Genomic DNA, 53,825 nt, shown 5'->3' on the forward strand with positions numbered 1-53,825 from the left:
CGTAGACGATCCCGGCGAGGGTGAGCCACGCCAGCGGCAGCAGCACCAGACCGCCGGTGCGGTCGATCGCCCACTCGATCGCTCCCCACGCCACCCCGATCGGGTGCACCACCTCGAGGGCCGAGGCGCGCACCGACTCGTACCACTGCACCGCGGCGCGGCCCTGGATCCAGCCGGTGAACTGGGCTAGGTAGCTGTTGATGAAGTAGAGGGCGATGTAGATCCAGACGGCCTCGCAGTAGACGGCGATCACACTCGACCAGGCCGGCAGCTTCGGCCGGTACCGCTTCAGCAGGGTGCGCCCGGCGAAGGCCACGACGATGACGCCGATCGACCAGACGTCGAGCCGCACGTTCAGCACCGAGGCGGAGCTGTCGACGCCGGACTGGAACGGGTTTATGTTCTCCAGCGACCCGGTGGCGTACTGCTGCACGTCGGCGCTGAGCAGCTGCCAAGCCGCATAGAAGGTGAAGAACGGCAGGATGCTCGTCAGCACGATCTCGGTCACCCGCCGTCGCCCGGTCTCGGCGCCGGCCGGCTCCTCGGTGCCGCGGCCCGAGCGGCGCAGCTCCTGGAAGGCGGGCATGCTCGGGCGCAGCACCAGGAACATCGCGATGAAGCTGCCGAGCCGAGCGAGCGCCGCCAGCGGCAGGATCATCAGGCCGATTAGGGCGCTCGTGGCGCCGAAGTACGAGGCCAGCTCGATGATCAGGTACCGCGCGAGCCAGCCCGCGAGATACCACGCCAGGAGCGCCGGCCAGTGGGCGGCGACGAGGCGGAGGGTGCGCGCCGGAATCGAGAGCACGGCCCCAGGCTAGCGGGTGCGAAGCATCGTCGTGTGCCGGTCCGGTGGCCGTCTGGTGGGGGGCGGCCCGCATCCGTGTCCCCCGGATTGGCTACGCTGTCGACATGGGGACCAGCACCGACGACCACACGGCCACGGGCACCGGCAGCGATCGCGCCGACGACGCGCGCCTCGCCGGGCTGGGCGCCGACCGCTTCGAGCAGCTGCGCGTCGCCGCGGTCGAGAAGCTCGACCTGCTCGACACCCCTGCCGAGGAGCGCTTCGATCGCATCACCCGGCTCGCACGCGAGCTCTTCGGCGTGCCGGTGGCCGAGATCAACCTCCTCGACGAGACGCGGCAGTTCACCAAGTCGCCGCAGCAGCCGGGTACCTCGCCGGTCAGCGAGCGCGCCCAGTCGTTCTGCGACATCACGATCCAGAAGCCCGACGTGCTCGTGGTGCCGGATGCGACGAAGGACGACCGCTTCAACTGGCGGTCGACGGTCACGGGTGAGCGCCACATCCGCTTCTACGCCGGCACGCCGCTGAACCTCGGCGACGAATACAACCTCGGCACGCTCTGCCTCGTCGACTCGTCGCCGCGCGAGTTCGGGCCCGACGAGGTGCGCCTGCTCGAGGAGCTCGGCTCCTGGGTCGCGCGCGAGCTCGAGGACAGCAAGGACCAGGACCGCGCGGCCCTCGTGCAGCAGAGCCTGCTGCCGCGCGACCAGCCGGCGGCGCCCGACTACGACGTGGCGGGCACGAGCATCCCGAAGAAGGTCGTGGGCGGGGACTTCTACTCCTGGCACGCCACCGCCGACGGGCTCGAGTTCACCCTCGCCGACGTCATGGGCAAGGGCACGGGAGGTGCCATCATGGCCGCCACCGTGCGCGCCGCCTTCCTCTCCCGCTCGGGCGACGAGGTCGCCGACACCGTCTCGGCCGTCAACGAGCAGCTGCTCGACGACCTCGGCCAGACCTCCAGCTTCGCCACGCTCGTGCACGGCGTGATCGACACCGCCAGCGGGCGCATCCGGTACGCGGATGCGGGGCACGGCCTCTCCGCGATCGTGCGTCGCGACGGTTCGGTCGAGCGCCTCGACGCCACCGGTCTGCCGATCGGCATCGTCGCCGGCGGGCGCTGGGGCGTCGGCGAGGCGACGCTCGCGCCGGGGGAGAACCTCGTCGTCTTCACCGACGGCGTGCTCGACCTGTTCGGCGGAACGCTCGACGCCCTCGACGAGGTCGCGGCGATCGTCGCCGGCGCCTCCGGCCCGCAGGACGCTGTCGACCGGTTCGCCGCGCTGGTCGGGTCGCGCGGGGCCGACGACGACGTCAGCGTCGTCGTGGTGTCGCGCCGGGACTAGCCCCGGGTCGGTGTGTGGGCGCCGGCACTCACGCGGGCGGCGGCTCGATCGCCTGCGGTGCCTTGCTGATCGTCCAGACGTTGCGCTCGTCGACCCTCTCGTAGCGCAGCTCGTCGACGAGGGCCTGGATCAGGGCGATGCCCCGGCCCGACTCGCTCAGCTCGCCGGGCATGGCGCGGTCGACGAGCACGACCCCGCCCGCATCCGCCGTGTCGGAGAGCGAGGCGTGCAGACCGTTTGCGTCGCTCGTCACCGAGAGCACGCAGGTCACGCCGCCCTCGCCCGAGGCGTGCTGGATGACGTTCGCCGCCAGCTCGATCAGCGCCGTCTCGAACGCCATGCGGTCGAACTCGCCGACGCCGGGATTGGCCTGCCAGACCTGCTCCAGGAACTCGTGCACCGCATCCACGTCGTCGGGCGGGGAGCTGAACAGCAGGCTGCGCTTCGCGTCAGTCACGGTAAGCCGCCTCGACGCTCTCGTAGGGCGGGAGGATCGTGTCGACGTTGCTCAGTCTCAGCACCATCGAGACCTGGGTGGAGGGGGCGACGATGCGGAGGTCTCCGCCCTTCTCGCGAGCGGCCTTGAGGCAGCCGATCAGGGCCCCGAGGCCCGAGGAGTCCATGAACGCGATGCGGCTGAGCTCGACCACCACCCGCGGGCTGCCGGCCTCGACCTCCCGGAGCACCGTCTCGCGGAGCGTCGGGCCGGACACCATGTTCAACCGGCCCTCACCCCGGATGACCACGACGCCGTCGCCGATCGTTTCGGTCTGGAACTCCATCGCCCGGTACCCCCTAGAAGTAAGCTGGGTCAAGGCTATCGAAAGGAGGGGTGGTGTCAGACCCGGAGAAAGCCATCGAGCGCATCGTGCAGACCTACCCCAACGTGAAGGTCGTGCTGAGCGACAGCGTCTTCAACGACTCCTACTTCCACTCCGCCGGGCCCGACGGCGGCACGCTCTACATCAACGCCGAGCTGACCTCGATCATCGCCGCCCAGAAGGGCTGGACGGGGTCGATCATCACCACAGAGGCGCTGCCGGAGCAGTGAACCTCCCCAACGCCATCTCGATCGGGCGGCTGGTCGTCCTGACTCCGTTGTTCGTCGTGGCGCTCCTGGTGCTCGACGATCCTCTGCTCGCGCTGGTGCTGCTGATCGTGCTGGGCGTCACCGACTGGGCCGACGGCTTCATCGCACGGCGCTTCGACCTCGTGACCGAGCTGGGCAAGCGGCTCGACCCGCTGGCCGACCGGGTGAGCCAGCTAGCCGTGTGCGTGACGCTGGTGATCGCGGGGCTGGTGCCGCTCTGGATGGCCCTCGTGCTGGTCGCGAGCGATCTGCTGCTCGGGATCGTGATCCTCGTGGCGCGGCCCGACACGGTGCGGGTGCGGTGGTTCGGCAAGCTGCGGACGGTGCTGCTGATGGTGGGGTTCCCGCTGCTGCTGCTCGCCGAGTGGGTGGCGCCGGCTCCGTCGGTGCCCGCAGGGGTGGCGCTGGCGTTCGTGGGGGTGGGAGTGGTGCTGCACGCGCTGGCGAACGTGCAGTACTCGATCGTGACGGCGCGGGAGGCGCGGGAGCGGGTCTGACCGCGGCCGGTTGCGGTCGGTGCCTGTCGGTTCCGGTCGGTTGCCGTCGGTTCGGGGCTCGGCTCCGAACAGGAGGGGATGGCCCCCGGTGTGGTGCCTTGCGGTGACCGCCGCTCCGGAACACAGTAGGAGCAGGAACACCGCGGGCACCGGTCGACGACGACGGGGGCTCGCCGCACCACTCCGGCAGCGTGGCCGGGAAAGGACGATCGATGATCGGATCAGAACACCAGCCGGCCAACCGCACCGGCTGGTTCGCCGTCGAGGGAGCCTTCGCCGCCGCGGTCGCGGCCCTCGCCGGGAGCCAGGCGCTCCTGCTCGTCGCGGCCGGGAACAACGTCTCGTCGTGGAGCGCGGCGGCCCTGTCGAGTCTCCTCTCGGCGCTGGGCGCCGGAGCCTGGGCGCTGATCGTGGGCCTGATCGCGTGGCCGCTGCTCAACCGGCGGCCGCTGACGGTGCGGGAGCGGGGCTTCGCCGTGCTGCACGTCGTGGCGATCGGCACGGCGGTGCCGTGGATCGTGCTGGCCCTCGTGCTGGGCTCGTGGCAGGCGACGACGATCACGATCGTGGTCGCGCTCGTCTCGGGCGGTGCCGGTGGCTTCTTCGCGGCCCGCTCGGTCTGGATCGGCCGCCGCCTCCCGGCGCTCTCCTCGACCCCCACGTACTTCACGGCCCGCCGCGGCGACCCCCTCCACCGCTGACGCGGCCGTCGACGTGGCGGGCCGCCCGGCGTGGGGTGCGCGGGCGGCCCTCCGTCGAGGTGGGCTCAGGCGCCGGGGGCGTCGCGGTCGTCGGACAGGGGCACCGGGCGGTCGTCGTCGAGCGCCTCGACCCGGTCGCCCCGGTCGGTCGTGGCGACCGGGGGCACGTCGTCGTGGACGACCGTCTCGGGGTCGACGTCGTCGGGCTGGTACTCGGAGACGACCGGCGGGTCGGGCTGGTCGTCGGGCGCGACCCGGAGGGACTCGTCGCTCATACCGTGCCGTTCTCCGGTCCGTCCGAGATCTCCTCGACGGTCTCACCGGTCTCGGTCGCGCTGAGGGACAGCGCGATGTCGGCCTGGCTGATGATCCCGACGAGGTCGTGCCCGTCGATCACCGGCAGCCGGCGCACCTGGTGCGCCTTCATCGTCTCGAGGGCCTCTCGCACGTCGTCGTCGGCGCCGATGGTCACGGGCTTGCCCTCGGCGAGGCTGCCGGCGGTCACCGTCGAGGGGTCGCCGCCGTCGGCGATGCACTTCACGACGATGTCGCGGTCGGTCAGCATGCCCTTCAGCCGGCCGTCGTCGCCGCAGATCGGCAGGGCGCCGGTGTCGCGCTCCCGCATCAGCCGGGCGGCGTCGACGAGGGTCTCGCTCTCCTTCACGCACTGCGGGTCGGGTGTCATGATGTCGCGCGCGGTGGTCATCGCGTCCTCTCGGTCGTGGGCCGGCCGCGGAGGACGCACCCCCGCCGCCGAGCCGTCGGTCACTCGTGCTGCCGACCCTACGACCGTCCGCACCCGCCGCCCGGGGCTTGACACCACCCGCCCCCACCAACCTCCGCGTTCGGCTCGCGCGGGCTCGGCCTCAGTGGGCGAGGGTCGGCGGCGTCAGCCCGAGCTGCTCGAGGTCGGCGGCCGAGAAGTCGGCGGCGCGTGCGGCCTCGTAGGCGCGGCGGTGGGCGGCGCGGGCGTCGAGGTAGTCCTGCTCGGCGTCGGCGCGGTCGTTCGCGGCGGTGGTGAGCACGCGGACGGCCTCGGCACGAGCCAGTCGCGCCGTCTCCGACGGCGGCTGCGCGGCAGCCGTCTCGAGGGCCCGGGCCTCGCCGATGATCCGGTAGGGGTCGAGGTGCAGCATGCTCATGCGCAGATCCTAAGGCTGAGGGCAGGCTCGCGGCGGAAGGCGCTCGGCCTGCGAAAGGAACGAGGGGGTGGAACGGAAAAGGGCGGCCGCCGGTGAGGGCGACCGCCCCGGGTGATGCGGTGGTGCGGCGGGTGGGCGCGGCCGGGCGTCAGCCCAGGTGCGCCTGCAGCGCCGTGTAGGTCGCCGCCGAGATGGCCTGCTCGCCGCCGAGGACGACGATGCGCGTCGGGTTCAGGCGGTCGAGCTCCGTCGCCGTGGCGGCCGGGAGGCCGTCGCGGGTGACGAGCAGCACCGGAGCGTGGTGGGCGATGGCCGCCGCCGAGCCCGAGAGCGCGTCGGGGAACTTCTCGCCCGAGGCGACGTACACCGTGTGGGTGTCCGTCGTCGAGAACGCGTCGGCCGAGACGGCCGAGGCCACCACGAAGCGGTCGGCGCCGCCGATGCGGGTGACCGGCTTGATCGCCTCGAGCGCCGTCTTCGTCGCGTCGGAGACCGCGTTCGGTCCACCGAGCAGCACGATCTTCGCGGGGTTCAGCCGACGCAGCTCATCGGCCACAGAGGTCGGGACGGCGTCGTGCCGCACCAGCAGCACCGGCCCGCCCTTGACGCCCGCGGCAGCCGACCCCGCGAGGGCGTCGGGGAAGTCCTCGCCCGAGGCCACGTATGCGACCGGGCGATCGGCCCCGAAGGCCTGCTTCGAGATCGCGGCCGACACTACGAAGCGGTCGGCTCCGCCGATGCGCTCGACGACGTCGCTGTAGGTGCCGAGCGCCGTCTCGACCGTCTTCGTGATGGCCTGCTCGCCGCCCACGACGACGATGCGCTGGGGCTTAAGCCGGCGCAGCTCGGCGTCGACCTCGGTCGAGATGGCGTCTTTGCGCACCAGGAGCACCGGGCCGCCGTCGGCGCCCGCCGCGGCCGACGCCGACAGCGCGTCGGGGAAGGTCTCACCCGAGGCGATGTAGGCCGTGCCCACCTCGGGCTCGAACGTCTTCTGCGAGACGGCGGCCGACACGGCGAAGCGGTCGGCTCCGCCGATGCGCTCCATCGTCGCGTTCACGGTGAGCGTCACCGTCACCTCGGCCGACAGGCACGGCAGCGTGTCGGCGATCTTGATGCAGTACGTGAAGCTGTCGACCCCGAGGTAGCCCGCGGCCGGCAGGTAGCTGAAGCTGCCGTCGAGCTCGACGTCGAGCGTGCCGTGGGCGGGATCGGTCGCCGGGGCGGCGAAGACGCCGGCCCCGAGGTTGAGGTCGTTGGCCAGCAGGCCCTGCGCGGCCGCGACGCGGAACGTCAGGCCCGAGCCCACCGTGTAGCTGTCGGCCGTCGCGGTCGGCGGCACGTCGTCGGCGTGCGCCGCGGTCGGCACGAGCACCGCGCCCGCCGCCACCGCCAGAATGCCGAGCGCCGAAGCGGCGCGGCGCGCGCGCCGTCCGGAGGCCCGGTTCGTTGTCGAGATCGTCATGATCACCCTCCTGAGTGTGAGTTTTACTCAGGACAGTGTGACATATCCTCGGTAACGCGTCAGCCCCCTGTGGAGAACCGGGAACGGCGAAGGGCCGGGAACCGAAGTCCCCGGCCCGAGGCCGATCACGGAGGCACTACGCCGCGAACGCGAATCCCGCGTCCGTGGCGGACGACGCAGCCGCAGCCGGCACGGAAGCCCGCACCACCAGCGCCCCGTCCACCGCATCCACGGTCACCGCCCCGCCGTCGGCCAGCGACCCGTCCACCAGCAGCTCGGCGATCGCGTCGTCGACCTTCCGCTGGATCAGCCGGCGCAGCGGCCGCGCCCCGTACTCGGGCTCGTACCCGTTGGTGGCGAGCCACGCGACGGCGGCCGGCATCACCGACAGCGCGATCGACAGCGCATCCAGCCGAGCCCGGGTGGACTCCAGCAGCAGCGACACGATCTGCTCCAGCTGAGCCTTCTCGAGCTTGCGGAACAGCACGATCTCGTCGATCCGGTTGAGGAACTCCGGCCGCATCGCCTCGCGCAGCTTGCCCATCACGCGGTCGCGCAGCGCCTTGTCCGAGCCGAAGCCGTTTCCGTCACCGTCCGAAGAGCCGTCAGCAGAACGGGCCACGAAGCCCATCGCCCCCGACCGTGAGGCCAGGAACTCCGACCCCAGGTTCGAGGTCATGATGACGACGGTGTTCCGGAAGTCCACGGTGCGCCCCTGACCATCGGTCAGCCGCCCGTCGTCCAGCACCTGCAGCAGCAGGTTGAACACGTCGGGGTGGGCCTTCTCGATCTCGTCGAACAGCACCACCGAGTACGGGTTCCGGCGCACGCGCTCGGTCAGCTGACCGGCCTCGTCGTAGCCCACGTATCCGGGAGGGGCACCGACCAGGCGCGACACGGTGTGCCGCTCGCCGAACTCCGACATGTCGAAGCGCAGCATCGCCTCCGGCGAGCCGAACAGCGACGACGCGAGCGTCTTCGCCAGCTCGGTCTTGCCGACTCCGGTCGGGCCGAGGAAGAGGAACGAGCCGATCGGCCGGTTCGCGTCGCCCATGCCCGTGCGGTTGCGGCGCACGGCCTTGGCGACCACGGTCACGGCGTCGTCCTGGCCGATCACGTGCTCGTGCAGCTCGCCCTCGAGGGCGGCCAGACGGGCACGGTCGACGTCACCCAGACGCGAGATCGGGATGCCCGTCGCCCGCGAGATCACCGCGGCGATCTCCGCCTCGTCGACCACCGCATCCGACTCGACGCCGCGCGACGCCGCGAACGACGCCTGCTCGGCGGCCACCCGCCGGTTCACCGACGAGGCCTCGGCCAGCTGGTGCTGGATGTCCTCGATCTCGTCGCGGATCCGTGACGCCTCCTCGTAGTGCTCGAGCGACACCGCCGAGTTCTTGGCGGCCTCGAGTGCGGCCAGGTCGGCCATCAGCGCACCGGTGTCGACCACCGACGCCACCTTGCCGAGCGAGAGCCGCAGCCGCGCGCCGGCCTGGTCGATCAGGTCGATCGCCTTGTCGGGCAGGAAGCGGTCGCTGACGTAGCGGGCCGAGAGCTCCACCGCGGCCGAGAGGGCCGCGTCGGTGTACGAGACACCGTGGTGCTCCTCGTAGGCGGGCCGCAGTCCGTGCAGGATCTGCACGGCGTCCGCCTGGGAGGGCTCGCCGACCGTCACGGGCGAGAAGCGGCGCTCCAGCGCCGGGTCCTTCTCGATCGCGCGGTACTCCTTGAGCGTGGTGGCGCCCAGCAGGTGCAGGTCGCCCCGGGCCAGACGCGGCTTCAGGATGTTCCCGGCGTCCATCCCGCCCTCGCCCGAGCCGCCCGCACCGACCACGGTGTGCAGCTCGTCGATGAAGACGATCAGCTCGTCCTTGTGGGCCGAGATCTCGTCCATCAGGGAGGTCAGGCGCTCCTCGAAGTCGCCACGGAACTTGGTTCCGGCGAGCATCGCGGGCAGGTCGAGCGAGACCACGCGCTTGTCGCGCAGCTGCTCGGGCACTCCGCCGTCGACGATCGCCTGGGCGATGCCGTCGACGATCGCGGTCTTGCCGACGCCGGCCTCACCCACGAGCACCGGGTTGTTCTTGGTGCGGCGCGAGAGGATCTCGATGGTCTGCTCGATCTCGTCGAGCCGGCCGATCACGGGGTCGAGCGAGCCCTCGCGGGCGAGCTCGGTCAGGTCGGTGCCGAACTTGTCGAGGGTCGGGGTCTCGGATGCGCGGCTCTCGCCACTGCCCGAAGGCGCACCCTGGGCATCCGCCGCCGCGGCACCCGTGGCGCCGAGGTTCTGCCGCATGCCCTCCTGGAGGGCGTCGGGGGTGACACCCGCCTGGGCCAGCACCTGACCGGCGGGGGAGTCCTGGTTGATCACGAGCGCGAAGAAGAGGTGCTCGGGGTCGATGTAGGTCGAGCCGGACGCGCGGGCCACCTGGTAGGCGTGGAACAGCGCGCGCTGGGCCGACTGGGTGAGCGCGGGCGCGGTCACGCGATCGGTGCTCGCGGCGGGAAGGCGGAGCTCGGCGGCGCGGGCGATCGCCGCGGGGTCGGCTCCGACGTTGCGGATGGCCTCGGCGGCGGGCTGCTGCGGCGCGATCGTGCGCAGGATGTGCAGCGCGTCGAGCTCGCGGTGGCCGTGCTCGACGGCGTAGCTGCCGGCTTCGGACAGCAGCTCCTGCGTGCGGCGGCTGATCAGCTTGCTGAGGTCGATGGAGCGACCGGCGCGCGCGGCGCGCTCGCCCTCGAGGTAACGGGCGAGGAATTCGTCGAACGATCCGGCGCCCTCATTGGGGGTGAAGTTCTCGGGCACGAAACCTCCTGGTTTGAAACTTGAGTGCCTTACGCTCAAGTTCAACGCTGGAGGGCCCGGCTTATTCCCGGCGGCGGCCATCGGCTTCGTCACGGGCTCGGATCCGGTTTAATGGCGGCGAGGAGACCGCCGAGGGGGCGGTTCCGTGAAGGGGGACCATCATGACCAACACCGACGGCCTGCAGACCATGCCCGTGGCGACGAAGCGGAGCATCGCCGTGACGCTGATCGTCCTCGGCATCGTGTTCCTCGCCGGCGGCATCGCCTGGGACCTCAACGGCGGGCCGGCCTTCATCCACACCTTCACCTGGGTCGGCGGCGCGATCTTCGCCTGGGGCGTCGTGACCCTCGTCAGCACCCGGCGCTCGGCGCTGAAGTAGCTGCAGCCCTCAGCCGCGCCCGCTCGTCAGCAGCGCCCGCGCGGCCCGGGTGACGAGCTCCCGGTCGGTCGTCAGCACGAAGTCGTACTCGCTGCCCGGATGCTCGGACGGGCCGACCTCGCGCGCGGTCAGCGCGGCGGCGTGGTCGGCGGTGAGCACGATCACGTCCCACTCGGCGGCCAGCCGGTCGTCGTCGGCGATGACCCTGTTCTGCGCGGGCGCGGGGAGCCCGGCCGACTCGCCCACCGTGAACACGGTGAGGAGGCAGCCGCGGTCGACGAGCCACTCGTAGCGCGCCCGCGTGCCGGGCGTGACGTTGGCGTCGCGCTGGAAGGTCGCGAGCAGCACCGCGGTGTCGCCGCCCGCCGCGGCCCGCTCCTCGAGGAAGCGGCTGACCTGCAGCAGCAGTCCCCGCTCGGCGCGACGCGGCTCAATGGCGGCGGCGACCAGCTCGAACGGGGTGGCCGAGGTGTCGACGGCGGCAGCGGCTGCCGCCGAGCGCGACACCTGCGCCCGCCACTCCGTCCGCTCCTCGCGGCTCGTCGCGACGGGGGCGGCGGCCGAGGCCGGGGCGGGACGGCCGTAGTGCCAGCCCTGACCGAGGGTGGCACCGAGCGCGCGCGCCATCACCTCGTGCCGCTCGTTCTCGATGCCCTCGGCGAGCACCAGCGCCTCGCTCCGGCCGGCGTAGTCGGCGATGGCGGTCATGATGCGAGCCGCGTGCCGGTCGGGCTGCTGCCGGATCAGCCCCATGTCGAGCTTGATCACGTCGGGGGCGATCAGCGGCAGCAGGGCGAGGGTCGCGGGTTCGGCGCCGAGGTCGTCGACCGCGATGGCGTGCCCGAGCTCTCTCAGGCGACGGATGGCGCCGAGCAGCCGCCCGGTGTCCTGCCCGAGCGCGCGCTCGGTGATCTCGATGGTCACCGGCAGACCGTGCCGCAGGGCGGCCGGCAGCTCGCGGCGCCAGAGCGTCGGCGGCTCCACGTTGAGGAACAGCTCGTGGGCGTCGCGCCCGCCGAACGACCCGGCCTCGTCGACCGCCCGCTCGAGGCAGTCGGCGTCGACGCTCTCGATCCGTCCGCTCGCGTAGGCCTCGGAGAAGGCCACGTCGGGCGTCACGGTTCCGTCGCCGTCCGCGAAGCGCGACAGCGCCTCGTGGGCGACGACCCGGCCCGACGAGATCTCGACGATGGGCTGGAACGCCGTCCCGACGATGTCGATGCCCCCGGAGACCATGACCCCAGTATGTTGAGCCCCGGCGCATCCGCCCAATCGAGCCGCAGGACTCGACTGGCGTGGTTCGCATCCTGGACGTCGGCTGGGCACTCGGCCGCGGATCACACGACCGGTCGGGGAGTCAGCCGAGCGACGCGATCAGCGTCTCCCGCACCTGGCGCCGCAGCACCTTCCCGATCAGCGAGCGCGGCAGCTCGTCGACCGCCACGATCCGGCGCGGCACCTTGTAGGCCGCGAGCCGCGTGCGGCAGTAGTCGCGCAGCCCCTCGACGTCGAGCGTCGCGCCCGGCCGCAGCACGACGGCCGCGGCCACCTCCTCGCCACCGTTCGCCCGCGGCAGGGCGACCACGGCGGCGCTCTCGACATCCGGGTGCGAGCCGAGCGCGTCCTCGACCTCGGTCGGCGAGACGTTGAAGCCGCCCGTGATGATGAGCTCCTTCAGCCGGTCGACGATGGTCACGAAGCCGTCGGCCGAGACCGAGGCGATGTCGCCCGAGCGCAGCCAGCCACCCGAGAGCAGCGTCGTGGCGGTGTCGCCCGGCCGCCCCCAGTAGCCCTGGAACACCTGCGGCCCGCGGATCAGCAGCTCGCCCGGCTCGCCGAACGGCAGGTCCTCCAGCGTCGCCGGGTCGACCACGCGGATCTCCGTCGACGGGAACGGCACCCCCACGGTGCCCGGCCGGCGCGAGGGCCCGATCGGGTTGCCGAGCGCCACGGGGGAGGTCTCGGTCATCCCGTACCCCTCCACCAGCAGGCCACCGGTCGCCTCCTCCCAGTTCGCGACGGTCGCGACCGGCAGGCTCATCGCGCCCGAGATCGCGAACCGCACGCTCGAGAGGTCGATCGATCCGCGCGACGCCGCCCGCGCGAGCTGGTCGTAGATGGGCGGGACGGCGGGAAGGAAGGTCGGGGGCGAGGTTCGCGCAGCATCCGTCACCAGACCGAGGTCGAACTTCGGGAACAGCACGAGCTTGGCGCCGATGCTCATCGCGAAGGTGAGGCAGAGCGTCATGCCGTAGGCGTGGAAGAGGGGGAGCACCCCGTAGAACGTCTCCTCCCCGTCGAGGAGGCCGGGCACCCAGGCGCGGCCCTGGGCGGCGTTCGCGCGCAGGTTCGCGTGGGTGAGGATGGCTCCTTTCGGCGTGCCGGTCGTTCCGCTCGTGTACTGCAGCAGCGCGATGTCGTCGAGCGCAGGCCCCGCGACCCGGCGCGACACGCGACGGTGGTCGAGCAGCTTCGCCCAGGTGAGCGGATGCGCGGCCCGCGGCGTCGCGGTCAGCTGCGCCCGCGACTCCCGGGCCTTCTTCACGGGCAGCTTGAGCGCGAGCCGCTTGCCGAACGGCAGCGCCTCGGTGATGTCGACGCTGACGATGCGGTCGAGCGTGAGGTCGGCGGGGAAGCCGGCGAGGGTGTCGAAGGTCTTGTCCCAGACGATCGCGACGCGGGCGCCGTGGTCCTCGAACTGGTGGCGCAGCTCGCGCGCCGTGTAGAGGGGGTTGTGCTCGATCACGATGGCGCCGAGGCGCAGTGCCGCGTAGAAGGCGACGACGTGCTGGGGGCAGTTCGGCAGCACGATCGCGACGCGGTCGCCCTTCGTCACGCCGAGCTTCCGCAGGCCCTCGGCGGCGCGCTCGATCTGCTCGCCGAGCTCGCGGTAGCTCGTGACGGCGCCGAAGAACTCCAGCGCCGGCGTCCTGCCGTAGCGCGCGACGCTCGCCTCGATCGTCTGCGGCAGCGTCTGGCTGGGCGCCTCGATCTCGTCGGGCACCCCGTCGGCGTAGGCCGCGAGCCAGGGGCGGCTCTCGTAGGGGTTCGGGCGGGGCGGGGCCTGATCGGTCATGACTCCATCCTGGCCTCGTCGGCTGGGCCCGTGCTCGACACGCCGGGCTCGGCCGCCGGTGCCACGGCCCGCCCGCGCAGGGTGTCGGCCGGGTAGCGGGCGTACCGCTCGAAGTACAGGGCGGCGAAGCGTGAGGGATGAGCGAAGTGCCAGTGCCGGGCGATCTCGTTCACGGTCGTGCGCCGCCCGGGTGCCCGGTCCGCCGCTTCGGCCACGAGCTCGTCGTGGGCGCGCGCGAGCCGGACGCCGCGGAGGTAGCCGAGCGGGGTGGTGCCGAGCCGCTTCTTGAACGCGTGCTGCAGCCCCCGCTCCGACAGGTGGGCCGCCGCCGCGATCTGGGCGAGCCCGATGGGTTCCCTCGCCTCGGCGCGGATGAACTGGCACGCCATCAGCACGGGGTCGGTGGGGTGGACCATGTCTGTCATTCGGAGCCGACCCCGACCCGGTGGGGCGGACAGCCGCAAAACGAAGCGGGCCCGGGAGCGTGTGCTCCCGGGCCCGGCGATCGTGCGGTGGTTTCGCTGCGACGTGCGGTGCGGCTACGCCTTCACTCGGCGGCGGCGCACCAGCACGGCGGCCCCGACACCGAGGGCGAGCAGCACGCCCGCGGCACCCAGGCCGGCGACGGGCTCGAAGCCGGTGTTGGCGAGCGAGCCGCTTCCGGTGCCACCGGGGACGGGAACCGGGGTGGCCGGCGTGGTCGGGGTCACCGGGTCGGCGACGACCTCGAACGAGGCGGAGACGGTGCGCTCGCTGCGGACGCCGGTGAGCGTCACCGTGTAGGCGCCGACCGGAGCCGAGGCGATCACGACGGTGCCGGTGTAGCTGCCGTCCTCGTCGTCGGCGAAGACGAGCGGGGCGTCCTCGGCGAACGGCAGGGCCGAACCGTCGGGCAGGGTGACGGCGACGGTGAGCTGCTCGTTCGGGCTGAAGCCCGCGGCGGTCAGGGCGATGCCCGTCGAGCCCGCGGCGGTGACCGTGGTCGAGGCCGGGTCGACGCTCAGCGCGAGCGGGATGAGCGCCACGGGAGCGTCGGCGAAGGTGAAGAACACGCCGATCGGGGTGATGCCGGGAATCGGGTCGCCGTTCGCGTCGTAGTTGTAGACGTCGGCTCCGGTGCCGAGCGAGCCCGGCTCGAGGCGGCTGAAATCGGTGGCGACCGAGTAGGTGCCGTCGTCCTCGACGGTGGCGACGCCGGCCTCGGCGGTCGAGCCCGAGCGGGCGCCGTAGAGCACCACGACGGTGGTGCCGGGGCTGGCCGTTCCGGTGAACGCCGGGGTCGAAGTGTCGACGACGTCACCGACGGCGGGGGAGACGACCGTGAACGGGTCGGCCGGGTTCGGGGCCACGGCCAGGTCGAAGGTCAGCGGGACACTGACGACGACCTCGTCCTCGGGGGTGAGCTCGGAGACCGTCGCGACGACGGTGGTCTCGGCGAGGCCGAGCTGATCGAAGTTGCCGTAGACCGACCAGGTGCCGTCGTCCTCGCCGGTGCCCTCGGTGAAGACGGCGGGCTGCAGCGAGCCGTCGCCGCTGACGTACTGCACGTCGACGTGGTTGCCGGGGGTGAGGCCTGTTCCGTCGAGCTGGGCGACGTTCGGGAACGCCTCCGGCACGTCCTGCTGACCCGGCGTCGGGCTGGTGACCGCGAAGGTGTCGGCGGCCGCGTTCGCCGCGGTGGCCGTGCCGAGAAGCGGCAGGGCCAGCACGGCGAGGCCGGCGCCGAGGGCGGCCCAGCGGGCGCCGGGACGGCGCCGGGACGGAGGTGTGGTGTGCATCGGTGCTCCAACTCTCAAGGTGACCCGCGGGGATCGTCCGTGTCCGAGAGCGCGAGAGCGCGTCCGGTGGTGCCTGCGGTGAGCCCACGGTATCCGCCCCACCGAGATGCCGTAAATGGGCTGAGAGACCCCGAATCGTGATGTCGTCGTTATCTGGATATACCCAGGTTCGAGCGCTGGTTACTGTGGCGAGAGTTGCTGATCCAGACGGCACGAACGACGATGGAGAGTTCGCATATGTTCGAGAAGAAGTTCCTGACCGAGGTCATCAACCGCAGCGCGGAGACCGAGTTCGACCGCCGCAAACTGCTGGCCGCGGCGGGTATCGCCGGCGTCGGAGTCGGCGCGTCGGTGCTCCTGCCCGCCATGGGAGCCGGCGCCGTGGGTGCCGCTTCCGCCGCGGGAGTGAGCGACGGCTCGATCCTCAACTTCGCCCTGAACCTCGAGTACCTCGAGGCCGAGTTCTACCTGCGGGCGACGACCGGAGCCGGTCTGCCGAGCAGCATGATCTCGGGCAAGGGCACCCCCGGTGGCGTCACCGGCGGCAAGGCCGTGCCGTTCAAGACCGCGAAGATCAAGGCCTACGCCGAGGAGATCGCGGCCGACGAGAAGGCGCACGTCGCCTTCCTCCGCACTGCGCTCGGCTCGGCCGCCGTGGCCCGCCCCGCGATCAACATCAACGAGGCCTTCAGCGCCGCCGCCGCCGCGGCCGGTCTGATCCCGGCCGGCGGCACCTTCGACGTCTACGCCAGCGAGGAGAACTTCCTGCTCGGCGCCTTCGTCTTCGAGGACGTCGGAGTCACGGCCTACAAGGGCGCCGCCCCGCTGATCGCGAACAAGACCTACCTCGAGGCCGCCGCCGGCATCCTCTCGGTCGAGGCCTACCACGCGGGCATCGTGCGCAACGCGCTCTACAACCTCGACCTGCAGGACGCCGCGAACGCCATCTCGGACGCCCGCGACAGCCTCGACCAGGGCACCGACCTCGACCAGGGCATCACGGTCAACGGCAAGGCCAACCTGGTGCCGACCGACAAGAACGGCATCACCTTCAGCCGCACGCCGGCCCAGGTGCTGAACATCGTCTTCCTGAACCCGAAGGCCGTCACCTCCGGCGGCTTCTTCCCGGGCGGCGTGAACGGCGACATCACCACGAGCGGCAGCTAGCTCGCCGCGGGTCCGGCCGCTCGGCGTTGTGGGGACGCCGGGCGGCCGTCCGCTGATCAGCGAGCCCGCGCATCCGTCAGCTCGACCTCGAACGGAGCGCCCGTCTTCGCGCGGATCTCACCGACCGTGACGCCGGGGGCTATGGCGCGCAGCACGAGCCCGCCGTCCTCGACGTCGAACACGGCCAGGTCGCTGACGATGCGGTCGACGACGCCGGCGCCCGTCAGCGGCAGGTCGCACTCGGCGACGATCTTCGGGGTGCCGTCCTTCGAGACGTGGTCGGTGACGACGATCACGCGCGGGGTGCCCGCCACGAGGTCCATCGCGCCGCCCATGCCCTTCACGAGCTTGCCCGGGATGGTCCAGTTCGCGACATCGCCGTTCGCCGCGACCTGCAGGGCCCCGAGGATGGCGGTGGCCACATGCCCGCCGCGGATCATCCCGAAGCTCGTCGCCGAGTCGAAGTAGCTGCCACCGGGCAGCAGCGTCACGGTCTGCTTGCCGGCGTTGATCAGGTCGGCGTCCTCCTCGCCCTCGAGCGGGAACGGCCCCATGCCGAGCAGCCCGTTCTCACTCTGCAGCGTCACCCGCACGCCCGCCGGCAGGTTGTTCGCCACGCGGGTCGGGATGCCGATGCCGAGATTGACGTACTGCCCGTCCTCGAGCTCGGCGGCCGCGATCGCCGCCATCTCGTCCCGCGTCCAGCTCATGCCGCACTCCGCACGGTGCGCTGCTCGATCTGCTTCTCGCGGTCGCTCGCGGTGACCAGCCGCTGCACGAAGATGCCCGGCGTGACGATGGCGTTCGGATCGAGCCACCCGTCAATCACCTCCTCGGCCTCGGCGACGGTGACCCGCCCGGCGGTCGCGACGAGCGGATTGAAGTTGCGGGCGGTGTGCCGGTAGACGAGGTTGCCCTCGGCGTCGGCCCGCCAGGCGTGCACCAGCGCGAGGTCGGCGACGATGCCGCGCTCGAGCACGTACCGCTCGCCGTCGAAGGTCTCGACCGGCTTGCCCTCGGCGACCGGGGTGCCGACTCCGGTCTTCGTGTAGAAACCCGCGATGCCCGCCCCGCCCGCGCGCAGGCGTTCGGCGAGCGTGCCCTGCGGGGCGAACTCGACCTCGAGCTCACCGTCGAGGTACTGCTGGGCGAACATCCGGTTCTCGCCGACGTACGAGGCGATCACCTTCGCCACCTGCCGGTTCTCGAGCAGCAGCCCGAGGCCCTTGCCGTCGACGCCCATGTTGTTCGACACGATCGTGAGGTCACGGGCGCCGGTGTCGCGCAGCGCCTCGATCAGGTCGGTGGGGTTGCCGCTCAGCCCGAAGCCGCCGACGGCGACCACCATCCCGTCGTGCACGACGTCCTGCAGGGCCTCGGATGCACTGCTCCAGCTCTTGGCCATACGGCACTCCTTCGTGTCCACCTGGTGGTCGCTGCCCACCGTTCTTCGCACGCTAGAACGGCCGCGGCGGCCGGTCAACGCCGCTTCTCGCAGTCTGGGCGCGCGCATCCGCTAGTCTCACGATATGGACAACGTGGCGCGTCACCATGGCTGAGCACACCCCGGGGGCCCAGCTGGTCTCGCGCGTCTCCCGCGTGCTGAAGACCGTCGCCGAGTACCCCGACGGCGTCACCGCCGCGGCGGTCTCGCACGCCACCGGGCTCACCCGGCCCACCACGCACCGCCTGCTCGCCTCGCTCGCGGCCGAGGGTCTCGTCGACCACGACGCGGCACGGGGCCGCTGGTTCCTGGGGCCCGAGCTCTACCTGCTCGGCACGCTGGCGGCCGCCCGCTACGACATCCCGCAGGCGGCGCGCGACTCGGTGCGGCGGCTCGCTCAGCAGACCGGGGAGAGCGCCTTCTTCTCGGCCCGCCGCGGCACCGAGACGGTCTGCCTGCTGCGCGAGGAGGGCAGCTTCCCGGTGCGCTCGTTCGTGCTGCACGAGGGGGTGCGGTTCCCGCTCGGGGTCGCGTCGGCGGGCCTGGCGATCCTGTCGTTCCTGCCGCCCTCCGAGGTGGCCGACTACCTCGCCGCGGCCGACCTCCCGCGCCGCTGGGGCGCCGCGCACGAGACCCCGGCCCTCCTCGAGCGAATCGCCGCCACCCGCGAGACGGGCTACGCCGTGAACCCGGCGCTCATCCTCGAGGGCAGCTGGGGAATGGGCGCCGCCGTCTTCGATGCCTCCGGCCGCCCCGCCTGGGCCCTCAGCCTCACGGGCATCGAGCCCCGCTTCCGCCCCGACCGCCGCCCCGAGCTCGGCCGGTTGCTGCTCGACGAGGCCCACCGCCTCGGCACCGCCCTCGCGCGACAGGCAGCTCGCCCGTGACGTCGCCGATCCGATGATGGACGGCGCGGCATCCGTCTGCTGGAATAGCGGCACGAGCGGTGGGTTTCCGCGCCGGGTCGAGGGCGGGAGGCGGGATGGGCGACGACGGGGAGTTCCGCGAGCGGCTGCGGGAGGATCTGCTCCATCGCCTCCGCCCCCTGCGCGGCCAGCGCGCCGGCGGCCCCGGGCGCTCGGCGACACCGCTCGAGCTGCTCTACGACCTGACCTACGTGATCGCCTTCGCCGCGGCCGCCGAGCAACTGGCGCACCAGATCGGCGAGGGCCACGTCGGGCCGGCGATCGGCGCCTACGTCTTCGCGATCTGGGCCATCAGCTGGGCGTGGATGAACTTCAGCTGGTTCTCGTCGGCGTACGGCAACGACGATGCGCTGTTCCGCATCCTCACCATCGTGCAGATGGTGGGCGCGATCGTGCTCGTGTTCGGGCTGCCCGTGAGCTTCGAACGGGCGGTCACGGGTGAGAGCCCCAACAACCTGCTGATGGTGGTCGGCTACATCGTGATGCGGGTGCCGCTGATCGTGCTCTGGCTGCGGGCGGCGAGAGCGGATGCCCGTCACCGCCGCATCGACGTCGCCTACGCCCTGGCGATCGGCGTGGCCCAGACGCTCTGGCTCCTGACGGCCGTGCTGCCGCTTCCGGCCGGGGCGACCGTGGGGGCCATCGTGGTGCTCGCGCTCGCCGAGATGGTGGCTCCGGTCGTCCTGGAGCACCGCTACGGCCGCGCGCCCTGGAACGCCGGGCACATCGCCGAGCGGTTCAGCCTGCTCACCCTGATCGCGCTCGGCGAGGTGATAGCGGCGACCGTGACCGCGGTCGGCGCCCTCACCGGCGAGAAGGGGTGGTCGATCGAGGCGGTGGTGCTCGCCTCGTCGGGCCTGGTGCTGGCGGCGGGGTTCTGGTGGTCGTACTTCCTCATCCCGTCGGGCACGGTGCTCGAGCGCTGGCCCTCACGGGTGTTCGCCTGGCGCTACGCGCACCTGCCGATCTTCGGCGCCATCGCCGCAGTGGGAGCCGGCCTCCGCATCGCCGCCGAGGCGATCGAGACCGAGCGGCTCACGGTGCTGCAGATCACGCTGGCCCTGGTGGTTCCCGTCGCTGTCATGACCGCGATGATCTTCATCACCTGGAGCGCGCTGATGCGCTCGTTCGACGCGACCCACCTGCCGCTGTTCGGCGCGGCGCTCGTGCCGCTCGCGGCTGCGCTCGCCGTGGCCGTCTCGGCGGGGCGCGAGCCCGTCGACCTCGCCTCTCCCGGCAGCCTCACGGCGCTGCTCTCGGCGATCGTGCTGGTGGCGCTCTGCCCGGTGGTGGAGGTCGTCGGGCACGAACTGGTGGGTTATCGGCACACTCTCCGCGTCGTCGACCGCACGGCGGTTCGAGCCGATGCCGTGGAAGCCGCCTCGCGCTAGACCGCCCTGAGAGCGCGGGTCGACTCGCCCTCGACGAGCTCGACGGGGAGCACGGCCCGGCCGCCCTCGCCGCCCGCGAGCATCCCCGCCAGGTAGTCCATGGCGCGGGTCGCGATCGCGCCCCAGTCCTGGCGGATCGTGGTGATCGTGGGCGAGATCTTCCGCGTCCAGCCGATGCCGTCGTAGCCGCAGAGCAGCAGGTCGCCCGGCACGGAGCGTCCGGCCTGCTGCGCCTCGAACAGGGCGCCGACGGCCTGCATGTCGCTGACGGCGAAGACCGCGTCGACCGCGGGGTCGAGCTCGAGCAGCTCGTACATCGCCGACTGCCCGCCGTCCATGCCGTAGACGTCGCCGACGACGTGCACGACCTCGTCGGCCACGCCACGATCGCGGAGCCCCGCGAGGAACCCCTCGCGCCGCTCCTGCGTCGACGGCAGGTAGCCCGCGCCGCCGATCATGCCGAAGCGGGTGCCGCCGCGGTCGACGAGGTGATGCGCCGCCGCCCGCCCGCCGCCGAAGCTGTCCGTGCGCACCGAGGCGCCGATCAGAGCCGAGTCGGCGGGCTCGTCGCAGGTGACGATGGGCACCGGGCTCGCGGCCAGTCGATGGATGCCCGAGCGGGGCGGCCGGCTCGGCGAGAGCACCACGCCGTCGGTGGTCTCGATCAGTCGCTCCAGTGCCTCCAGCTCCTTGGCCGGCTCGTAGTCCGAGCTCGCGAGCACCAGCGACCAGTCGCGCAGCTGCCCCTCCCGCTCGAAGGCGTGCGCGAGCTCGGCATAGGCGGGGTTCCGCACGTCGGGCAGCACGATCCCCACGGTCACGTGCTCCGTGCGGCGCGCCCGCGCCGATCCGCCGCGCGGGTAGCCGACCAGCTTCGCGGCCTCCACCACACGCTCCCGGAGTTCTGCGCTGACGCCGCGCTTCCCCGAGAGGGCGTTGCTCGCTGTCGCGAGGCTGACGCCGGCGGCCTTGGCGACCTCCTGCAGCGTGGGGGTGCGGCTCGTGCTCTGCGCCCCGGTCATCGCGGGTACTCGAACCGGGCGAGTTCCCCGATCGCCTCGGCGAGGGCGGTCGTCTGAGCCTCGAGGGCGGCCCGGCCCCACTCGGCACTCGCCCCGGACGGGTCGCCGATCACGCCCGACTCCGAGAGATCGTCGGTGTGCCAGGGCAGCCCGATGCCGCCGAAGAGGGAGACGTGGGAGAGTCCGGCGAGCGACTCAGCGACCGCGAGCCCGTCGGGGGCGGCCGCTGGGAGATCGACGGCTGCCGCATCGAGCGCGAGCATCACGCTGGTCTCGTAGAAGCCCGCGTGCACGTCGAGGGCGGGCTCGGGCATCCGCTCGACCAGGTCGCGGGGAAGGGCCAGCTCAGGGGCGTGCACGACGTAGGTGCGCACCCCGCAGTCGGCGTGGATGTCGCGCGCGACCACGCGCAGCAGGTCGGGGTTGCCACCGTGCGCGTTCACGAAGATCAGCGTACCCACGCCGCTGGCCGCCACGGACCGACCGAGGTCGAGACAGACGCTGAGCAGCGTGCTGGTCGAGAGCGAGACAGTGCCGGGCCGGCCGAGGTGCTCGGGCGAGAGGCCGTACGAGAGCACGGGCAGCAGCCAGGTCGGCACGCTACCCCGCAGCTTCTGGACGGCACCGCCGGCGAGAGCCTCGGCGATCTCGGCGTCGGTGGTGACGGGCAGGTGCGGGCCGTGCTGCTCCACCGCGCCGATCGGCTGCACGGCGACGGCACCCGCGGCGGCGAGGGCGGCCACCGCGGGTGACGTGGGGCCGGTGGCACCCACGATCACAGACCGATCAGGATGCGCGCCTCGGCTCGCTCGGCCCCGCCGTCGTACACCCCGCGAGACGCCAGCGACTGCGCCTCGGCGCCCACGGTGCGCTCGCCGCGGGCCCACATGCAGGCGTGCTCGGCGGTGAGGTGCACGAGCACGCCTTTGGCGCCGAGGGTCTCGGAGACGGTCTCGGCGATCTCGTCGGCGAGGCGCTCCTGCATCTGCGGCCGGGCCGCCAGCACGCGGATCATGGCGTCGAAGTCGCCGATCCCCGCGAGCATCCGGTCGGGCAGGTACGCCACCGAGATGACCCCCTTGAACGGCAGCAGGTGGTGCTCGCACATCGACGAGTAGGGCACGTCGCGCACCGAGACGGGGCCGGGGTAGACACCCTCGATGGGCTCTCCGCCGCCGAGCGCCTTGCCCGGGTCGCCGTCGAGCCCCGAGTACAGGTCGAGCCCGGCTTGGGCGACCCGGCGCGGGGTGTCGAGCAGGGTGGGGTGATCGACGTCGAGACCGATGGCGGCCATGTAGTCGCGCACGGCGCGCTCGGCGGCGATCAGGTCGGGGGTGGTGGTGGCGGATGCCGATGCGGGGGCGGTGGCCGTGTCCATGGCGGTGTCCTGCTTTCTGCGGGGCTGGTGGGGCGGTTTCGGTGAGGGGTTCGGGGCGGTCGGGGCGTCTGGCGGGGCCCGTGTCGGTCGGCGGGTCAGTGGAACAGCAGCTGCGTCGCCCGGTCGACGTAGTGGTGGAACTCGGGGGTCGAGATCATCTCGATCGTGCGAGGCCGCGGAAGGTCGACCTCGATCACCTCGCGGATCGTGCCGGGCCTCGGGCTCATGACGGCGACGAAGTCCGAGAGGAAGACGGCCTCCTGGATGCCGTGCGTGACCATCACGGTCGTCGCCTGCTGCTCCATCCAGAGCCGCTGGAGCTCGAGGTTCAGCCGCTGCCGGGTCATGTCGTCGAGGGCGCCGAACGGCTCGTCGAGGAAGAGCACGCTCGGCTTCAGGGCGAGCGCCCGGGCGATCGACACGCGCTGGCGCATGCCGCCCGAGAGCTGCCAGGGCTTCGCATCGGCGAAGGCCTCGAGACCGACGAGCTGCAGCAGCTCGCTCGCCCATTCCCTGTCGTAGGGCACGCCGGCCACCTCGAAGGGCAGCCGAACGTTCTTCTCGACGCTGCGCCACGGCAGCAGCGCGTGGTCCTGGAAGGCGATGCCGAGGCTCTTCTCCTTGCGCAGTTCGGCGGGGTGCTTGCCGTGCACCGTCGCGTCGCCGCTCGTCGGGGTGTCGAGCCCGGCGAGGATGCGGAGGATCGTGGACTTGCCGCATCCGCTCGGACCGAGCAGGGACAGGAACGACCCCTTCGGTGTCGTCAGGTCGACGTCGGAGACCGCGACGACCGGGCCGGAGCGGGTGCCGAAGCTGCGGGTCAGCCCGGTCAGGCGCACCCCCGTGTCGGTGAGGGTGGTGGTGTTCGTGGTCGGTGGCTCGTTGATCGTCATCGGAGGCCTCCTCGGCGGGCGAGTGCGGATTCGGGGGGATAGCGGCCGGCCAGCACCAGCCGCTCAAGCAGCACCACCAGCCCATAGGCCACGAGAGCCAGGGCGATGGTGACGACCACGAGCGTCCAGAGCAGGCCGTAGTCGGAGTACGACCGGCTGGTCAGCAGGTTCGCGCCGAGCCCCTCGAACGAGAACAGGAACTCGTACAGGGTGGCGGCCGAGATCACGGCCGGGGCGGCGATCTTGAGCCCGGCGAACAGGTAGGGCAGGGCGGCCGGCAGCTGCACGATGACGAGCAGCTTCGCGCGTCCGCCGCCGTAGGCGTGCACGAGGTCGACGGTCTCGGGGCTCGCGGCCGAGAGCCCGGCGCCGAGGTTCATCAGCAAGGGGAAGAAGGTCACGACGCCGGCGATCACCGCCGCCGTGACGACGCCCGCACCGAAGACCGCGTAGATCACCGGTGCCATGGCGATCAGCGGCACCGTCTGCAGCACCAGCGCGATCGGCAGGAACATCGCCCGCAGCGTGCGCGACACCGACAGCAGCACGCTGCCGACGAGACCGAGCGAGACGCCGAAGACGAGCCCGATGCCCGCGTGGTAGACCGTCACCCCGATCATCGGCACCAGGGCCGCGCGGCGTTCGGCGGCCGATTCGGGCGAGAAGGTGCCGTCGACGAAGAGATAGTTCCAGACGTCGACGGGCGATTTCGTGAGGTACGCGTTGACGTTCGTGACCGAGATGGCGAGCTGCCAGCCGGCGAGCAGCACGGCGAGCGTCACCACCGTCGTGATCAGAGCGGGGGCGGATGCGCGGAGCCGCGCTCCGGCGGAGCGGCGCTCGGGCGTGCCGGCGCTCATCGCAGCGCTCCCGCGGTCTGTCCTGCTGTGTGCGCGGTCCAGGGCGCGAGCCACCGGGCCAGCAGCGCGATGGCGCCGTAGCCGAGCGCCGACACGGCGCTGGCCAGGATGGCGATCGCCCACATCCCGACGTAGTCGCCGGCGTACTGCTGCGAGATCAGCAGCCGCCCGGCCCCGGAGTCGACGCCGACGGCGAAGAACTCGCCCGTCATGGCGCCGAGGAAGGCGGCCGGCGCGCCGATCTTGAGGGCAGAGAGCAACGCGGGGATGGCGGCGATCAGCCGCACCTTGCGGATGGCGGTCAGCGTTCCGCCGCCGTAGGCGTGCACCAGGTCGAGCTGCGCCGGGCTCGTGGCGCGGAGGCCGAGCAGCACGCCGATGATCATGGGGAACTCCACGGCGAGAAGGGCGAGCACGACGCTCACGGCCCGGCTGCCGGTGGGGGAGAGCAGCACCACGATCGGGCTGATGGCGGCGATCGGGATGCACGCGGCCACCACGCCGAGCTGGTTCGCGAACGACTCCAGCGGGGGAGCGAGCAGCACGAGCACGCCCAGCACGAGGGCGGCGGCGACGGCGAGCAGGTAGCCGGTCAGGGCGGCGCCCGCCGTGGCGCCGATGCCGCTCCAGTAGGCGGGGTCGACGAGGTCGGCCCCGACGCGGCCGAGGGCGGCGAGCGGGGGAGGAACGGCGCCGTAGCTGCCGTTCGGGCGGGTGAAGCCGAACGTGGCGACCAGGTGCCAGAGCACCAGGATCACCACCAGGCCGCCGGCGCCCAGAAGGGCCGGCGCCGGCGGCTGGCGTCTCATCATTCGGGAACGGTGAAGCCCGGCACCAGCTCGGGGTTCTCGTCGTAGACCTCCTGCAGCAGCGTGAGGTCGAAGAGGGAGTCGGTGCTCGTGTCGATGCCGGCGGCACCGAGCGAGTCGACGGCCTGCTCGGCGAGCTCGGGCGTGATCGTGAAGATCCCGTCCGTCACCGTGTCGTCGGTCAGCATGAACGAGGGCAGGACGGTCGCCGAGCTGAGCTGCAGCGCCGGATCCAGGTCGTTCTCGTCGCCGCCGTACTCCATGGCGATGTCGGCGATACCCTGCGGGCCGTCGGTCAGGCCGGAGTTCCAGCCCTGAATGACCGACTTCATCAGCGCCTTCAGTGCCTCCCGGTCGTTCTCGAGGGCATCCTTCGTCACCACGACCGCGTCGCCCATCTGGGCGTAGCCGGCATCGGAGAACGACAGCGTGACGGCGTCGCCGCCCGCGGCCTCGACGGCGAGCGGATAGTTCGTCAGGAAGCCGATCAGCGCATCCACGTCGCCGTTCAACAGCGGGTCGATGCCCGCGGGCACCGACGCGAAGGTGACGGTGTCGGCCGGCAGGTCGTTGGCCTTCAGCACGGCCTCGACGGCCAGCTTGCCGCCCGCGTCGACGCCGATGGTCTTGCCGGCCAGGTCGTCGATCGAGCTGATCGGGTCGCCGGCGAGCGAGACGAAGCCCACGGGGCTCTTCACGAACTGGGCGCCGATGATCGCGAGCGGTGCCCCGTCGTTGATCGCGCCGGTCACGCCGGTGAGGTCGGAGGCGAGGCCGATCATGGCCTGGCCGGTGAGCACGGTGTCCCACGAATTCGTGGTGCCGCCACCGGCGATGACGTCGACCGAGTCGAAGCCGTTCTCGGTGTAGTCGCCGTCCTTGTCGGCGTAGAAGTAGCCCGCGAACTCGTAGTTCTTGATCCAGCTGAGGGCGATGCCGGCGTCGCCGAAGCCGTCGGTGCCGGCGGCGCCCGACTCGGGGGTGGCCGCCGGTGCGCTGCTGGAGCAGGCGGCCAGCGTGACGGCGAGGGTGAGCCCCGCCACCGCGGCGAGGCCGCGGGCGGCGCGGCGGGCGGCAGGGCGGGAAGCGGTGGTGCGGGTGCGGGAAGACGTGGTGCGGGAGAACGTGGAGCGGGTGCGGGTGGTGCTCGTGTAGCGCGCCTCGGGGTGTGTGGCGCGCTCGGTCGGGTTCGTCATAGAGACCTCCATCTCGATCGCAGGACCACGCCCAACGTAAACCTTTTACGTTTCGTGAAATCGTTCCCCCCGTTTCACGGACGTTTCATTTCTGCCGTGCTAGCATCTGCTATCACTTCGGAGGTGGAGATGGCAGCGATCGTGGTGCGCAACCTCGACGACGACGTGCAGCGCCGGCTCAAGGAGCGGGCGGCTCAGAACCACCGCTCGATGGAGGCAGAGGCTCGGGCGATCCTGACGTCGGCGGTCTCGGGATCCGGCTTCGTGCGCGCGTGGCTCGAACTGGGTGCTGCGCAGCCGGGCGACGATCTGGAGCTGCCGCCGCGCTCCGCACCGCGGGCGATCGACCTCTCGTGATCGTGCTCTCGTGATCGTCCTCGACACGAACGTGCTGAGCGAGCCGCTGCGCCGACGCCCGTCGCCGGTGGTCATCGACTGGCTCGCCTCCCTGCGCGAGCCCGCTGCCATCTCGGCGGTGACGGTCGCCGAACTGCTCCGCGGCGCCCGGCTGCTCCCCGAGGGCCGGCGGCGCGACGAGCTCGTGGCGGGCATCGAGGCCACTGTGCGGGCGTTCCGCCACGACGTGCTCCCGTTCGACGAGCGCTCCGCCCGCGCCTATGCCGAGCTCAACGAGCATCGCTCCCGGGCGGGCCGGCCGCTCTCGGTCGAGGACGGCATGATCGCGGCGACCTGCCTGACCTTCGGCGCGACCCTCGCCACCCGCAACGTCCTCGACTTCGAGGGCCTCGGCATCGATGTCGTCGACCCCTGGATGGGCTGAGGGAACCCGCCCCGGCCGAGGTGCAGGAGAGCGCTCGCCGTAACGCAGAGTCATCCGGGGCCCGATCGCGCGGCGCCGCCGTAGCCTGATCAGGCAGTGCGCACAACGAGGCCCCGGGTCACGCCTGCGACACCTTATCCGTGGAGTCGCGTCAATGCGGCTTCCCTACTCGAGGAGCTCACCGCCATGGTCACCATGATGAACGCCCGCACCGGACGCACCGTACGCACCGGGATGACCGGCCTCACCGCGATCGCCCGGGCGGAGTCGTGTCGATGACGAACGTGGCCTTCTCGATCGACAGCACCCGCCTGGACGAGGACTACAGTCCCCTCCCGAACTCCCGCATCACCACCAACTTCGCCAATCTGGCCCGCGGTGAGAAGCGCCAGGAGAACCTCCGCAACACCTTCACGATGATCGACGATCGCCTGAACGAGCTGGCCCATCGTGACAACGCCGATGGCGCGCGCTACTCCGTCGAACTCGACATCATCTCTGTCAGCGTCGACATCGACGGCGAAGGCCTCGGTGACGCCGTCCCGCTGATCGAGGTGCTCCAGACGACCATCGTCGACCAGCTGACCGGCGAGCGCCTCGAGGGCATCGTCGGCAACAACTTCTCCTCCTACGTCCGCGACTACGACTTCAGCATCCTGCTCCCGGCGCACGCCGCGCATCCTGGAGCCGACGGCCTGCCCGAGGACTTCGGTGACCTGCACGGCCAGCTGTTCAAGGCCTTCCTGCGCTCGGACGCCTATGCCCGGCGATTCAGCAAGTCGCCCGTCATCTGCCTCAGCGTCTCGAGCAGCCAGAGCTACCACCGCACCGAGAACGAGCATCCGGTGCTGGGCGTCGAGTACCGGCAGAGCGCGTACTCGGCGACCGACGCCTACTTCGAGAAGATGGGGATGCGCGTGCGCTTCTTCCTGCCGCCGTGCAGCGCCGCCCCGCTGGCCTTCTACCACCTCGGCGCCCTGACCGGCGACTACAGCGACCTCGAGCTCGCGGCCACGATCGGCACGATGGAGACGTTCCAGAAGATCTACCGACCGGAGATCTACGCCGCGAACCACACGGCCGGGGACACCTACCGGCCCAGCCTGACGAACCCCGACTTCACGAGGACGCCGATCACCTACGACCGCGAGGAGCGCAGCCGCCTCGCGCTCGAGCAGGGCAAGTTCGCCGAGGAGTACTTCATCGAGCCGCACCGGGCCGCCCTCGCCGAGTGGTCGGCCGACTTCGCAAGCCGAGATCTCGCCCTGCAGGGAGGCCGCTCATGACCAAACTGCTCCCCACCTCCACCGCCGGCAGCCTCCCCAAGCCCGTCTGGCTCGCCGAGCCCGAGAAGCTCTGGTCGCCCTGGAAGCTCGACGGCGACGAGCTGGCCGAGGGCCGGCGCGATGCGCTGCGGCTGTCGCTCGCCGACCAGCAGCGGGCGGGCATCGACATCGTCAGCGACGGCGAGCAGACCCGCCAGCACTTCGTCACCACCTTCATCGAGCACCTCGGCGGAGTCGATTTCGTGAACCGTGAGACGGTCAGGATCCGCAATCGCTACGACGCCTCCGTCCCGACCGTCGTCGGCGCGGTGACCCGCGAGAAGCCCGTCTTCGTCGACGACGCGCGGTTCCTCCGGGCCCAGACCGACCAGCCCATCAAGTGGGCGCTTCCCGGCCCCATGACCATGGTCGACACCCTCTACGACGCCCACTACGGCAGCCGCGAGAAGCTGGCCTGGGAGTTCGCGACCGCCCTCAACCAGGAGGCCAGAGAGCTCCAGGATGCCGGGGTCGACATCATCCAGTTCGACGAGCCCTCGTTCAACGTCTTCTTCGACGAGGTGAACGACTGGGGCGTGGCCGCGCTGGAGCGGGCGATCGAGGGCCTCACCTGCGAGACCGCGGTGCACGTCTGCTACGGCTACGGCATCAAGGCCAACACCGACTGGAAGGCGACGCTCGGCGCGGAGTGGCGCCAGTACGAGGCGATCTTCCCGAAGATCCAGGCGTCCGACATCGACATCGTCTCGCTCGAGTGCCACAACTCGCACGTGCCGATCGACCTGATCGAGCTCATCCGGGGCAAGAAGGTGATGGTCGGCGCCATCGACGTGGCGAGCAACACCGTCGAGACTCCCGAGGAGGTCGCCGACACCCTGCGCCGAGCCCTCCAGTTCGTGGACGCCGACAAGCTCTACCCCTCCACCAACTGCGGCATGGCCCCCCTTCCCCGCACGGTGGCCCGCGGCAAGCTGGCCGCGCTGGGCGCCGGCGCGGCCCTCCTCCGCTCGGAGCTCTCGGCCTAGGCCTCGGTTCAGGCGGGCGCTCACGCGCCGAGAGCCGAGCGGATGCGCGCGACGACCTCGTCCGCGTCGACCACGCCTGCGCCCCCGACGACGACCGGCTGCTCGTCGGCGCCCGGCACCTCGAACCCGTCGAGATGCCGGGCGAGCACCACGGCCTGCACATCGTGCCGCACCGGATCCGCGCGGTTCGCCCGCACCCGCCGCTCGATCTCGTCCCGGGGCGTGTCGACGAAGACGAGCGCGAACGCGGCGCCGGCCTCGCGCGCGAACTCCCGCCACCCGTCCCGCAGGAACCGCATCGAGCTCGTGTCATCGAGCACGACCGACCGCCCGCGCCCGAGCAGCGCGCCGACTTCGTCGCGGGCGATCCCGTGGGTGCGCCGCCACTCCCCGACGGGGATCTCGTGCCCGCTCGCCAGCCCGCGCCGCTCGTTGATCGCGTCGAGGCTCACGACCTCGGCGCCCCACCGCTCGGCGAGCGCGGCGCCGAGCGTCGACTTCCCCGAGAAGCTGCGCCCGCACAGCACGATGAGCGTGGGCAGTCCAACCGTTTCATCCACCCGCAGGTCACCCCCGTCGCTCGTCGGATCAGTCTGCCCGGTTCGCCGCTCCCACGTGCCGACCGGCCGCGTAGCCGAGTCCGACGGCGGTCGAGAGCCCGTTGCCCGAGGCGTAGCCGCCGGCACCCGCGCGTCCCGAGATGCCCGCGGCGACTCCGCCTCCGGCGTGCAGCCCGGGGATCGGCTCACCCGATCCGTCGAGCACGCGGGCATGGCGGTCGACCGACACCCCACCCTGCGTGTGGAACATCGCCGGATGCGTGCGGCAGACGTAATAGGGCGCCTCGAGGGCGCCGCCCGTTCCGAAGTCGGTGCGCCCGAACTCGTCAGCCGCCATACCGCCCGCTGCGGCGGCGGCGGTGCCGAGGGTCGCCTCGAGCGCCGACACCTCGCAGCCGATCAGAGCGGCGAGCTCCTCGATGTCGGCGGCCCGCTGCACACGACCGAGGTCGATGATCTTCACGAAGCGCGGCTCGTGGCGGGCCACGTAGTCGTGGATGCGCTCGTCCATCACGGCGTAGCTCTCGGACGCCTGCGCCGCGATCACTCCGGCGAAGTCGGAGTAGCCCACCGACTCGTCACCGAGGCGTCGCCCGTCGGGGCCGACGATCACGGCGCCGCGCTCGACGGTGGTCCAGGAGAGGATGTCGCCCTCGTCGGTCGCGACCGCCGCATAGGCCTGGTAGGCGGTGGCGTTCGCGAGCGTGGCGCCGAGCTGCTGCGCCCAGCCGATGGCCTCACCGGTCGAGCCGGCGGCACCGTGGTAGGGCGCGTCGGCCATGGCCGGGATGAACTCTCGCAGCAGCGAGCGGTCGGCGCCGAAGCCGTTCGAGGCGAGCAGCACCGCGCCCGCGGTGATCGTCCGAACTCCGTCGGCGGTCTCGGCGACGACGCCGGTCACGCGCCCGTCGGCGGTGGTGAGGGAGGTGACGGGTGTGCCGGTGACGATCGGCACGTGAGCCCGGGATGCCGCCCGGACGAGATCGGCGGTGAGGTTCGCCCCGTTGCGGTCGGAGGGAGCGTGCAGCCGGGCCACCGAGTGCCCGACGTGCTTGTAGTCGGTGATCAGGTGCAGTCCGATGTCGTGGTCGTCGACGAGCCACTCGATGACCTCGGCCGAGGTCTCGGCCATCAGTTCGACCAGGTGCTCGGCGTCGTGCGGTCCACTGGTGCGCAGCAGGTCCTCGACCATGCGGGCGGGGGAATCCTCGATGCCCGCCTCGCGCTGGAACCGGGTGCCGGCGCCCGGCACCGATCCGGTGCTGAGCGTGGTGTTGCCGCCGGGGGAGTCGAGCTTCTCCAGCACCACCACCGAGCATCCGGCATCGCTCGCGGCGAGGGCCGCCACCAGCCCGCAGGCCCCGGCGCCCACCACCACGAGGTCGTACCGGTCGGCGAGCACGGCGTCGGTGATCGAGGGTGCGGCGCTCATCGCGCGCCCGCCCCGTCATCGGCCGGGGCGGCCGGAGCAGGCGCAGCGGCCGACTCCGCCGGCGCCACCCCCGACAGCAGCTCCACGACCTCGCCGGTCGACGCCACGTCAGCGTACTTCTGCCCCATGTCGAACAGATTCACCTGATGCACCGTGGCCGACCGGTCGTACACGGCGTCGTGCGGCACCAGCACCCGGAAGTTGTACGAGAAGCCGTCGACGACCGTGCCGCGCACGCAGCCGCTCGTCGTCGCACCGGTCACGACCAGCGTGTCGATGCCCCGCTCGATCAGGAAGCTGAGCAGCGGCGTGCCGAAGAACGCGCTCGGGTGCCGCTTCGGCAGCAGGATCTCGCCCTCCTCCGGCGCGATCAGGTCGACGAACTCGTAGCCCTCGTCGGCGATGGTCATGATGCCGGGCACCTTGGCGCCGAGCCGCCCCTGGTCGAACGACTTCTTCGGGGCGACGTAGGGATAGATGACGGGCCAGCCCTTCGCACGGAACAGGGGGAGCAGCCGGGCGACGTTCGCCAGAGCATCCCACCCCACCTCGCCGCAGCTCGTGGTGAAGTCCTGCTCGACCGACTCGAAGAAGGGCTTCGGGGTCATGCCGACGGTGCGGTACTGCGCGTCGATGATGAGCAGCGCGGGCTTCGACCCGATGCCGCTCGGCCGGCCGAAGCCGGCGGCCTCGTAGCGGCGCAGGTCGTCGTCGGTGATGACGTCGTTCCAGGGTGCGGTGCTGTCGGTCATCGGGCTCCTCCCACGGTGCTGATCGTGCTCTCGCCGGCCAGGGCGTCGAGGGCGCTGCGTCCGCTGAACCGGCGGGGCACGTAGTCGCCCGTCACCTCGGTCAGCGCGCCGTCACGCACCGTGAAGCGCCCGGCGAGGATGGTGTGTTGGATGCTGACGCTCGAGGTCCAGCCCTCCCAGACGCTGTACTCGGCGCCCGAGTGCTGTGACGCCGCTGCCACCTCGAAGGGGCGCTCAGGGTCGACCACCACGAAGTCGGCGTCGTAGCCGACCCGCAGCAGGCCCTTGCGCTCGCCGAAGCCGAAGAGCTGCGCGGGCCGCGTGGCGGTCATGCTCACGACGGTCTCGAGCGGGATGCCCCGCCGCAGCGCCTCGGACACGAACAGCGGGAACATGGTGCCGCTGCCCGGGAAGCCGGCCGACGCCGACCAGATGTCCTTGTCCTTCGCGCTGAAGTGGCGCGGCACGTGGTCGGAGCCGAGCACGTCGATCCGTCCGGCGGCGATCGCGTCCCACAGGGCCTCGTTGTCGGCGGCTGTGCGCAGCGGCGGGTTCACCTTGCCACGGGACCCGATCGGCGACTCCTCGTTCAGCGTCAGGTAGTGCGGGCAGGTCTCGACGAAGAGGTTGCCGTAGTGGCTCTTCTGGCGCTCGATGGCGGCGAGCGACTCGGGGCTCGTCACGTGCACGGCGTAGGCGGATGCTCCGGTCACGCTGGCGAGGTAGCCCACGCGGCCCTCGGCCTCGGCCTCGACGTACGGCGGGCGGATCGCGTTCCAGCCGGGCAGGCCGGCGTCGGGCTCCTGCGGGGTGCGCTCACGGAGTCGCCAGACCAGTTCGATGTTCTCGGCGTGCTGGGCGATCATCCCGCCGGCCTCGGCCGCCGCCTCGAGGGCGTCGAAGAGGAACGCGTCGTCGTTGCCCGGCAGGCCGAGGTAGGCGCCCTCCTGCCCGCGGAAGTTCGTGAACACCTTGTAGCTCGACACCCCCAGGTCGGCGGCGTACGAGGGGATGCTCGTCACCTGCTCCGGCGTGACCACGCAGAAGTGGAAGCCGAAGTCGGTGTGCGCATTGGCCTGCATGACCTCGCGGGCCCCAGGGAAGACCTCCTCGTACGGCTGCGGACTCATCAGGTAGGCGATCATCGTGGTGACGCCTCCGGCCGCGGCCGAGGCGGTCTCCTTCTCGGCGTCGTCGACGGTCTTCGGGGCCGAGATGTCCTGGCCGAGGTGCACGTGGGCGTCGACGACGCCGGGCAGCACCCACTTGCCGTCGACGTCGACCACCTCGGCGGCGTCGAGCGTGGTGCCGGGCGCGACGATCGCGGCGATGCGACCGTCCTTCACGTAGAGGTCGGCGTCGGTCAGGCCGATGCCGGGGAGCACGGCGCGGCCGCCGCGGAGGGAGAGATCGAAATCAGGCATGGTGCAGATCCTCAGAGGGTGTGGAGCGGTGGGTGGAGGTGAGGGGTTCGAGCCCGAGCACCGAGAGCGTGTTCGCCAGCGACGCCTGGAGGTGCTCTTCGAGCAGCCGGGTCGCGTCGGCGGTGCGGCGATCGCAGAGCGCGTCGAGGAACGCGAGGTGCTCGTCGTTCGCGTGCTCCCGCCGGGCCTGGGTGCGCTCGGTGTGGGTGAGGGCGAGGTACAGCCGGTGGTTGACCTTGAGCGCCGCGGCCGTGATGGCCGAGTTGCCCGAGAGGCTCACCATCCGCTGGTGGAAGTCGAGCTCGGCGACGTACGGTCCGGCGGTGCGGGGCACGTCGGCGCCCGGGTCGAGCGGGGGAGTCGGCGGGATGGTGCTGCCGGTAGTGCCCTGAGCATCCGTCTCGAGAAGCACCCGCAGGGCGGCCAGGCTCTCGTCGTCGGCGCGTTCGATGACGAGCCGCACCGCATAGAGCTCGAGGGCGATGCGCAGCTCGTAGGCCTCGATGATCTCGCGCGGCTCGTACTTGCGCACGAAGGCGCCGCGGTGGCTCTTCAGCTGCAGCAGGCCCTCGCCGGCGAGCTTCTGGATGGCCTCGCGGAGGGGACCGCGACTGACGCCGAGCGAGTCGGCGATGGTCACCTCGTTGAGGCGCTCACCGGGGGCGAGGGTGCCGTCGAGCACCATGTCCCGGAGGATGGCCTCGGTCTGGCGCGACACCGTTCCCCGGTGGATGGCGGCGCGGGCGTCGGATTCGGGCTGGGGGGTCACTGTCATCACACCTGGCTCAGTTCGATTCCCTTGGTCTCTTTCAGACGCAGGGCTGGGATCAGGGTAATCAGCGCGGTGACGATCACGAAGAAGGCCGGCGCGAGCGGGTTGCCGGTCAGGCCGATCAGCCAGGTGCAGATATAAGGAGCGGTGCCGCCGGCGAGCGCGGCGCCGACGCTGAACCCGAACGCGATGCCGGTGTAGCGGATCTCGGTGGGGAACATCTCGGCGTAGGTGGAGAGCGCGACGCCCATCAGCGCGGAGTCGACGAGCCCCAGCAGGATGTGGGCGAGGATCGCGACCACGCCGCCCTGCTCGAACAGCAGGAACGCGGGCACGGCGAGCACGAGGGCGGCGATGGTCGCCCCGAGGAACACCGGCTTGCGGCCGACACGGTCGGAGAGGGCGCCGAAGAAGGGCATGGCGATCACCGAGACCAGCAGCGTGAGCGTGGTCGAGAGGTAGGAGAAGTTCGCGTCGAAGCCGAGCACGGTCTGCATGTGGATGTTCACGTAGACGTAGGCGACGTAGTACGCCGAGAACAGAAGGATCGAGAGGGCGACGACCCGGAGCAGGGCACCCGGGTGACGCATGAACATCGTCTTGACGGGGGTCTGCTTCACGGTCGCGACCGACTTGCGGGCGGCCTTGAACTCCTCGGTCTCCTCGAGGCCGTTGCGCACCCAGAGGCCGAACAGCCCGATCGGGATGGCGATCAGGAACGGCAGGCGCCAGCCCCAGTCGTTCATGACGTCGCTGCCGAGGGTGAGGTTCAGCACGGTGACGGTGACCGAGGCGATCAGCGAGCCGGCGAGGGCGCCCATCTGGGTCGTCGAGGTGAACAGGCCGCGCTTGGCGCGGGGCGACTTCTCGGCGACGAACGAGGCGGCGCCGCCCAGCTCGCCACCGGCCGCGAGGCCCTGCAGCGAGCGGGCGAGCACGAGCAGCAGCGTGGCGCCGACGCCGATGGCGCCGTAGGTCGGGAGGATGCCGATCAGTCCGCTGGCGGCGGCCATCAGGATGATCGTCAGCGCCAGCGCGTTCTTGCGACCGAACTTGTCGCCGAAGTGCCCGAACAGCAGGGCGCCGACCGGTCGCAGCACGAACGCGACGGCGAAGGTGGCGAGGGTGGAGAGGAGTGCGGTGACCGGGTCGCCCTCGGCGAAGAACTTCACCGCGAGGATCGTGGCGACGTAGCCGTACACCGCGAAGTCGAAGTACTCGACGATCGAGCCGACAGCACCGGCGGCGATGACCCGCGGCGAGATGGTCGTGGGGTCGTGGACTGCGGGGGCGGTGCTCGAGCTGCTCATTAGCGTCTTCCTTCTCCGTCGAACGATTTGCCCTATGCAAGCAGAGGGCCTGCCAACTGTCAACAGTTTGCAGTTGATCGTTTACACGCCGGAAACGCGAGCCTGCACGGCCGCTACCGGGTGACTGCGGGGGCGGAGCCGCTGGTTCCTCGAGGTCAGCGCTCGATCTCGGGCGGCAGCACGCGCCAGCCGCCGAGGAGGACGAGCTGCTCTGCATCGGCCCGCTTGCGTCGCTGCACCCGCAGGAACAGCAGCACCGCGACCACCACGAGAGCGACCCCGATCGCCAGGCACAGCGCGCCGCCGAGCGGTGAGTTTTCGGTGAAGAAGAAGACGGAGGCGACGACTATGAACGACCCCAGCAGGCAGAGCAGGAACGCCAGCACGGAGCGGAGGCGAAGCGCCGACCCCACCCACGCCGCGAGCAGGGAAGCGGCGAGGCCGCGGGTCTGCACCTCAGGGTCGTCTCGCGAGCGCTCGTCGAGCCAGCGCCGGCCGAGGCGGCGGACGTGGCGGAGCTGCGCATCCGAGGCCGCGCACAGCCCGATGTAGAAGAGCAGGCCGAGAAGCCCGGGCCCGATGATCAGCGCGACGACGAGGTCGTCGTCGAGCGACCCCAGCAGGCCGTCACTGCTGTCCTCCCCGACGATCGCGAGCACGATCGCGATGACGGCCACAGTCAACGAGCCGACCGTCAGCCAGAAGAAGAGGCGCCGGAAAGTCTGAGCTCGGCCGGGGTCGGCGGCGAGCATCCGCTCGGCGTGCTGATCGTCGGCTTCCCACTCACGCTCCAGGCGGGCGGCCTCGCGGGCCGAGATGACCACACGATCACCGGCCGGCCGGTGTCGACGAGTGGATGCCGGCGGCAGATATGCGGGCTCGTCATCGGCCGGTGCCGCGGGCTCGAGGTGGTCGCCGTCGGTCGGCTCGTCGGCGCCCAGCTCGGTGAGCAGCGTCTCGCGCCCGACCCGGGACTTGCCGCCGCCGGTCGTGAGGGATACCGCAGCGGCGCGCTGGCGATCGGTCAGCCGGGGAGCGTCGGTGTCGCCGAGGACGTCGGGGCGAGCATCCGGAACCACCAGCGGCAGCTCGCGCACGAAGCGCGCCAGAGCCTTCACGCCGGCGGCGTCGAGCCCCTTCATCGGACGTCCCGCGACGAGCAACCGCACCGACGGCCCCTCGGTCGAGACGAAGCGGTAGACGACGTAGGTCGCGGTGCCGTTCGAGCTGAGCGACCGCCACGCCTCGGTGATCGTGTCGACGGGCACCCGCCGGCCGCGCAACTCCACCGCCCGCTCGGACGGGTACCAGACGAGGCCGCCGTAGGCGAGGTGGAGGCCGAGCAGCAGCGCGCCCGCGATGATCGCCCACGCGGTCAGGAAGCCGAGCACCCAGCTCCATTCGCCGAGCCCGAGTGCCACGTAGGCCGCCCCTGGGAACGCCGAGAGCACGCCGCCGCACACCGCCGTGACCACCAGCACGAGCTTCCAGCTCCCCAGCCCGGGGTTGCCCCCGATGCGCACCGCGTCACCCCTCGTCGACCTCGCCATGGCTCCACCGTCTCACGGCGCGTGCTCCGACGCCCGTCGGCCCGCCCCGCCCGTCACAGAACGCACCCTCGCCCCACGCCCGTCGGCCCGCCCCGTCCGTCACAGAACGCACCCTCGCACCACGCCCGTCGGGCCGCCCCGCTTGTCACAGAACGCACCCTCGCACCACGCCCGTCGCAGGCCCCACGCCCGCCACAGAACGCACCCTCGGGAATGCCACGACGCCCTCGCCCGTCACAGAACGCACCCTCGGGAATGCCACAGCCCCCACGGAGTTGCACCACCTCATGACCTCGAACGAGCTCGCCTCACCCGGCACCGCCAGCACGGCCACGATCTCCGCGCCGGCCGCGGGCTCCGGCACCCCCACTGCTCCGAACACCCGCCCGTCCGACACGGGCACGACCCCCACTCCCACCTCCTGGCTCGGCGTCGTCTCGCTGGGCCTCGGCGTCTTCGCCATCGTCATGGCCGAGTTCCTCCCCGCCAGCCTCCTCACCCGCGTGGCGGCCGACCTCGGTGTCACCGAGGGCGTCGCCGGCCAGTCGGTCAGCGTCACGGCCATCGTCGCCGCCATCGCGGGCCTGACCATCCCGGTGCTCCTCCCGCGCGTCGACCGCCGCTACCTCATGCTCGGCCTCTCGGCCCTCGCCGTCGTCTCCGACCTCCTCGTCGCGATCGCCCCCAGCTACTCCGTGCTCCTGATCGCGCGCGTGCTCCTCGGCATCTCCCTCGGCGGATTCTGGGCCCTCGCCATCTCCATCACCGCCCGCCTGGTGCCCGCCGACCGCCTCGGCCGCGGCCTCACGGTGGTGAACGTCGGCGTCTCGCTGGCCACCGTCGCCGCCATCCCGCTCGGAACCTGGCTCGGCGAGCTCTGGGGCTGGCGCGCCGTCTTCGTGCTCGCCGCGGTCGTCGGCGTGATCGCGGTCGTCGTGCAGCTGCTCGTGCTGCCGAGCGTGCGCTCGACCGGCGCCCCGGGCTTCCGACCGCTGCTCGCCACCCTCCGTTCCCGCTTCATCCTGCTCGGCCTCCTCGCCACCGCCCTGATCGCCGCCGGCCACTTCACCGGCTTCACGTACATCCGACCAGCGGCCACCGACATCGGCGGTCTCGACCCCTCGCAGCTCTCGCTGCTGCTCGTCGTCTACGGCATCGCGGTCACGGCGGGCAACCTCGTGGCGGGCCCCCTCGCAGACAAGCGGATGCGCGTCGCCGTCCTCCTCTTCCCCGTCCTCCTAGGCGCAGCGATGATCACCTTCGCTCTCGCGGGTTCGACGACGCCCGGCCTGATCGCCGCGGTCGCCGTCTGGGGCCTCGGCTTCGGAGCCGTGCCCACCACGCTCACCACGTGGATGGCCCGCGCCGAACCCACCCGCCTCGAGAGCGTCGGCGGCCTCCAGTCGGCGACGTTCCAGGTGGCGATCGCCCTCGGCGCCATCATCGGCGGCCTCCTGGTCGACGGCATCGGCGTGCAGACGGCCCTCATCACGGGCGGCGTCTCGGCGGCCCTCGGCGCCCTCCTCCTGGTCTCCCTCAAGCCCCGCCCGGCGGCCCTCTGAGGGTCCGCCCGGCCGCCTCCGACCGTGAAGGCGTGCCCGGGCGATCTCAGTCGGGGAGTGGGCGGCCCACCGATCGAGGGTCCGGCCCTGGCTCGACCTCCGCAACGGGATGCGACGCCCTGATGGATGCAAGCATTTTGCGGGCTGCAGCGTCGGCCCGGACATTGTCCTCCAGTTCGTCCATAGCCGCGATCACCAGATCGCGTGCGACATCTGCGGCAGATCGTCCGGTGACGTCGACCAACGCAGAGAACCGCGCTCGCTCGGCTGAACCCAGTTCAATGGATATTCTCTGGGCGCCTGAACTCGAGCTCTGAGCGTTCGCGTGGGGGCGGCTTTGGTTTGCACGATGTGCACGCTTCGGCATGGTTGTCCTACTTTCGCGGTCGTCGGAACGGCGTGAGTGTAGGGATTGCGGCAACTATAGAGGCGATCGCCGACATCCGGCCTCCGGTCACCGCCAATGCGCTCGGATCGACCGGATCAGCCTTGAAGAACCTGCCCCACATCGACCTGGCAATCACCGGCGTCGCTCCTCAAAGCGAGCCGCATCACCTGGTGCCGCACCTCGTCTTCGCGGCCGAACGTGACTGCCACAGCCTCGAACGAATACGGAAGGTCGGGATTCAGTGGTCGCACCTCGAACCGGACGGCCCCCTGGACGGTCGCCCCGATGAACTGTCTCGACGACACGATCGCGTTCGAACTGCCGAGCGGGTCGATACTTCTGATGTACCAGTCCGGTCCCGTGCTGCCGGCTTGCTCCAGCGGAAGGGTGACCGTCGTCGTACTGCCTCGCACCGCCGACACCACCGAGCACTCCGCCTGCTGGGAGGTGTCGGCGTAAACCGGAGCGTCCTGCGGCATCACGAGAAGCAGGAACAACCCGGAGAAGAGCATGGGAACAGCGAGCATGAGAGCTACGCCGCTCAGCACAGCCCCCGTGAGCCGAAGGGGTTCGGCCGACCGGAGCTCCCGCCGGTGCCTCGATCCGCGCCTAATCACGCCTGATTCTGGCACGACAGCCCGCACGAGCTCGAGCGTTCAGGTACTCAGGCCGTCAGGTTCTCGAGGTCGGCGAGCAGGCGGGGGTGCGTCGGCTCCCAGCCGAGCTCCGCGCGCGTGAGGGCGCTCGACGCCGGCTGGTCGGTCGCGAAGACCGGGCCGATCGGGCCGAAGTCCTCGAGGGGGCGCGGTTCGACCGGCAGCCCGAGGCGCCGCCCGATGACCGAGACGATGTCGAGCACCGTGTCGCCCTCGTCGTCGACCGCGTGCCACGCCCGCGCGGCAGGCGACCCCTCGAGCGCGAGCCGGAACAGCATCGCCGCATCCAGCGCATGCACGGCCGGCCACCGCTGAGTCCCGTCGCCCGGGTACCCCGCGACCCCGGTTTGCCGCGCGAACTGCGTCAGCAGTCCGGCGAACCCGCCCTGCCCCTCGTTGTGCACGGTGCGGGGGAGACGGATGGCCGAGCTGCGCACTCCGCGCGACGAGAGGCCGAGCATCCGCTCTACCGAGATGCCGCGCCCGCCGACCGGCCCGTCGAGGGGCAGCGGGTCGTTCTCGGTCGACGCGCGCCCCGGGATCCACGGCGTGCCCGAGACCGTGACGAACGGCTTGCCCGTGCCGACGAGGGCGTCACCAAGAGCTTCGAGAGCGGCCGACTCCTCGGCGACGTTCTGCGCAAGCGCCTCGGCCGAGCTGAAGTCGTTGCCGAACGCGAGGTGGATGATTCCATCGGCGTCGGTGGCCGACGATCGCAGCACGTCGAGGTCGACGAGCGAGCCCCGGACGACGGTGGCGCCGGCTGCAAGAGCCGCGGCCGTCGACGCGTCCGAGCGGGTGAGAGCGATGACGGAGTGCCCGTTCGCGAGCAGTTCGGCCACGACGGCCGAGCCGATGAGTCCGGTTGCCCCGGTGATGAAGACGCGCATGAGAGACCTCCACAGATGATGCGACTGATGTCCCATCACCATAGCACCCTGATGAGACAGATATCGCATCACGTAGAATGACCTCATGCCCAGATGGAAACCGGATGCGCGCGACCGCCTCGTCGAAGCGGCCCTCGACCTCTTCACCGAGCAGGGCTACGACGAGACGACGGTCGCCCAGATCGCGGAGCGCGCCGAACTGACCCGCAGCACGTTCTTCCGGCACTTCAGCGACAAGCGCGAACTGCTCTCGGCGGGGCAGGAGATGCTCAGCGGCCTGCTCGCCGAGGGCATCCGCGAGGCGCCGGCGGAGGCGACCCCACTCGAGGCGGTGGCGGCAGGGCTCGCGCGCGCATCCGCTGCGATGACCGACTTCAACCGCGGCCTCGGCCCCCGCCTGCACGCGGCCATCGACGCGAACGAGGAGCTGCGCGCCCGCAACGCGATGAAGAGCATCGGCCTGGCGGCGGCGATGGCGGATGCGCTGCGAACCCGCGGCGTCAGCGACACCGCGGCGCAGGTCGCCGCCGAGCTCGGCGTGCTCGCCTTCGGCCTCGGCTACCGCCGCTGGTCCGACCCGTCGCACGACGACACCCCGGGCGAGCTGGCCACCTACACGGCGGCCGCCTTCACCGAGCTCCGAGCGGCGGCCGCCGAACTCCGCTAGCGCCGGGGTGGCTCAGCCGGAGTCACGCGCTGAGCAGTGGCACGATCTGATCGAGCTCGTCGCCCTTCGCCTCAGTCACCAGCTCGAGGTCGTACCGCGTCTGCAGGTTCGTCCAGAACCGATCCGAAGTACCGAACGCCCGAGCGAGCCGCGACGCGGTGTCGGGGGAGATGCCGCGCTTCCCCAGAACGATCTCGTTGATCCGCCGCGCCGGTACCTTGATGGTCTGCGCCAGTCGATACTGGCTGACGCCCATCGGCTTCAGGAACTCCTCGAGAAGAACCTCGCCCGGGTGAATCGGCTCATGTGCGGTACTCATGGTGTCTCCTCTCAGTGGTAGTCGACGATTGCCACGTCAACCGGGCCGGTTGCGGTCCAGGTGAAGCAGATTCGCCATTGTTCGTTGATTCGGATGCTGTGCTGGCCGGCTCGGTCGCCGGACAGCTTCTCCAGCCGGTTGCCTGGCGGTATTCGAAGCTCGTTCAGGTCCTCAGCCGCGTCGAGGAGAAGGAGCTTGCGATTCGCCATTCGCTGCAGATCGGGCCCGAACCGACGAACGTGCTGTCGGTACCAGACCCGTTCGGTGTCGAGGTTGGCGAACGAGTGGATCATGCCCAATGGTAACGGGTTGCGTTACTAGAGGCCACTGAGTAATTCCTGCTCAGGCCAACGCCGGGTCGACCTTCGAAGCGATCGTGACCGGATGCCCGCTCAGCGCGTCGCGCCGAGGAACCTCTCGATCACGGCGAACGTCGCTGCCGGCTGCTCGAGGTGGGGGAGATGCCCGGCCTGCTCGACCTCGGCGAACTCGGCACCGGGCACGGCGGTGGCCAGGGCGCGCCCGTACGACGGAGTCACGACGCGGTCGCTCGCGCCCCACACCACCAGCGTCGGCACACTCACCGCGGAGAGCCGGCCGAGCAGCGTCGGGTCGGCCATCCCGCTCCCGGCGATCGCCTTCATCGCGTGGGCGTTGCCGGCCAGCACGGCCCGCTGCTCGACCGAGAACCCCGCCGGATCCAGGTATCCGCGATCGGCGTCGTGCCACGCGAGCTCGGCGAGCTGCCGGGGGCTGAGCGAGAAGAAGTCGGCGATCGGCTCGCCCGCGACCTCGACGCCCACCGAGTCGATGACGATCACCGACCCGATCAGGCGTTCGAAGCGCGCATCCTTCGCCGCTTGCACCGCCATCTCGAGAGCGATCCACCCGCCGATCGACGACCCGACGACAGTCACCCCACCGTCGCGGGGCTCCTCGGCCAGTAGCTCCAGATAGTCGGCGGCGAGCTGCGCCACCGATGTCAGCGACTCGGGCAGTGCCGTCCCCTCCCACCCCGGATGCGTCGACGCGAGCACCCGCCGCCCTTTTCCGAGATGCCCGACGAGAGGCGCGACCGTGCGTGGCCCGCCACCCCCGTGCAGCACGAGGGCGAGGGGCTGCCCGACCTCGCCGGCTTCGACGACGGATGCGCGGGATACGAACTCCAGAACCATGACCACTCCGAATCAACATGTTTATACAAACCTGCTGATACGGTAGCACCATGTCCACCGATCTGGAACTGCTCGGCCAGGCGCTCAAGCGAGCGCAGTACCGAAACCACCGCACGATGGACGCCGCCCTCCAGGACGTCGGCGTCAGCCTCGTGCAGTGGGACGCCCTCCGCGCGATCGACCAGGCGCCCGGCGCCTCGGCTCACACCCTGGCGGTCGCGACCTTCCAGAGCGACCAGGCGTTCGGCACCCTCGCGACTCGCCTCGTCGCCCGCGGCCTGGTCGCCCGCACCCCCGGCCACGGCCGCCGCCTCGAGCACACCCTCACTCCCGCTGGCGCGGATGCCCTCGCGGCCGGCCGCCGCATCGCGGCCGCGCAGCTACCCGCCCTCTTCGCCCCCCTCGACGAACCCCAGCGCGCAGCCCTCTTCGAGGCTCTCACGGCCCTCAACTCGGCCTGAACGCCCTGACCAGGAGCTTCAACCGTGACTCACGTACTGCGCCGCTCGGGCATCGACGTCAGGGGCGGGCGCGTCGGCGACGCGTAGTCAGCCCAAGCGCGACGACTGCTGCAGCGATCGCCACCAGGGCGCCGACCAGGGGAAGCACCGGCAGCGGCTGCCCGGTGGCAGCCAACGCCGCCGAGGGCGATGACGACGGCGAAGGCACGGGCGCCGGACCCGGAGAGGGCGCTGGCGAAGGCGCGGGCCCAGGTCCAGGCGCAGGCGCAGAAGTCACCGCCAGCGAATACTGACCCAGCGACCCGTACTGAGGCGCCGCCGGAGACGCGAACTCGGTGTTGTCGTCGAGATCACCGAACCCGACCCCCGACACCGTCGCCACGTACTCGCCCGCCGGCAGCACCAGCTCGGTCTCTGCGTCCAACCCGTTCGCGTAAGGGGCGAAGTACGTGCCGGCCTCCTCGGCGGGCGGGTCGATCCGCGCGACCTCGGCGCCCGATGCATCGGTGACGGTCAGCAGGATGTCCAGGTTCGGCCCGATCGGAGCAGGCCGCGCCCACAAGTGCACCGGCCCACCGACCGAGGTGAACCGGAAGGCATCACGGTCGGTGTTGGTGCTGATGATGCCCTCGACCTCGCTCGGCGCATCCGTCGACTGATCGAGGGTCGTCGCCGAGGCGGGGTCGTCGCCGAAGTCGTCGGAGCGGTAGGCGATGCGGCCCGTCACGCCACGGGCGATCTCCAGCCGCAGTGCGGGGTCGAGGTTCGGAGTGGTGGGGCAGGTGTCCTGCTCGAGGGGGATCATCCACGCGATGCCGTCGACCTCGCAGTACCCCTTGTCGCTCGGGAGAAGCTCGCGGCTGCCGGGAACGTAGACCGTCTCGGTCGTGATCTGCGCTTCAGGGGTGGTGATGACGGCGAGGTCGTCTTGGACGATGGTCGAGTGCGGGTAGAGGTTGTCCGACCAGCGCACGAGCGGGCGGTCCCCCAGTCCCATGACGGGTGACCAGAGACCCGATTGCGGGCCGTAGTACTCGTCGGGCACCTGGCCCGAGCGCGAGAAGCCGCTGTGCGCCAAGCCCAGGGTGTGTCCCGCCTCGTGCGCCACGACGGCGCCGAGATGACTGGCCGAGGTGTACTCGCCGTTGTTCGACACCCAGAAGTAGTTCGATCCGAGAACGCCGAACGAGCCCTCCTGCGCGACCCCGAGCAGCCCGTCGAGCCCGCGTGCGGTGATCATCGCCGTGGCACCGTACTCGAGGTCGTCGGCGCTGGTCCGGTCGAGCTTCTCGACGCCCGGGTACACGGTCGTCACGTTCACGTCGAACGGCGCGAAGATCTCGGCCACCCGATCGAAGATCCGGCTCCGCAGTTCGATCGTGTCGACGTTCACCGGCGGGTAGACGATCGGCGTGGCGGCGTCCTGCTGCCAGAGAGTATTCCATGGGGTGTACTGCAGCACGCCGCCGTCGAAGTTCAGCCAGAGGGTCGCCGCCGCCCCGGGCTTGCTCGACAGTGCGACCGCGTTCGCCCCGGGTGAGTTGGGCACATGGGTCGGCGGGTGGTACAGCCCGTCGTCGGCTTCGGCGCCGGGTGCGCCGGGGCTGCCGGGTGCGGGAATGGTGTCGGATGCCCGTTCCTCGCCGCTCGCGATCACCGCACCCCGGGCATCCGTCGCCGGCGCAGCAGCCGCCGGCAGAGCCCCCGCCATCGCGACCCCCGCTACGACGCAGGTGACGGCCGAGGCGGCGAGCGCCCGACGGAGACGGGGAGACTTCACGCGTTTCGAGGGCACACTCGACAGTAAGGATGCCCGTCCGACGAGCGCGTCCCCCCAATCGGGCCAGCCGGCTCCTGGTCAGACCGCCGCGCCGAGGATCGCCGACGTCCTCCCCGCCGAATCCCGCACAGCCTCACACCGCGCCTCATCCGGGTTCTCCGTCATCGAGATCACCTCATCCAACCGCCCCCGAGCCACCTCGAGATCCGCCATGAGCTGCGAGATTCGGTCCCGCTCCCGGTGCAGGCTGAGCAGCATCTTCGGCGGCGCATGCCCCGTATCCACGCACGGCAGAATCAGCGCGATCGTCCGACTGGCCAGCCCCGCCGAGAACAGATGCTGAATCAACCGCACCCGATCCACGGCCGAAGAGCCATAGACCCGCTGCCCGCTGGCCGTCCGCGACGAGTGAAGGATGCCCTGCTCCTCGTAATACCGCAGCGCCCGAGTACTGACTCCCGCCCGAGCCGCGAGCTCCCCGATCCGCATCTCGACCAGCGACTCATCCAACAACACCATCAGCACACCCTCGACTTGCCCTTGACGTCAACGTGAGGTCTTAGCCTACGAGAGAAGAGCCGCCCCGTGCGGCAGAACCCGAAGGGACACCCATGAATATCGCCGGATCCGTCGCCCTCGTCACCGGAGCCAACCGCGGCATCGGCCGCCGCTTCGTCGACGAACTGCTCGACCGCGGCGCCGCGAAGGTCTACGCGGCCGTCCGCAACCCCGACAACGTGAAGGAGACCGAGTTCACCGACGCTCGGGTGGAGGTCCTCCGCCTCGACCTGCTCGACGACACCTCCATCGCGGATGCCGCCGCCCGAGCCACCGACCTCACCCTCCTCATCAACAACGCCGGCATCACCACCGGCGCCAACCTCCTGGGCGCGAACGACCTGGACGGCCTCCGCCGCGAACTCGACACCCACCTCTTCGGCACCCTCGGCGTCATCCGTGCCTTCGCCCCCGTGCTCGCGGCCAACGGCGGGGGAGCGATCGTCGACATCCACTCGGCCCTCTCCTGGTTCTCCACGAACGGCGCCAACGGATACGCCGTCGCCAAGGCCGCCGAATGGGCGATGACGAACGGCGTCCGCCTCGAGCTCGCCGCCCAGAACACCCTCGTCGTGGGCATCCACCTCGGAGCCGCCGACACCGACATGATGGCCGGCTACGACGGCCCCATGACGCCCCCGCGCGAGGTCGCGGCCGCCGCCCTCGACGGCGTCGCCTCCGACGCGATCGAGGTCCTGGTCGACGACTGGTCCCGCCTGGTCAAGGCCTCCCTGGCCAATGACCCGGCCGACTTCTACGCCGAGGCCCTCCGCAGCGCCTGAGAAGAGCGGATGCTCGACCCCGCCCACCCGTTAGCCAACGTGTGGGCGGACGAGACGTTCCTATTCGGCCTTTTAGTCTCGGGTTCGACCTCCCGTCGGCAGACTGAAACGGCCTTCCTTCGGCGCTCTAGGGCTCGTGTACCCGCCGCCCTGAGCCAATAGAGTCACTGCATGAGTTCCTTCGGACGTGTTATCGGCGGCGCATTTCTCGACGCAGGGGTTACTACCGCGACATTCGGAAGCGACTTAGTTGTGCAGACCGGGATCAAGGGTCGCAAGATCATTGCTGAGAACGTTCAGTCATGGCAGGAAACACCGATAGAAGAAAAGGACACCGCGATCACCGCGATGGGTAAGGCCGCAGCCGGTGTCGCCTTGCCTGGCCGGTTCGGCAGAGCTGCTTCTGCAGCAGTGGGTGCTGCCTTCGATTCCAAGAAGCCTGATCGCCGCGTGCGCATCGACTGGGCAGACGGAAAGCAATCGCTCTTGAAGCTGCCGGAAGCGCTCTTCACGCATCTCGAGCTCGTACTTTCCGATAGGCGCATTCCGAATGCGGAGCCGGTGAGCGCCGCTCGGGCGGCTGGGGACGAGATCCAGCCCACCATTGTTGATAAGACCTTCGATCTCGTCTCAGGACTCGTTAAGGATCGATTCCCCACGAAGACGCAGATATCAGCCGAGGTTGCAGCAACCCCTGCGGTCCAGATTGACGTTGCCGAACAATTGCACAAGCTGGCTTCGTTGCGCGATGCCGGCATTCTCACGGATGAAGAATTCGCGACGAAGAAGGCTGAGCTATTGGCTCGACTCTAATGACCAAGTTCGGGCTCGACTGCGAATCGACACGCGGTGCTTCGACCCAGCCGGTAGCGCCCACCCCACGCACCCCCACGTCACGATGGCGACGGATGCGCGCCCTGCTCGCCCTCTCAGCCCTCGTCGTGGCGACCGCCCCGCTCGCGGGTTGCACGCCCGCGGCCCCGGGCCCGACCCCCGCCACGGCAGCCGCCCCCTGCCCTCCCGCACCCTCCGACGCGGATGCCGCGCCGGTCGTCACCGCCGCCGAGCTGTGCGCGATCGACGGCCGCCCCTGGTCGGACTCGGTCTTCACGACGGTCGTGAACACGCCGGCGTGGGGCGACACGTCTTCGGCCTGCGACGAGGCCCGTCAGACCGCGTTCTACGGAGCCTGGAAAGACGTGCAGTCGCAGATCACCACCTTCGACCTCGCCAAGGACTTCGGCGAGAACGCTCGCCTCCTCGGCGGTGTGGGCGTCGCCGTGCTGAGCGCGCCGGACGCCTCCGTACCCATCGCCCTCCTCGACGCCGAGGTGGACGCGTGCCTCGGTACCTCCACCCAGACCCGCATCGACCACGGCCCCTGGCACGGCGTGCGCGGCCCGCTCTCGGGCGACGACGGCGAGCAGCTCACCTGGTGGGCGGAAGGCCACGGCCACTGGAGCCTCGTGCAGGCCTACATTTCGGAGACCCTCGCCGCCGACGACGCGGCCTCCCTCGAGTCGGCCCTCGACACCCTCCTCGACGCCCAGGCCGCCCGCCTGGCGGAGTGAGCTCGGGCTCGCACCAGGGGCACGGCTCGCTGATCGACCGGCCGATCTTTCGACCCGCAGCCCGTGCCGGCATGCCGCTGCCAACCCAGGCATGACCATCGTGGGCAAGCGCGGAGCGCGCGGCAGCCCCGCGCTGCAGGACGGTCGGCGGCTGTCCGACGGATGCTGCCGCGCGCTTCGCGCTTGCCCTCGACGACCATGGCCGGTCAGGAGGGCGGGCGCGCCGGATCAGGCGGCCGGTCGGTGGATGGTGCGTCGGCGCGTGGTCGGGATCGGTGTCTGCTCCGTGTCGACCACCTCGGCGGAATGAGGTGAGGCACCCCGGACTGCATGGTCAGCTTCCACGCTGCTTTGTGCAGGTGCGAGTGGTGGACGTGGCGCAGCAGACCCCCGATGAGCCCCTACCGCGCTGATCGCTTGTCCTCGGTCGCCTTTCCGGGCTCCCGAGTCAGGCTGCAAATTCGGGTAACGCGAGCCCCTTTAGCGGTAGATCGCTATCGGGTGCAACAGCACTCCGGGGAACTCTAGGGTTATATCGCCAGGAGTGACCGTTAGGCCAAGACCTGCGGCGGGCTCGATGAAGTTCTTCAGAGCTTCAGTGATGGTCTCTGTTTCCTTGGGCGTTGGTGGCGTTTCACGAAGTACACGGATCGCAGGGACAGCGCTCCCCTGGTTGATGAGCTGTTCGACCTGAGCAATGACCGTGAACTCGCCTTCAACGACTCCAGCACCATTCACGAGATAGGTCTCGGCTAGACGCGCGAACACCCGCGGCGTGGCAATACCCAGGGGAGCTATTGAGGAGAGGATGCTGCGGGCGCCGTCACGCCCGCCCATCCAGTTGTTCATCTGGCTTGCGATCTTCTTAGTTTCGGCGAGCTTTGCCGTCGGCTGTTTAAACGGAGAAGAGGGGTCGCCAGCCTGCTTGGCGAAATCCATGAACGTGAGCAGTACCTGCTGAACGGGGGCGAGACTGACCGTCGCGGTGAACTTTATTGTGTCGCCGACCTCGATCTCGTTTCGAGTCGCGAGATCCCATTCGTCCAGTTCACCGAATGCATCGGCGGCATCCAAGCGTGAGTGCCATGCTTCAAACGCTGAAAAATGGGTTCGGGACCGGGTCAACTCCTCCTCGACGTTGGCGGTCTTCTTCTTTGAACCGCCTACCTTCGCAGCGCCGTAACCAAGGGATCCTTCGAAGCCGCCCTCTCGCGCCTCGCTCACCTTCTCGATGATCTCATCAATTTTTCCAGCCTCCAGGCCTGACAGGGCGTTGATGACGGTGTCGTGATTCAGGTACACAAACTCGTGATGCAGCCTTGTTTTCGGTTTCCTATAGCCAGCCATAGTGAGACTCTAACTAGGTTGAGCGATCAATTCCGAGTCAATGAAGGGGCCCCCAATCGGCTCCGTCCAAATTCAAGGTTGAATATCCGGTGAGTCGGCTCGTGCTTACGGCTCTCAGTTTCTGGCCAATTGAGACTGTGTTGGGAATGAGAGTGGCCACAGTCCCACGCAGATCGCCTTGGCCCCATTTTGAGTCGACGACACAGAATTCAATTCCTGAGTATTAATCGCACTCTCGCGGGTCGGCATCTAACCTAAGCCAATGACCTGGCGCAAGCTCTTCCTCCTGTGGCCCACCGCTGTAGCGCTCGGCGCTTTCGGGGGAGGGGTACTCGGTGCCATTGGCAGTGCGGCAAGCCAAGCGAACCTCCCGGTAGGGGACATCTACGTGCCGCTGCTGCTTGCGACCTCACTCATCACGGCGGCCATGGGCGCATGGAACGGACTTGTCGCGGGCCTTACCGCACTCGGCGCCGTCGCGCTGTTCGATCGACGCCTCCACCTGCCCGCCCGCCGTCGCGGCCTGATCGTCGGCGCGGCAGCGGGCGGAGGTGGTCTCATGGCGCTGCTCCTTTTCCGCTCAGGCCCGTCAAGCCTTGAGAGTCCCTGGACCTTCCCTCTCTCGGGTGCTGTAAGCACGGTTGTAGCGTTCCTTGCAGTCAGGCTGTGCAAGGCACGCAGCACTCGCCGCAAGAGTGGGGTGACGTCGTTCTAGAACGACAGATTGTTCGCGAAACCCTGCGATTGCACGGTCGCGAACGCGACATAGACCGGATTCGGTAGCCCACCCGGGAAGTCGTTATGAACCATGCCGGAGACGCAAAACCGCGTCTTAGCTGTCGTCTTGTTCTAAATGATGTCGAAGAAGATCGCAGACCCGAGACCATCGACATGCCCAGTGGCCGACGTGAGTTACCACCCCCAGGCGCTTGGCTTCCGGTCGTAGGTTGAGCCCATCGTGCAATGGAAGTTGCTGGTGACCGGGCCGAACTTCACGACCAACGGAAAGTCACTTCGAGTGGTCGGGTACCGAGCCGGCGCGCCTTCGATAGGGAAGTGGCAATTGAAGCAGGAGTGGAGCTGAGTCCATGCCGTCCCTGGGTTCGCCGAGCCTAGCGAGTAGTCGACGCCGTACTGCCAATCAGGATCAGCAATCACCGGAAACCTGATCTTCGGATCACTGAGGTCAACGAACTAACTCAGCGTCGAGCCGCTCCATTCGAAATAGGTGGGCACGCGCGATCCCTTGGAGTCGAGCGCCAATGGTGCCGCGAGGGCTCCGATGCGCTCCCCATCCGGCCTGACGAGGTTGAACGTCTTCCGGATATTCGACGACGTCTCCGAGATGCCTGCGGAAATCGTGCGCCGAGACCGCGAGGACGGCCTTTAACTGTACTGGGCCGTGACGTTGGTGACACTGCGGGGCTTGTGACGTAGCGAGGCCTCCTGGCTTGATGGAGCTGCTTAGTTCACACATCAGCCAGGAGGTCTCGTGCTCCACGGTACCCGTTTGACGACCCATGGGAGGGCTATGCAGATCCGCAGAGTCGTTGATGATGGTCGGCCCGTGTCTCATGTCGCGAAAGAGCTTGGCGTTTCGCGCCAGTGCGCTCATCGGTGGGTCGCCCGGTTCCGGCGCGAGGGGCCTGCTGGTCTCGAGGACCGCCCCAGCCGGCCACATCGAATACCGACCAGGACGAGCCCCGATCGGGAAGCCGCTGTCCTTGACGCCCGGACCCGGTTGCGGTTCGGGCCCGCGAGGCTCGAGGCCGAGACTGGTGTTCCTGCTCGGACGATCTCCCGGATTCTGACCCGCCACAACGTTCCGCCTCTGGCGTGGCTTGATCCGGTCACGGGGGCGTCGATCCGAGCCTCACGCACTACGACGACCCGATACGAACGCGACTGTCCCGGCGAATTGGTATCGACGTGAAGAAACTGGGCCGGATCCCCGACGGCGGCGGGTGGCGTTCGTTGGGCCGGGTCGACGGTAATCGTGACCGGAGAACCAAGATCGGATTCGACTACGTCCATGCCGCCGTCGATGACCACACGAGGCTGGCCTATGCCGAGATCCACCCCGATGAGAAGGGCATCACGGCTGCCGGATTCCTGATCCGGGCTGCCGAGTACTTCGCCGCGCACGGCATCACCAGGATCGAGCAAGTCATCTCCGACAACGCATTCGCCTACCGACGATCAGTAGCGTTCCCATCCGCGATCGCCGAGCTCGGCGCTGTCCAGAAATTCATCAAGCCGCACTGCCCCTGGCAGAACGGGAAAGTCGAACGCTTCAACCGCACCCTCGCAACGGAATGGGCCTACCGGCAACCCTTCACCTCGAACCAAGCCCGTCACGACGCCCTTGCACCCTGGATCGAGCACTACAACACTGGACGAATCACTCAAGCCACGGACTCACACCCGCAGCCCGAGTGACACCAACCTGATGGCCAAGTACACCTAACGCCTGGTCGCGGGCTACGCCTGGAAGTGGAAGGTGAAGGGCAGTAAACCGGTCCACGAAATCGAGATCGGAAAGCTGCGGATGCGCTGGAACAACACCCAAACAGACTGGACCGGGTCGCCTCGACGCGGTGGATTCGATCCATAGGGTGCAGGGCTACGACCTCAACTACGCCGGTCAGATCATCGGCTCCGACGTCCGATTCGACACGACCTCCGGCCGCATCGCAGTCGACCACATTGAGCTCGCCTTCACCCCGCAGAATGTGCTGCTGTCGGCACGAAACTGTTGACCGCAGTCGACGCGTGGCATGCCGCTGGTCCCCACATGTCGGAGTTAGTCGTGCTTCAGCCGAGGTCGTGGCGCTGGATGTAGTCCCGAAGAGCCTCCCGTACTACGTCCGTAACAGTGCGACCTTCGTCGGCAGCCTTGGCTTTCAGCACGTCGTAGATCTCTTCTGGAATGCGGAAAGCGCGGAGTGGAGTTTTCGGCTGATTCGGCACGCCGCAATGGTTGCACATTGGTGTTATACACCTGCTACATTAGACGGCATGAAGGAGGCTCAATATGGCCATGATCGTCATCGACGAGGGGATGTACTCGATCCTCCAATCGATTTCTCGAGACACGCAGATGTGCGTGACGGCACCTATCGATCAGATTCTGACTGAGTTGGAGGCGCCGCGGTGACCATGCACACGCTGGCCCTGCTTGTCGCGCGCAGGCGGTGCCGGGCATGCGGACTAGTCGTTCAGAGGCGAGATCTGGTTCAACCATGGCACGCGTGCTCCGAGGACTGTGCCGACGACGTGTGGCGCCGGCTGATACACCCGGCGAGGATCTCAGATCACTGGCTGACGCTCTTGACGTGTCTTGCGCTCTGCCGAGCAGCCTGGAGACCGACAAGAAGAAGGAAATCTCAGGCAGCCGCAAAAGCTCCCGCCAGCGCGCCGTGATCCCGCCAAGTATCTTCTTTGGCTCGGCGTCCGGTCTTATAGCCCCAGGGATGCATGAAGTCTCACTTCGACCGTAACGATCGACATGCGACCCGCAGAATTGAGCGGGCGAAAATCCCGAAACTAGCTTTCATGTTCCTTGAAATCGGATTGGCCTTCAGTTATGGAGAAGTTGGATGGATCTGTGCGAGTGTCGACGCAAGGCAAGACACCGATCGGCAACTGGCGGACCAGGGTGGTTGCTGGCGTTCGGCGTGATGATCTAGAGGGTGATGGCGGATTTTCTGTCGCACGCTCGATTCGACCGGAGCGCAATCCAAGAATTCGAATACGGAGACAGGCGACGGGTGACCGGCCTAGTACTCTGCCCGTAGAACGGAGCCGATGCTCTATGAGCGACTCTACGTGCCAGACTGAGTTGATGCGGCCACAGGGGACGGATCGGCAACACCGGATTAGTGCTCGGCCTTCAGGTTGGTGGCGTCTCAGCTGTTGGAGTGAGGTCGCGATCTGAGCGCGACGACGGGGGAGGGCGACTCGAAATGTTCGGTTGTCGGAAACTCTTGGTTCCGAGGGATACAAAGGGTGCCGCGTTGCAGTGCGGTGTCCGGAAGCTGCTCCAAAGGGATCCACTATCCGTGCGAAGTCGGTGAACGGGGAGGGATGACAAGTTCGCGCAACGATGACAGCGATTTCACTCTCGGCATGCTAAGGACGACCGCCAGCCACACAATAGGTATTCCCCACCTGGTCGAGCTTTTGCGCGAAGTACCGCCGGACGCGTCGGCCGACGAATACCGTGAGGCGGTGATCGACGACAATGTCCTTGCCCGCCCAACCCAAGCCGGCCGGCAGCGTTCGTTCCGCCATATACGCGAGTTGTACCTACTGGACCCTGCCCGCCCGGAGTTCGCGGCGCTGAGGCATTTCTGGGACATTGACCCGCCGTCGCGCCCGCTGCTTGCTGGGCAGTTGGCCTTCACTCGCGATGAGCTGCTCCGCGCATCGTTCACTGCGATCGCGGACCTCCCTGCGGGTTCGATCGTGACTTCGTCAGATTTCACCGCTGCCGTCTCTGCGCTGTTCGGAGACGAGATGTCGGAGTCCACCCTCGGAAAGACCGGCCGCAACACCGGAGCCTGCTGGACCCAAACCGGGCATCTCGTTGGTCGCTCTAAGAAA

Annotated in this window: 58 protein-coding genes and 2 pseudogenes (2 of these 60 only partly in view); 23 read left to right on the top strand and 37 right to left on the bottom strand. The window is 69.9% G+C overall.

Annotated elements, in window-relative coordinates; genetic code table 11:
• On the bottom strand, positions 1-805 hold the 5' portion of the coding sequence (locus BJ984_RS10580) for a hypothetical protein (RefSeq protein ID WP_179547979.1). It extends 500 nt beyond the left edge of the window; 805 of the gene's 1,305 nt are visible here — the first part of the coding sequence; it begins with the start codon at positions 803-805; the stop codon falls past the left edge of the window.
• A 104-nt stretch (positions 806-909) separates the two neighbouring features.
• Here BJ984_RS10580 and BJ984_RS10585 point away from each other — a divergent pair, with 104 nt between their 5' ends.
• Entirely contained in the window at positions 910-2,151 is a 1,242-nt protein-coding gene (locus BJ984_RS10585; RefSeq protein WP_179547980.1) for a PP2C family protein-serine/threonine phosphatase, read from the top strand.
• Between the two features lie 28 nt (positions 2,152-2,179).
• Here BJ984_RS10585 and BJ984_RS10590 read toward each other — a convergent pair whose 3' ends face one another.
• Positions 2,180-2,608, bottom strand: coding sequence for an ATP-binding protein (locus BJ984_RS10590; RefSeq protein WP_179547981.1), 429 nt, complete (start codon positions 2,606-2,608; stop codon positions 2,180-2,182).
• Complete coding sequence (locus tag BJ984_RS10595) at positions 2,601-2,933, bottom strand: STAS domain-containing protein (protein ID WP_179547982.1); 333 nt, start codon at positions 2,931-2,933, stop codon at positions 2,601-2,603. Before BJ984_RS10595 ends, BJ984_RS10590 begins: the two co-directional genes overlap by 8 nt.
• Positions 2,934-2,986: 53 nt before the next feature.
• On the opposite strand from BJ984_RS10595, the gene BJ984_RS19095 reads away from it, so the two are divergent.
• The 3 genes from BJ984_RS19095 (at position 2,987) to BJ984_RS10610 (ending at position 4,439) form a co-directional block, all read left to right on the top strand.
• Positions 2,987-3,202, top strand: a complete 216-nt coding sequence (locus BJ984_RS19095; RefSeq protein ID WP_179547983.1) for a hypothetical protein — start codon at positions 2,987-2,989, stop codon at positions 3,200-3,202.
• Positions 3,199-3,738: a CDP-alcohol phosphatidyltransferase family protein gene (locus BJ984_RS19100; RefSeq protein WP_179547984.1), complete on the top strand. Its 540-nt coding sequence runs from the start codon at positions 3,199-3,201 to the stop codon at positions 3,736-3,738. Before BJ984_RS19095 ends, BJ984_RS19100 begins: the two co-directional genes overlap by 4 nt.
• A 212-nt stretch (positions 3,739-3,950) precedes the next feature.
• Positions 3,951-4,439 carry a hypothetical protein gene (locus BJ984_RS10610; protein WP_179547985.1) on the top strand — a complete coding sequence of 163 codons (489 nt, stop codon included), beginning with the start codon at positions 3,951-3,953 and terminating at the stop codon, positions 4,437-4,439.
• A gap of 65 nt (positions 4,440-4,504) precedes the next feature.
• Here BJ984_RS10610 and BJ984_RS10615 read toward each other — a convergent pair whose 3' ends face one another.
• From BJ984_RS10615 to BJ984_RS10635, 5 genes are all read right to left on the bottom strand, one after another.
• A complete protein-coding gene (locus BJ984_RS10615) occupies positions 4,505-4,714 on the bottom strand; it encodes a hypothetical protein (RefSeq protein ID WP_179547986.1) in 210 nt (69 codons plus the stop codon).
• On the bottom strand, positions 4,711-5,145 hold the full coding sequence (locus BJ984_RS10620; RefSeq protein WP_179547987.1) for a CBS domain-containing protein: 435 nt from the start codon (positions 5,143-5,145) through the stop codon (positions 4,711-4,713). Before BJ984_RS10620 ends, BJ984_RS10615 begins: the two co-directional genes overlap by 4 nt.
• Positions 5,146-5,305: 160 nt before the next feature.
• Positions 5,306-5,581: a hypothetical protein gene (locus tag BJ984_RS10625; RefSeq protein ID WP_179547988.1), complete on the bottom strand. Its 276-nt coding sequence runs from the start codon at positions 5,579-5,581 to the stop codon at positions 5,306-5,308.
• Between the two features lie 148 nt (positions 5,582-5,729).
• Entirely contained in the window at positions 5,730-7,046 is a 1,317-nt protein-coding gene (locus tag BJ984_RS10630) for a cell wall-binding repeat-containing protein (RefSeq protein ID WP_179547989.1), read from the bottom strand.
• Positions 7,047-7,182: 136 nt separating this feature from the next.
• On the bottom strand, positions 7,183-9,852 hold the full coding sequence (locus BJ984_RS10635; protein WP_179547990.1) for an ATP-dependent Clp protease ATP-binding subunit: 2,670 nt from the start codon (positions 9,850-9,852) through the stop codon (positions 7,183-7,185).
• A gap of 161 nt (positions 9,853-10,013) precedes the next feature.
• Between BJ984_RS10635 and BJ984_RS10640 the strand changes: the two genes are divergently transcribed.
• Entirely contained in the window at positions 10,014-10,232 is a 219-nt protein-coding gene (locus BJ984_RS10640; protein ID WP_173180545.1) for a hypothetical protein, read from the top strand.
• A 9-nt stretch (positions 10,233-10,241) separates the two neighbouring features.
• Here the strand turns inward: BJ984_RS10640 and BJ984_RS10645 are convergent, their stop codons facing one another.
• The 4 genes from BJ984_RS10645 to BJ984_RS10660 all read right to left on the bottom strand — a co-directional run bounded on the left by BJ984_RS10645 (position 10,242) and on the right by BJ984_RS10660 (position 15,086).
• Positions 10,242-11,468, bottom strand: a complete 1,227-nt coding sequence (locus BJ984_RS10645) for a sensor domain-containing phosphodiesterase (RefSeq protein ID WP_179547991.1) — start codon at positions 11,466-11,468, stop codon at positions 10,242-10,244.
• Between the two features lie 121 nt (positions 11,469-11,589).
• Complete coding sequence (locus BJ984_RS10650; protein WP_179547992.1) at positions 11,590-13,308, bottom strand: long-chain-fatty-acid--CoA ligase; 1,719 nt, start codon at positions 13,306-13,308, stop codon at positions 11,590-11,592.
• A complete protein-coding gene (locus BJ984_RS10655) occupies positions 13,305-13,724 on the bottom strand; it encodes a helix-turn-helix transcriptional regulator (protein WP_179547993.1) in 420 nt (139 codons plus the stop codon). The genes BJ984_RS10650 and BJ984_RS10655 overlap by 4 nt, the downstream gene beginning before the upstream one ends.
• A gap of 123 nt (positions 13,725-13,847) precedes the next feature.
• Positions 13,848-15,086, bottom strand: a complete 1,239-nt coding sequence (locus BJ984_RS10660) for a hypothetical protein (protein WP_179547994.1) — start codon at positions 15,084-15,086, stop codon at positions 13,848-13,850.
• A gap of 237 nt (positions 15,087-15,323) precedes the next feature.
• On the opposite strand from BJ984_RS10660, the gene BJ984_RS10665 reads away from it, so the two are divergent.
• Complete coding sequence (locus BJ984_RS10665) at positions 15,324-16,253, top strand: ferritin-like domain-containing protein (RefSeq protein ID WP_173180551.1); 930 nt, start codon at positions 15,324-15,326, stop codon at positions 16,251-16,253.
• A 56-nt stretch (positions 16,254-16,309) separates the two neighbouring features.
• Here BJ984_RS10665 and BJ984_RS10670 read toward each other — a convergent pair whose 3' ends face one another.
• Entirely contained in the window at positions 16,310-16,963 is a 654-nt protein-coding gene (locus BJ984_RS10670; protein ID WP_179547995.1) for a CoA transferase subunit B, read from the bottom strand.
• Positions 16,960-17,658, bottom strand: a complete 699-nt coding sequence (locus BJ984_RS10675; protein WP_179547996.1) for a CoA transferase subunit A — start codon at positions 17,656-17,658, stop codon at positions 16,960-16,962. Before BJ984_RS10675 ends, BJ984_RS10670 begins: the two co-directional genes overlap by 4 nt.
• Before the next feature lie 146 nt (positions 17,659-17,804).
• Here BJ984_RS10675 and BJ984_RS10680 point away from each other — a divergent pair, with 146 nt between their 5' ends.
• Together BJ984_RS10680 and BJ984_RS10685 are read left to right on the top strand one after the other, a co-directional pair.
• Positions 17,805-18,584 carry an IclR family transcriptional regulator gene (locus BJ984_RS10680; protein WP_179547997.1) on the top strand — a complete coding sequence of 260 codons (780 nt, stop codon included), beginning with the start codon at positions 17,805-17,807 and terminating at the stop codon, positions 18,582-18,584.
• A 95-nt stretch (positions 18,585-18,679) separates the two neighbouring features.
• A complete protein-coding gene (locus BJ984_RS10685; RefSeq protein WP_179547998.1) occupies positions 18,680-20,014 on the top strand; it encodes a low temperature requirement protein A in 1,335 nt (444 codons plus the stop codon).
• Here the strand turns inward: BJ984_RS10685 and BJ984_RS10690 are convergent.
• The 7 genes from BJ984_RS10690 to BJ984_RS10720 all read right to left on the bottom strand — a co-directional run bounded on the left by BJ984_RS10690 (position 20,011) and on the right by BJ984_RS10720 (position 26,172).
• The gene (locus tag BJ984_RS10690; RefSeq protein ID WP_179547999.1) at positions 20,011-21,036 is read right to left on the bottom strand and encodes a LacI family DNA-binding transcriptional regulator; all 1,026 of its coding nucleotides are present in this window, start codon (positions 21,034-21,036) and stop codon (positions 20,011-20,013) included. The two genes, BJ984_RS10685 and BJ984_RS10690, sit on opposite strands and share 4 nt — an antisense overlap.
• Positions 21,033-21,815, bottom strand: coding sequence for a creatininase family protein (locus BJ984_RS10695; RefSeq protein WP_179548000.1), 783 nt, complete (start codon positions 21,813-21,815; stop codon positions 21,033-21,035). The genes BJ984_RS10690 and BJ984_RS10695 overlap by 4 nt, the downstream gene beginning before the upstream one ends.
• Positions 21,812-22,414, bottom strand: a complete 603-nt coding sequence (gene folE / locus BJ984_RS10700) for a GTP cyclohydrolase I (protein WP_179548001.1) — start codon at positions 22,412-22,414, stop codon at positions 21,812-21,814. The genes BJ984_RS10695 and folE overlap by 4 nt, the downstream gene beginning before the upstream one ends.
• Before the next feature lie 95 nt (positions 22,415-22,509).
• Positions 22,510-23,307, bottom strand: a complete 798-nt coding sequence (locus BJ984_RS10705; RefSeq protein ID WP_179548002.1) for an ABC transporter ATP-binding protein — start codon at positions 23,305-23,307, stop codon at positions 22,510-22,512.
• The gene (locus BJ984_RS10710; RefSeq protein WP_179548003.1) at positions 23,304-24,167 is read right to left on the bottom strand and encodes an ABC transporter permease; all 864 of its coding nucleotides are present in this window, start codon (positions 24,165-24,167) and stop codon (positions 23,304-23,306) included. The genes BJ984_RS10705 and BJ984_RS10710 overlap by 4 nt, the downstream gene beginning before the upstream one ends.
• On the bottom strand, positions 24,164-24,979 hold the full coding sequence (locus BJ984_RS10715) for an ABC transporter permease (RefSeq protein ID WP_179548004.1): 816 nt from the start codon (positions 24,977-24,979) through the stop codon (positions 24,164-24,166). The genes BJ984_RS10710 and BJ984_RS10715 overlap by 4 nt, the downstream gene beginning before the upstream one ends.
• Complete coding sequence (locus BJ984_RS10720; RefSeq protein ID WP_179548005.1) at positions 24,976-26,172, bottom strand: ABC transporter substrate-binding protein; 1,197 nt, start codon at positions 26,170-26,172, stop codon at positions 24,976-24,978. Before BJ984_RS10720 ends, BJ984_RS10715 begins: the two co-directional genes overlap by 4 nt.
• A 129-nt stretch (positions 26,173-26,301) precedes the next feature.
• Between BJ984_RS10720 and BJ984_RS10725 the strand changes: the two genes are divergently transcribed.
• The 4 genes from BJ984_RS10725 to BJ984_RS10740 all read left to right on the top strand — a co-directional run bounded on the left by BJ984_RS10725 (position 26,302) and on the right by BJ984_RS10740 (position 29,264).
• Positions 26,302-26,529 (top strand): FitA-like ribbon-helix-helix domain-containing protein, encoded by a 228-nt coding sequence (locus BJ984_RS10725; RefSeq protein WP_179548006.1) that lies wholly within the window; start codon positions 26,302-26,304, stop codon positions 26,527-26,529.
• 10 nt (positions 26,530-26,539) lie between these two features.
• Positions 26,540-26,953, top strand: a complete 414-nt coding sequence (locus BJ984_RS10730; protein WP_179548007.1) for a type II toxin-antitoxin system VapC family toxin — start codon at positions 26,540-26,542, stop codon at positions 26,951-26,953.
• A gap of 275 nt (positions 26,954-27,228) precedes the next feature.
• Positions 27,229-28,239 carry a putative oxygenase MesX gene (locus BJ984_RS10735; RefSeq protein ID WP_179548008.1) on the top strand — a complete coding sequence of 337 codons (1,011 nt, stop codon included), beginning with the start codon at positions 27,229-27,231 and terminating at the stop codon, positions 28,237-28,239.
• Positions 28,236-29,264 carry a methionine synthase gene (locus BJ984_RS10740; RefSeq protein ID WP_179548009.1) on the top strand — a complete coding sequence of 343 codons (1,029 nt, stop codon included), beginning with the start codon at positions 28,236-28,238 and terminating at the stop codon, positions 29,262-29,264. The genes BJ984_RS10735 and BJ984_RS10740 overlap by 4 nt, the downstream gene beginning before the upstream one ends.
• Positions 29,265-29,284: 20 nt before the next feature.
• On the opposite strand, the gene BJ984_RS10745 is transcribed toward BJ984_RS10740, so the two are convergent.
• The 7 genes from BJ984_RS10745 to BJ984_RS10775 all read right to left on the bottom strand — a co-directional run bounded on the left by BJ984_RS10745 (position 29,285) and on the right by BJ984_RS10775 (position 37,064).
• A complete protein-coding gene (locus BJ984_RS10745; RefSeq protein ID WP_271206601.1) occupies positions 29,285-29,824 on the bottom strand; it encodes a P-loop nucleotide/nucleoside kinase family protein in 540 nt (179 codons plus the stop codon).
• Positions 29,825-29,852: 28 nt separating this feature from the next.
• Positions 29,853-31,256: an FAD-dependent oxidoreductase gene (locus BJ984_RS18665; protein ID WP_179548010.1), complete on the bottom strand. Its 1,404-nt coding sequence runs from the start codon at positions 31,254-31,256 to the stop codon at positions 29,853-29,855.
• Positions 31,253-32,008, bottom strand: coding sequence for an isochorismatase family protein (locus BJ984_RS10755; protein WP_179548011.1), 756 nt, complete (start codon positions 32,006-32,008; stop codon positions 31,253-31,255). Before BJ984_RS10755 ends, BJ984_RS18665 begins: the two co-directional genes overlap by 4 nt.
• On the bottom strand, positions 32,005-33,432 hold the full coding sequence (locus tag BJ984_RS10760; protein WP_179548012.1) for a dihydroorotase: 1,428 nt from the start codon (positions 33,430-33,432) through the stop codon (positions 32,005-32,007). Before BJ984_RS10760 ends, BJ984_RS10755 begins: the two co-directional genes overlap by 4 nt.
• Entirely contained in the window at positions 33,425-34,207 is a 783-nt protein-coding gene (locus BJ984_RS10765; protein WP_179548013.1) for a GntR family transcriptional regulator, read from the bottom strand. Before BJ984_RS10765 ends, BJ984_RS10760 begins: the two co-directional genes overlap by 8 nt.
• Positions 34,207-35,514, bottom strand: a complete 1,308-nt coding sequence (locus BJ984_RS10770) for an MFS transporter (protein ID WP_179548014.1) — start codon at positions 35,512-35,514, stop codon at positions 34,207-34,209. Before BJ984_RS10770 ends, BJ984_RS10765 begins: the two co-directional genes overlap by 1 nt.
• Positions 35,515-35,669: 155 nt before the next feature.
• A complete protein-coding gene (locus BJ984_RS10775; RefSeq protein ID WP_179548015.1) occupies positions 35,670-37,064 on the bottom strand; it encodes a hypothetical protein in 1,395 nt (464 codons plus the stop codon).
• Between the two features lie 287 nt (positions 37,065-37,351).
• On the opposite strand from BJ984_RS10775, the gene BJ984_RS10780 reads away from it, so the two are divergent.
• Complete coding sequence (locus tag BJ984_RS10780; protein ID WP_179548016.1) at positions 37,352-38,626, top strand: MFS transporter; 1,275 nt, start codon at positions 37,352-37,354, stop codon at positions 38,624-38,626.
• A gap of 483 nt (positions 38,627-39,109) precedes the next feature.
• Here the strand turns inward: BJ984_RS10780 and BJ984_RS10785 are convergent, their stop codons facing one another.
• Together BJ984_RS10785 and BJ984_RS10790 are read right to left on the bottom strand one after the other, a co-directional pair.
• The gene (locus tag BJ984_RS10785) at positions 39,110-39,526 is read right to left on the bottom strand and encodes a hypothetical protein (protein ID WP_179548017.1); all 417 of its coding nucleotides are present in this window, start codon (positions 39,524-39,526) and stop codon (positions 39,110-39,112) included.
• 152 nt (positions 39,527-39,678) lie between these two features.
• Positions 39,679-40,560, bottom strand: a complete 882-nt coding sequence (locus tag BJ984_RS10790) for an SDR family oxidoreductase (protein WP_179548018.1) — start codon at positions 40,558-40,560, stop codon at positions 39,679-39,681.
• A gap of 85 nt (positions 40,561-40,645) precedes the next feature.
• Between BJ984_RS10790 and BJ984_RS10795 the strand changes: the two genes are divergently transcribed.
• The gene (locus BJ984_RS10795) at positions 40,646-41,227 is read left to right on the top strand and encodes a TetR/AcrR family transcriptional regulator (protein ID WP_179548019.1); all 582 of its coding nucleotides are present in this window, start codon (positions 40,646-40,648) and stop codon (positions 41,225-41,227) included.
• 22 nt (positions 41,228-41,249) lie between these two features.
• Here BJ984_RS10795 and BJ984_RS10800 read toward each other — a convergent pair whose 3' ends face one another.
• From BJ984_RS10800 to BJ984_RS10810, 3 genes are all read right to left on the bottom strand, one after another.
• Positions 41,250-41,546 carry a HigA family addiction module antitoxin gene (locus BJ984_RS10800; RefSeq protein ID WP_179548020.1) on the bottom strand — a complete coding sequence of 99 codons (297 nt, stop codon included), beginning with the start codon at positions 41,544-41,546 and terminating at the stop codon, positions 41,250-41,252.
• An 11-nt stretch (positions 41,547-41,557) separates the two neighbouring features.
• Complete coding sequence (locus tag BJ984_RS10805) at positions 41,558-41,839, bottom strand: type II toxin-antitoxin system RelE/ParE family toxin (RefSeq protein WP_179548021.1); 282 nt, start codon at positions 41,837-41,839, stop codon at positions 41,558-41,560.
• Between the two features lie 99 nt (positions 41,840-41,938).
• A complete protein-coding gene (locus BJ984_RS10810; protein ID WP_179548022.1) occupies positions 41,939-42,721 on the bottom strand; it encodes an alpha/beta fold hydrolase in 783 nt (260 codons plus the stop codon).
• Positions 42,722-42,771: 50 nt separating this feature from the next.
• On the opposite strand from BJ984_RS10810, the gene BJ984_RS10815 reads away from it, so the two are divergent.
• Positions 42,772-43,182 carry a MarR family winged helix-turn-helix transcriptional regulator gene (locus BJ984_RS10815; protein WP_179548023.1) on the top strand — a complete coding sequence of 137 codons (411 nt, stop codon included), beginning with the start codon at positions 42,772-42,774 and terminating at the stop codon, positions 43,180-43,182.
• Positions 43,183-43,240: 58 nt separating this feature from the next.
• On the opposite strand, the gene BJ984_RS10820 is transcribed toward BJ984_RS10815, so the two are convergent.
• Both BJ984_RS10820 and BJ984_RS10825 read right to left on the bottom strand, forming a co-directional pair.
• Positions 43,241-44,962 (bottom strand): zinc metalloprotease, encoded by a 1,722-nt coding sequence (locus BJ984_RS10820; RefSeq protein ID WP_179548024.1) that lies wholly within the window; start codon positions 44,960-44,962, stop codon positions 43,241-43,243.
• A gap of 78 nt (positions 44,963-45,040) precedes the next feature.
• Entirely contained in the window at positions 45,041-45,481 is a 441-nt protein-coding gene (locus BJ984_RS10825) for a MerR family transcriptional regulator (protein WP_246306454.1), read from the bottom strand.
• Positions 45,482-45,573: 92 nt separating this feature from the next.
• On the opposite strand from BJ984_RS10825, the gene BJ984_RS10830 reads away from it, so the two are divergent.
• The 3 genes from BJ984_RS10830 to BJ984_RS10840 all read left to right on the top strand — a co-directional run bounded on the left by BJ984_RS10830 (position 45,574) and on the right by BJ984_RS10840 (position 47,873).
• Entirely contained in the window at positions 45,574-46,302 is a 729-nt protein-coding gene (locus BJ984_RS10830) for an SDR family oxidoreductase (protein ID WP_179548025.1), read from the top strand.
• A 171-nt stretch (positions 46,303-46,473) separates the two neighbouring features.
• Positions 46,474-47,115: an SHOCT domain-containing protein gene (locus BJ984_RS10835; RefSeq protein WP_179548026.1), complete on the top strand. Its 642-nt coding sequence runs from the start codon at positions 46,474-46,476 to the stop codon at positions 47,113-47,115.
• Between the two features lie 95 nt (positions 47,116-47,210).
• The gene (locus tag BJ984_RS10840; RefSeq protein ID WP_179546279.1) at positions 47,211-47,873 is read left to right on the top strand and encodes a hypothetical protein; all 663 of its coding nucleotides are present in this window, start codon (positions 47,211-47,213) and stop codon (positions 47,871-47,873) included.
• A gap of 480 nt (positions 47,874-48,353) precedes the next feature.
• Here BJ984_RS10840 and BJ984_RS10845 read toward each other — a convergent pair whose 3' ends face one another.
• The gene (locus BJ984_RS10845; RefSeq protein WP_179548027.1) at positions 48,354-49,220 is read right to left on the bottom strand and encodes a DUF6414 family protein; all 867 of its coding nucleotides are present in this window, start codon (positions 49,218-49,220) and stop codon (positions 48,354-48,356) included.
• Between the two features lie 262 nt (positions 49,221-49,482).
• Between BJ984_RS10845 and BJ984_RS10850 the strand changes: the two genes are divergently transcribed.
• From BJ984_RS10850 to BJ984_RS18670, 3 genes and pseudogenes are all read left to right on the top strand, one after another.
• On the top strand, positions 49,483-49,935 hold the full coding sequence (locus BJ984_RS10850; RefSeq protein WP_179548028.1) for a hypothetical protein: 453 nt from the start codon (positions 49,483-49,485) through the stop codon (positions 49,933-49,935).
• An 816-nt stretch (positions 49,936-50,751) separates the two neighbouring features.
• Positions 50,752-51,670: pseudogene (locus BJ984_RS10855) on the top strand (IS481 family transposase).
• Between the two features lie 135 nt (positions 51,671-51,805).
• Positions 51,806-51,979 (top strand): annotated as a pseudogene (locus tag BJ984_RS18670) (DNA/RNA helicase domain-containing protein); the annotation flags it as partial.
• Between the two features lie 55 nt (positions 51,980-52,034).
• Here the strand turns inward: BJ984_RS18670 and BJ984_RS10865 are convergent.
• Positions 52,035-52,190: a ribbon-helix-helix domain-containing protein gene (locus tag BJ984_RS10865; RefSeq protein ID WP_179548029.1), complete on the bottom strand. Its 156-nt coding sequence runs from the start codon at positions 52,188-52,190 to the stop codon at positions 52,035-52,037.
• Positions 52,191-52,254: 64 nt separating this feature from the next.
• Between BJ984_RS10865 and BJ984_RS18935 the strand changes: the two genes are divergently transcribed.
• Both BJ984_RS18935 and BJ984_RS10870 read left to right on the top strand, forming a co-directional pair.
• Positions 52,255-52,377: a hypothetical protein gene (locus BJ984_RS18935; RefSeq protein WP_271206599.1), complete on the top strand. Its 123-nt coding sequence runs from the start codon at positions 52,255-52,257 to the stop codon at positions 52,375-52,377.
• 929 nt (positions 52,378-53,306) lie between these two features.
• A protein-coding gene (locus BJ984_RS10870) for a hypothetical protein (RefSeq protein ID WP_179548030.1) crosses the window boundary here: on the top strand, positions 53,307-53,825 show its 5' portion. It continues 237 nt past the right edge of the window; only the first 519 of its 756 coding nucleotides appear in the window; its start codon is at positions 53,307-53,309; the stop codon falls past the right edge of the window.

Source organism: Herbiconiux flava (genome assembly GCF_013409865.1).
Taxonomy (GTDB): Bacteria; Actinomycetota; Actinomycetes; order Actinomycetales; family Microbacteriaceae; genus Herbiconiux; species Herbiconiux flava.

Bases quoted from the DNA above. Each gene is read 5' to 3' on its own strand.
- BJ984_RS10585 (WP_179547980.1), top strand. From the start codon at position 910: ATGGGGACCAGCACCGACGACCACACGGCCACGGGCACCGGCAGCGAT.
- BJ984_RS10595 (WP_179547982.1), bottom strand. From the start codon at position 2,933: ATGGAGTTCCAGACCGAAACGATCGGCGACGGCGTCGTGGTCATCCGG.
- BJ984_RS10610 (WP_179547985.1), top strand. From the start codon at position 3,951: ATGATCGGATCAGAACACCAGCCGGCCAACCGCACCGGCTGGTTCGCC.
- BJ984_RS10615 (WP_179547986.1), bottom strand. From the start codon at position 4,714: ATGAGCGACGAGTCCCTCCGGGTCGCGCCCGACGACCAGCCCGACCCG.
- BJ984_RS10620 (WP_179547987.1), bottom strand. From the start codon at position 5,145: ATGACCACCGCGCGCGACATCATGACACCCGACCCGCAGTGCGTGAAG.
- BJ984_RS10625 (WP_179547988.1), bottom strand. From the start codon at position 5,581: ATGAGCATGCTGCACCTCGACCCCTACCGGATCATCGGCGAGGCCCGG.
- BJ984_RS10630 (WP_179547989.1), bottom strand. From the start codon at position 7,046: ATGACGATCTCGACAACGAACCGGGCCTCCGGACGGCGCGCGCGCCGC.
- BJ984_RS10640 (WP_173180545.1), top strand. From the start codon at position 10,014: ATGACCAACACCGACGGCCTGCAGACCATGCCCGTGGCGACGAAGCGG.
- BJ984_RS10645 (WP_179547991.1), bottom strand. From the start codon at position 11,468: ATGGTCTCCGGGGGCATCGACATCGTCGGGACGGCGTTCCAGCCCATC.
- BJ984_RS10650 (WP_179547992.1), bottom strand. From the start codon at position 13,308: ATGACCGATCAGGCCCCGCCCCGCCCGAACCCCTACGAGAGCCGCCCC.
- BJ984_RS10655 (WP_179547993.1), bottom strand. From the start codon at position 13,724: ATGGTCCACCCCACCGACCCCGTGCTGATGGCGTGCCAGTTCATCCGC.
- BJ984_RS10660 (WP_179547994.1), bottom strand. From the start codon at position 15,086: ATGCACACCACACCTCCGTCCCGGCGCCGTCCCGGCGCCCGCTGGGCC.
- BJ984_RS10665 (WP_173180551.1), top strand. From the start codon at position 15,324: ATGTTCGAGAAGAAGTTCCTGACCGAGGTCATCAACCGCAGCGCGGAG.
- BJ984_RS10670 (WP_179547995.1), bottom strand. From the start codon at position 16,963: ATGAGCTGGACGCGGGACGAGATGGCGGCGATCGCGGCCGCCGAGCTC.
- BJ984_RS10675 (WP_179547996.1), bottom strand. From the start codon at position 17,658: ATGGCCAAGAGCTGGAGCAGTGCATCCGAGGCCCTGCAGGACGTCGTG.
- BJ984_RS10680 (WP_179547997.1), top strand. From the start codon at position 17,805: ATGGCTGAGCACACCCCGGGGGCCCAGCTGGTCTCGCGCGTCTCCCGC.
- BJ984_RS10685 (WP_179547998.1), top strand. From the start codon at position 18,680: ATGGGCGACGACGGGGAGTTCCGCGAGCGGCTGCGGGAGGATCTGCTC.
- BJ984_RS10690 (WP_179547999.1), bottom strand. From the start codon at position 21,036: ATGACCGGGGCGCAGAGCACGAGCCGCACCCCCACGCTGCAGGAGGTC.
- folE (WP_179548001.1), bottom strand. From the start codon at position 22,414: ATGGACACGGCCACCGCCCCCGCATCGGCATCCGCCACCACCACCCCC.
- BJ984_RS10705 (WP_179548002.1), bottom strand. From the start codon at position 23,307: ATGACGATCAACGAGCCACCGACCACGAACACCACCACCCTCACCGAC.
- BJ984_RS10710 (WP_179548003.1), bottom strand. From the start codon at position 24,167: ATGAGCGCCGGCACGCCCGAGCGCCGCTCCGCCGGAGCGCGGCTCCGC.
- BJ984_RS10715 (WP_179548004.1), bottom strand. From the start codon at position 24,979: ATGATGAGACGCCAGCCGCCGGCGCCGGCCCTTCTGGGCGCCGGCGGC.
- BJ984_RS10720 (WP_179548005.1), bottom strand. From the start codon at position 26,172: ATGACGAACCCGACCGAGCGCGCCACACACCCCGAGGCGCGCTACACG.
- BJ984_RS10725 (WP_179548006.1), top strand. From the start codon at position 26,302: ATGGCAGCGATCGTGGTGCGCAACCTCGACGACGACGTGCAGCGCCGG.
- BJ984_RS10735 (WP_179548008.1), top strand. From the start codon at position 27,229: ATGACGAACGTGGCCTTCTCGATCGACAGCACCCGCCTGGACGAGGAC.
- BJ984_RS10740 (WP_179548009.1), top strand. From the start codon at position 28,236: ATGACCAAACTGCTCCCCACCTCCACCGCCGGCAGCCTCCCCAAGCCC.
- BJ984_RS18665 (WP_179548010.1), bottom strand. From the start codon at position 31,256: ATGAGCGCCGCACCCTCGATCACCGACGCCGTGCTCGCCGACCGGTAC.
- BJ984_RS10755 (WP_179548011.1), bottom strand. From the start codon at position 32,008: ATGACCGACAGCACCGCACCCTGGAACGACGTCATCACCGACGACGAC.
- BJ984_RS10760 (WP_179548012.1), bottom strand. From the start codon at position 33,432: ATGCCTGATTTCGATCTCTCCCTCCGCGGCGGCCGCGCCGTGCTCCCC.
- BJ984_RS10765 (WP_179548013.1), bottom strand. From the start codon at position 34,207: ATGACAGTGACCCCCCAGCCCGAATCCGACGCCCGCGCCGCCATCCAC.
- BJ984_RS10770 (WP_179548014.1), bottom strand. From the start codon at position 35,514: ATGAGCAGCTCGAGCACCGCCCCCGCAGTCCACGACCCCACGACCATC.
- BJ984_RS10775 (WP_179548015.1), bottom strand. From the start codon at position 37,064: ATGGCGAGGTCGACGAGGGGTGACGCGGTGCGCATCGGGGGCAACCCC.
- BJ984_RS10780 (WP_179548016.1), top strand. From the start codon at position 37,352: ATGACCTCGAACGAGCTCGCCTCACCCGGCACCGCCAGCACGGCCACG.
- BJ984_RS10785 (WP_179548017.1), bottom strand. From the start codon at position 39,526: ATGCTCTTCTCCGGGTTGTTCCTGCTTCTCGTGATGCCGCAGGACGCT.
- BJ984_RS10790 (WP_179548018.1), bottom strand. From the start codon at position 40,560: ATGCGCGTCTTCATCACCGGGGCAACCGGACTCATCGGCTCGGCCGTC.
- BJ984_RS10795 (WP_179548019.1), top strand. From the start codon at position 40,646: ATGCCCAGATGGAAACCGGATGCGCGCGACCGCCTCGTCGAAGCGGCC.
- BJ984_RS10800 (WP_179548020.1), bottom strand. From the start codon at position 41,546: ATGAGTACCGCACATGAGCCGATTCACCCGGGCGAGGTTCTTCTCGAG.
- BJ984_RS10805 (WP_179548021.1), bottom strand. From the start codon at position 41,839: ATGATCCACTCGTTCGCCAACCTCGACACCGAACGGGTCTGGTACCGA.
- BJ984_RS10810 (WP_179548022.1), bottom strand. From the start codon at position 42,721: ATGGTTCTGGAGTTCGTATCCCGCGCATCCGTCGTCGAAGCCGGCGAG.
- BJ984_RS10815 (WP_179548023.1), top strand. From the start codon at position 42,772: ATGTCCACCGATCTGGAACTGCTCGGCCAGGCGCTCAAGCGAGCGCAG.
- BJ984_RS10825 (WP_246306454.1), bottom strand. From the start codon at position 45,481: ATGGTGTTGTTGGATGAGTCGCTGGTCGAGATGCGGATCGGGGAGCTC.
- BJ984_RS10830 (WP_179548025.1), top strand. From the start codon at position 45,574: ATGAATATCGCCGGATCCGTCGCCCTCGTCACCGGAGCCAACCGCGGC.
- BJ984_RS10835 (WP_179548026.1), top strand. From the start codon at position 46,474: ATGAGTTCCTTCGGACGTGTTATCGGCGGCGCATTTCTCGACGCAGGG.
- BJ984_RS10840 (WP_179546279.1), top strand. From the start codon at position 47,211: ATGCGCGCCCTGCTCGCCCTCTCAGCCCTCGTCGTGGCGACCGCCCCG.
- BJ984_RS10845 (WP_179548027.1), bottom strand. From the start codon at position 49,220: ATGGCTGGCTATAGGAAACCGAAAACAAGGCTGCATCACGAGTTTGTG.
- BJ984_RS10850 (WP_179548028.1), top strand. From the start codon at position 49,483: ATGACCTGGCGCAAGCTCTTCCTCCTGTGGCCCACCGCTGTAGCGCTC.
- BJ984_RS18935 (WP_271206599.1), top strand. From the start codon at position 52,255: ATGGCCATGATCGTCATCGACGAGGGGATGTACTCGATCCTCCAATCG.